The organism is Enterobacter sp. 296B2 (assembly GCF_034106185.1).
GTDB lineage: Bacteria > Pseudomonadota > Gammaproteobacteria > Enterobacterales > Enterobacteriaceae > Enterobacter > Enterobacter cloacae_N.
On sequence record NZ_JAWNCA010000003.1, the window covers coordinates 109,339 to 165,985 of the forward strand.

Here is a 56,647-nt window from a genome sequence, read left to right on the forward strand (position 1 = left end):
AGACGCCTTCAGGCAGTAGAGCTCACGGTCGCACCAGGTTTCCGCGCCGCCTTCCGCCACGCCCACGGCCAGATCACGATACAGACCGATCGGCATTTTATAGCCCTGGCTCACCTGCCAGCAGGCAGCAAACTGGCTGTACGCCAGCCACTGCAGCCACAGGTAGAAGTCCACCTCGTCGGCATGGTTTTTACAGAAGGCTTTGACTTCAGGGGTATCCACGGTCTGATACGCTTCCGGCCAGACCGGCCAGCCCCAGCGCATTTCGTCCTCTTTCACCTGATACGCGTGCAGCGCATCAAATGCCGCCTGCCAGTAGAGGCTTTCGCCTTCCTGTATCACAAACTGGCGGAAGGCCGCCATCTGCTCGTCATCACGTTTCGCAAAGCCTTTCCACGCCAGACGCAGCGCGGCCATTTTCAGCGCCGTGACGGTGGAATAGTCCACCCAGTCCGCGTCGCGGGCCTGCTTCAGCATCTGCCGGGTAGTATCAAGCTTCCACCACGCCTGCGCCTCTTTGCTGTTTTTGAAGTCGTCTAACGCGTTAACGTCGATGTAAATCACGTTCAGCCAGCGTCGGGACGACGGGCTGTACGGGCTGGCGCTTTCCGGATTCGCCGGATAGAGCGCGTGAATTGGGTTGAGGCCAATAAAGGCACCGCCGCGCTCGCCCACGGATGCCAGCATGTTCTTCAGGTCGCCAAAATCGCCGATGCCCCAGTTGCTGTCGGAACGCAGCGTATAGAGCTGCACGCAGGCGCCCCACAGCTTTTTGCCTTCAAGCAGCGCCTGCGGCTCATAGCAGCGTTTTGGCGCGACGATCACCCGGCAGTGAAAACGCTGTTCGTCCTGGGTGAGCGTCAGGCTGTGATAGCCCTCCGGCAGCTTCGCCGGAAGGTTTAACGTTTTGCCGCCGGTGGCGTGGCCTTTATGCTGATGCCCCTCTTCGGTGGTGAGCAGCCAGCTAAACTCGCCGCGCCCCTCCACCGCCAGCGGCATCTTTTTGCCTGCGGTAAAGACCTTCACGTTTGGCACCGGGGCAACCGACGCTTTCGCGTCGGTTTTGTGCATCGCATCCAGCAAACGTCTTTTGGTGTCCGCACCAATAGACTGCGGTTTGCCGTGCGCGTTGATGTAACTGAGGCTAATTCCCGCCGCCTGCGCGGCACTGTCCAGACGTTTACTCTCCATCGCGCTTCCTTAGCGTTTTGCCTGCCAGATAAGGGCCTGATAATCACGGATTGAGCGGTCAGAGCTGAACATGCCGCAGCGCGCGGTGTTCAGAATGCACGCCCGGGTCCACGCCTCCTGGTCGCGGTACAGCACGTCGACCTGTTTCTGCGCTTCAACGTAGGCCGTGAAGTCCGCCATTACCAGGTATGGGTCGCCGCCGTGTTTGTCCATGCTGTGCAGCATCTGGTCAAACGCGTGCTTGTCGCCGTCGCTATATTTGCCGCTTTCCAGCTCCTTCAGAACCGCATCCAGCACTTTGTCTTTCTTACGCCATTTCACCGGATCGTAGCCTTTGGCCTTGATGGCTTTTACCTCTTCCACGGTATGGCCGAAGATAAAGATATTCTCTTCACCGACCTTCTCGGCGATTTCGACGTTCGCCCCGTCGAGCGTGCCGACGGTCAGCGCGCCGTTCAGCGCCAGCTTCATGTTCCCGGTACCGGACGCTTCTTTCCCTGCGGTAGAGATCTGCTCGGAGATATCCGCCGCCGGGATCAGCATTTCAGCCGCCGAGACGCAGTAATCCGGCAGGAACACCACCTTCAGCTTGTCGCCCACTTTCGGATCGCTGTTGATCGCCGCCGCCACTTTATTAATGGCGAGGATAATGTTTTTCGCCAGGTAGTAGCCCGGCGCCGCTTTCGCACCGAACAGGAACACGCGCGGCACGCGGTCGGCCTGCGGGTTCTCGCGGATCTCTTTGTACAGCGCCAGAATGTGCAGCAGGTTCAGGTGCTGGCGCTTGTACTCATGCAGACGTTTGATCTGAATGTCGAAAATGGCATGCGGGTTGATCTCAATCCCGGTACGCACTTTCACGAACTCCGCCAGGCGAACCTTGTTCTCCAGCTTGATCGCACGGTACTGCTCGCGGAATTTCGCGTCGTCGGCCTGTTTTTCCAGGTTGATCAGCTGGTCCAGATCGTTGGCCCACTCTTTCTTCAGGGTCTTGTCCAGCAGGCCGGCCAGCAGCGGGTTGCACTGCTTGATCCAGCGACGCGGCGTGATGCCGTTGGTCACGTTGTGGAATTTGGTCGGCCACAGCTGGTGATATTCCGGGAACAGATCTTTCACCACCAGGTCGGAGTGCAGCGCCGCCACGCCGTTAACGGCAAAGCCGCTGACTACGCACATGTTCGCCATGCGCACCTGTTTGTCGTGCACCACCGCCAGCTTCGCCCAAACGGCTTTGTCGCCCGGCCAGGTTTTCTCAACCAGCACTTTAAACTGGTCGTTAATCTTGTTGATGATCTGCATATGGCGCGGCAGCAGCGCTTTCACCAGCTTCTCATCCCAGCACTCGAGCGCTTCTGGCATCAGGGTGTGGTTGGTGTAGGCGAAGGTGCGGCTGGTAATGGCCCAGGCGTCGTCCCAGCTCAGCTGATGCTCGTCGATCAGCACGCGCAGTAGTTCCGGGATGGCAATAGTCGGGTGCGTGTCGTTGAGCTGGATAACTTCGAAGTCCGGCAGCTGCGCCAGCTTGCGGCCCGCCAGATGATGGCGACGCAGAATGTCCGCCACGGAGCAGGCGCACTGGAAGTACTGCTGCATCAGGCGCAGCTTTTTACCCACCAGATGATTGTCGTTCGGGTAGAGGACCTTCGTCAGCTTCTCGGCGTCAATGCCCTGCTGTTCGGCGCGCAGGAAATCACCGTCGTTGAATTTGGTCAGGTTAAACGGATGCGCGTGCTTCGCCTGCCACAGACGCAGCGGCTGCGCCACACCGTTACGGTAGCCGAGCACCGGCAGATCCCAGGCTTCACCGGTAATAGTGAACGCCGGCTCCCAGAGCCCCTGCTTCGTCACTTTCCCGCCTATGCCGACCTGCACATCCAGCTGCGCGTTGTGGCGGAACCACGGGTAGGTGTTACGGTGCCAATCGTCCGGCGCTTCCATCTGATGGCCGTCGGCAAACGACTGACGGAACAGACCGTACTGGTAGTTCAGACCATAGCCAATCGCCGACTGGCCGACGGTCGCCATGGAGTCAAGGAAGCAGGCCGCCAGACGACCCAGACCGCCGTTACCCAGCGCCGGGTCAATCTCTTCTTCCAGCAGGTCGGTCAGGTTAATGTCATGCTCTTTCAGCACATCACCCACCTCCTGATACCAGCCAAGGTTCAGCAGGTTGTTGCCGGTCAGGCGGCCAATCAGGAACTCCATCGAGATATAGTTGACGTGACGCTGGCCTTTGACGGGCTTCGCCACGGGCTGAGCATCCAGCTGCTCTGCGAGCGCCCCGCTCACCGCCTGCCACCACTGGTGAGGCGTCATCTCGTTTGCAGCATGAAGGCCAAAACGCTGCCACTGACGCGTCAGGGCAGCCTGGAATTGAGCTTTGTTGAAGGTAGGCTGTGACATAGGGGATCGGCATCCTTTAGAAAGAAAACACAAGTTGGCGCTAGTGTGCCTGGCTCATTTCACCTCTTCCTCCTCCCGTGGGGGATTAGACAGGGAGGAGTAGCGGGGATGAGCATAAAAGTGTGATCGAGGCCACTCTGAGAGCATAGCCGTAGCGTGCCAGGAAGTTAAAAAAGTAACCGGGGAGAATGTCAAAGAAATGAAATGCAGTTTCGGGTGAAATTAATCCGCCCGGAAATGATTGCTTACGGAGAATAATATTTCAGCAATGGGCTCATACCTAAGGAGATTATTAATCTCACTCAACTTTACCCGAAGTTTATTAAATTCGGCGTCATTATACCTTTCTGAAACCAGTTTCAGCCCGACCGGGTGACATCCATACAAGCCAGCATTCACGCGGCATCAAAGCCTTTTTAAAAAAGTTCCGACACTGGCCGGAATGTTTTGTGACAGAGTGCAAATTCAGAGCCACAAAAGCCAGACATAACTTGCAATAGTTCTCTTTCTGACCGACCTTATAGCTATTAATTACGAAGCGCAAAAAAAATAAATTCTCTCGTTCCCCACAGTGAAGTGAAACCTATGTTGATTCCGTCTAAATTAAGTCGCCCGGTTCGTCTTGACCATACAGTGGTCCGCGAGCGCCTGTTGGCTAAACTTTCCGGCGCGCATAATTTCCGACTGGCGCTGGTTACGAGCCCTGCAGGTTATGGAAAAACAACGCTCATTTCACAATGGGCCGCAGGTAAAAGCGATCTTGGCTGGTACTCTCTTGATGAGGGCGATAACCAGCAAGAGCGTTTTGCCAGCTATCTGATTGCCGCTATTCAACAGGCAACCAATGGACACTGCGTCGCCAGTGAAGCGATGGTGCAAAAGCGCCAGTACGCCAGCCTGTCCTCCCTTTTCTCTCAGCTATTTATCGAACTGGCCGAATGGCATCGCCCGCTGTACGTGGTAATTGATGACTATCATCTGATTACGAACCCGGTGATCCACGAGTCGATGCGCTTCTTCCTGCGTCATCAGCCGGAAAACCTGACCTTAGTCGTGCTGTCACGCAACCTGCCGCAGCTGGGAATTGCCAACCTGCGCGTGCGCGATCAGCTTCTGGAAGTGGGCAGCCAACAGCTGGCCTTCACCCACCAGGAAGCGAAACAGTTCTTCGACTGCCGCCTGACCTCGCCGATTGAGGCCGCTGAAAGCAGCCGCCTGTGTGATGACGTCGCGGGCTGGGCGACGGCGCTACAGCTGATTGCCCTCTCTGCCCGGCAAAACAACAGCCCGACGCACCAGTCTGCGCGTCGTCTGGCCGGCATCAACGCCAGCCATCTTTCTGATTACCTGGTGGATGAAGTGCTGAACAGCGTCGATCCATCGACCCGTAATTTCCTGCTGAAAAGTTCCCTGCTGCGTTCCATGAACGACGCGCTGATTGTGCGCGTTACCGGCTGTGAAAACGGCCAGCTGCAGCTGGAAGAGATTGAACGTCAGGGCCTGTTCCTGACGCGCATGGACGATCCCGGCGAGTGGTTCAGCTACCATCCGCTGTTTGGCAGCTTCCTGCGCCAGCGCTGCCAGTGGGAGCTTGCCACGGAATTGCCGGAAATCCACCGCGCCGCCGCCGAAAGCTGGATGGCGCAAGGCTTCCCGAGCGAGGCCATTCACCACGCGCTTGCCGCCGGTGACGCCAGCATGCTGCGCGATATCCTGCTTAACCACGCGTGGGGGCTGTTTAACCACAGCGAGCTGACGCTGCTGGAAGAGTCGTTGAAAGCCCTGCCGTGGGAGAGCCTGCTGGAGAACCCGCGTCTGGTGCTGCTCCAGGCCTGGCTGATGCAGAGCCAGCACCGCTACAGCGAAGTGAATACCCTGCTGGCGCGCGCCGAGCAGGAGATGGAAAGCGAAATGGATATCACCCTGCATGGCGAATTTAACGCCCTGCGGGCGCAGGTCGCGATTAACGACGGCGATGCGGATGAAGCGGAACGGCTGGCGATGGTCGCGCTGGATGAACTGCCGCTGGCGAATTTTTACAGCCGGATTGTGGCGACCTCGGTGCACGGCGAAGTGCTGCACTGCAAGGGTGAACTGACGCGTTCCCTTTCGCTGATGCAGCAAACCGAGCAGATGGCGCGCCGCCATGATGTGTGGCACTACGCGCTGTGGAGCCTGATCCAGCAAAGCGAGATTTTATTCGCTCAGGGGTTCCTGCAGGCGGCCTGGGAAAATCAGGAAAAAGCGTTCCAGCTGATTCGTGAACAGCACCTGGAACAGCTGCCGATGCACGAGTTCCTGTTGCGTATTCGCGCTCAGCTCCTGTGGGCATGGTCGCGCCTGGATGAAGCAGAAAGCTGCGCCCGTCAGGGTGTGAACGTGCTTTCTGGCTTCCAGCCGCAGCAGCAGCTGCAGTGTCTGGCTCTGCTGGTGCAGTGCTCGCTGGCGCGCGGCGATCTGGATAATGCCCGCAATCACCTTAACCGTCTGGAAAACCTGCTCGGCAACGGTCAGTACCACAGCGACTGGGTATCAAACGCCGACAAGGTGCGGGTGATTTACTGGCAGATGACGGGGGACAAAAAATCCGCCGCCAACTGGCTGCGTCAGACGCCAAAACCGGAATTTGCCAATAACCACTTCCTGCAAAGCCAGTGGCGCAACATCGCCCGCGTGCAGATCCTGCTGGGTGACTTTGAGCCTGCCGAAATTGTGCTGGAAGAGTTAAACGAAAACGCCCGCAGCCTGCGCCTGATGAGCGACCTGAACCGCAACCTGCTGCTGCTTAATCAGCTTTACTGGCAGGCGGGGCGCAAAAACGACGCCCAGCGCGTGCTGCTGGAAGCCCTGCAGCTGGCGAACCGCACCGGGTTTATCAGCCACTTCGTGATTGAAGGTGAAGTGATGGCGCAGCAACTGCGCCAGCTGATTCAGTTGAACACGCTGCCGGAGCTGGATCAGCATCGCGCCCAGCGCATTCTGCGCGAGATTAATCAGCACCACCGTCACAAGTTCGCGCATTTCGACGAGAACTTCGTTGAACGCCTGCTGAACCACCCGGAAGTGCCGGAGCTTATTCGCACCAGCCCACTCACTCAGCGCGAATGGCAGGTGCTGGGGCTGATCTATTCAGGCTACAGCAATGAGCAGATTGCCGGAGAGCTGGCGGTGGCGGCAACCACCATCAAAACGCATATTCGCAATCTGTATCAGAAGCTGGGCGTGGCGCACCGTCAGGATGCGGTGCAGCATGCGCAGCAGCTGTTGAAGATGATGGGATACGGAGTTTAGTTTTGTGCGGCCTGATGCCCTAACCCCGGCCCTCTCCCACGGGGAGAGGGTGAAAGGCTTTTCAACACAACTCTAACTGCAAATTATTATCTTTAATTACCTGCATCACGCCCGCCGGCGGCATCACGTCGGTATAGACCGCATCCACCATGCTGATGCTGCCCATGTTCACCATTGCGTTACGGCCAAACTTCGAATGATCCACCACCAGCATCACGTGACGCGAGTTTTCAATAATCGCGCGCTTGGTGCGCACCTCGTGGTAATCAAATTCCAGCAACGAGCCGTCGGTGTCGATGCCGCTGATCCCCAGAATGCCGAAGTCGAGGCGGAACTGAGAGATAAAATCGAGCGTCGCTTCGCCGATAATCCCGCCGTCGCGGCTGCGCAGTTCGCCCCCCGCGAGGATGATGCGAAAATCATCTTTCTGCATCAGAGTGTTGGCGACGTTCAGGTTGTTGGTCACCACGCGCAGGTTCTCATGATCCAGCAGGGCATGGGCGACCGCTTCCGGCGTGGTGCCGATGTCAATAAACAGCGTCGCGCCGTTCGGGATCTGGCTCGCCACTTTACGGGCAATGCGCTCTTTTTCCGCCGTCTGCGTGGCTTTACGGTCGTGCCAGGAGGTGTTGACCGAGCTGGACGGCAGCGCGGCCCCGCCGTGGTGGCGCAAAATACGGTTCTGATCGGCCAGATCGTTCAGGTCACGACGGATGGTTTGCGGGCTGACGGCAAACTGCTCGACCAGCTCTTCGGTGCTGACGTATCCCTGTTTTTTGACCAGTTCGATAATGGCGTCATGACGTTGTGTTTGTTTCATCAATTATCCCTGAGAATTATGTTCGTTTTCGCGCATGGAGCGTGTCGGCAAGCGCCATTGCCAGCCCGACCGCCAGGCCGGTGACGTGCGCACCATTGGCGATAGACATACCAAACAGATCAAACCATCCGGCAATTAGCCATATTAACGCAAAGGCTATTAATCCGCGTTGTAAATAGATGCCGCTTTCCGGGTCGCGCTCCCCGCGAAGCCAGACGTAGCCCATCAGGGCGTAGACGACACCCGACAGCCCGCCGAACCACGGGCCGCTGAATTTATGCTGCACGTAGCCGCTCAGCAGGGCGCTAATCACGGTGATGACAATCAGCTTACCGCTGCCGAGCCGCTTCTCAACGATGCCGCCGAGATACCACCACCACAGCAGGTTAAAGAGGATATGCATCACCGAGAAGTGCATCAGCGCGTGGGTAAAGTAGCGCCAGACGTCAAACTGCAGCGATGGGTCATACGGCCACGCCAGCGCGATCATTACGCTCTGGTCGCCCACCACGTTCATAATAATGAAGACGATAATACAGGCCGCCATCAGCAGCAGCGTAAACGGGCCCGCGCGCTCGCGAATCGTGGCAAGGAAGGGAAAACGGCTGTAATGCAGTCCGCTGCCGGTCTGGCCGGATTGCCAGCTGGCCGCCAGATAGCGCGGGTCGCCAGGGTTCTCAAGAAAACGCGCCAGCTCTTCGTTTACCCGCCCTGCCTGGCTCTCGTCGGCCAGCCAGACGTCGGTCTGAGTATGTTGCTGAATGGTCAGAATAACGCCCTGCGTCGCCATATAGTCGACAAACGCCTGGGCGACGCGCGGGTTGGTAAAAGAGGTGATCATCAACATGGGCAGCGGTCGCTTATTTCCACACAAAAGGGAACAGTATAGCGGGATTAGCGCTCAAACGCGTATTCCACTTCTGCCGGGAAATGACGATGCCAGGCATCGAAGCCGCCATCGACGCTGTATACCGCGTCGTAGCCCTGCTGAATAAGATATTGCGCCGCGCCTTTGCTGCTGTTGCCGTGGTAGCACATGACCATTACCGGCGTGTCGAAGTCGTTATCGCGCATAAACGCGCCCAGCGTGTCGTTGGTGAGATGGAACGCGCCCGGCGTGTGGCCCATCGCAAAACTTTGCGGATCGCGGATGTCCACCAGCACCGCTTTTCCCTGGTGCATCTTCTGGTGGGCTTCTTCTACGTTAATACATTCAAACTGATCCATGGTGTTCTCTTTCGCTTATTCAGGTTTTATGCCGCCTGCTGACCCTCACCCCAGCCCTCTCCCTGAAAGGGAGAGGGAGCAAACCATCCCCTCGCCCCTCAGGGGAGAGGGTTAGGGTGAGGGGGTGAAGTTTCACCGCACTATTTTACCCCGTAGTGTACGTCCTGACGGCGGGTAAACGCCATTATGTTATCCATATCACTCTAAATTGTTTTTTTGATGTTACCAAAAGCGCGTTCCTTTGCTATTATGAGCGATATCGAACATTTTTGAGCTTTAACGAAAGTGCATGAGGGTGTTATGGAAACCAAAGATCTGATTGTGATAGGCGGTGGCATCAACGGTGCCGGTATTGCGGTTGATGCCGCAGGACGCGGTTTATCCGTGCTGATGCTGGAAGCTAACGACCTCGCCTGCGCGACGTCGTCCGCCAGCTCCAAGCTGATCCACGGTGGCCTGCGCTACCTGGAACACTACGAATTCCGCCTGGTCAGCGAAGCGCTGGCCGAACGTGAAGTGCTGCTGAAAATGGCCCCGCATCTGGCGATCCCGATGCGCTTCCGCCTGCCGCACCGCCCGCACCTGCGTCCGGCGTGGATGATCCGCATCGGTCTGTTTATGTACGATCATCTGGGTAAACGCACCAGCCTGCCGGGTTCGAACGGTTTGCGTTTTGGCTCAGAATCGGTCCTTAAGCCGGAAATCGTGCGCGGTTTCGAATATTCCGACTGCTGGGTGGACGATGCGCGTCTGGTGCTGGCGAATGCGCAGATGGTCGAGAAGAAAGGCGGCGAGGTGAAAACCCGGACCCGCGCGACCGCCGCACGCCGCGAAAACGGCCTGTGGATTGTGGAAGCAGAAGACATTGATACCGGCGAGAAATTCAGCTGGAAAGCGCGCGGCCTGGTGAACGCCACCGGCCCGTGGGTGAAGCAGTTCTTCGACGACGGCATGCACCTGCCTTCACCGTACGGCATTCGCCTGATCAAGGGCAGCCACATTGTGGTGCCGCGCGTGCATACCCAGAAGCAGGCGTACATTCTGCAAAACGAAGACAAGCGCATCGTGTTTGTGATCCCGTGGATGGACGAATTCTCGATCATCGGTACCACCGACGTGGAGTATAAAGGCGATCCGAAGAACGTCGAGATCGACGAGAGCGAAGTGAACTACCTGCTCAAAGTGTATAACGCGCACTTTAAGAAACAGCTGTCACGGGATGACGTGGTCTGGACCTACTCCGGCGTGCGTCCGCTGTGCGATGACGAGTCTGACTCGCCGCAGGCGATTACCCGCGACTATACGCTCGATATCCACGACGTAGACGGTCAGGCACCGCTGCTGTCGGTGTTTGGCGGCAAGCTCACCACCTATCGCAAGCTGGCCGAGCACGCGCTGGAAAAACTGGCGCCGTACTACAAGGGCATTGGCCCGGCGTGGACCAAAGAGGCGGTACTGCCCGGTGGAGATATCGGCGGAAACCGCGACGATTACGCCGCGAAGCTGCGCCGTCGCTTCCCGTTCATTACCGAAGGGATGGCGCGCCACTATGCCCGCACCTACGGCAGCAATACCGAGCTGTTCCTGGGCGACGCGAAATCGCTTGCCGATCTGGGTGAACATTTCGGCCACGAGCTGTACGAGGCCGAGCTGCGCTACCTGGTTGAGCACGAATGGGTTCGCCGCCTGGACGATGCCATCTGGCGTCGTACTAAAGAAGGGATGTGGCTGAACGCAGAGCAGCAGTCCCGTGTGGCGCAATGGCTGCAGCAGCATGCGGGCAAGCGTGAGCTTTCGCTGGCGTCGTAATTGAAAAAATGCCCGGTGGCGCTGCGCTTACCGGGCCTACGGGATCGACCAGGCCGGGTAAGGCGAAGCCGCCACCCGGCTTTGTTTTTACAACCTCACCGGATCAATATGCCAGATCGTCTCGGCATACTCCTTGATGGTCCTGTCAGATGAGAAATACCCCATGTTGGCGATGTTATGCATCGCCGCGCTGGTCCATTTCTCCTGCTGGCGGTATAGCTCATCCACCTTATCCTGGCAGTCCACGTAGCTGCGATAATCCGCCAGCACCTGGTAGTGGTCGCCAAAGTTAATCAGCGAATCCACCAGATCGCGATAACGGCCCGGCTCGTCGGGGCTGAACACGCCGGTCGCAATCTGCGTCAGAACCTGACGTAGCTCTTCATCCCCTTCATAGAACTCACGCGGCGAGTAACCTTTCCTGCGCAGCGCCTCCACCTCTTCCGTGGTGTTACCGAAGATGAAGATATTCTCTTCCCCGACGTGCTCCAGCATTTCGACGTTCGCCCCGTCCAGGGTGCCGATGGTCAGCGCTCCGTTAAGGGCAAACTTCATGTTACTGGTGCCGGACGCTTCCGTGCCCGCCGTGGAAATCTGCTCAGAGAGATCCGCCGCCGGGATGATCAGCTGCGCCAGGCTGACGCTGTAGTTCGGGATGAACACCACCTTCAGCTTGTCGCCAATATCCGGATCCTGGTTCACCACCTTCGCCACGTCGTTGATGAGATGAATAATGTGCTTCGCCATGTAGTAGGCGGAAGCCGCCTTACCGGCGAAGATCTTCACGCGCGGCACCCACTCGGCGGTTGGATCGGCCTTAATGCGATTGTAGTGGGTGATCACGTGCAGCACGTTCATCAGCTGACGCTTGTACTCGTGGATGCGTTTGATCTGCACGTCGAACAGCGCTTTCGGGTTTGCCACCACGTTGAGGTGCATCGCCAGCCAGACCGCCAGACGTTTTTTGTTCCGCAGCTTGGCTTCCCGCACGGCTTTATTCACCGTCGGGAAATCAATGTGCTGCTTAAGCTCGCTCAGCTGGCTCAAATCGGTACGCCAGGTGCGGCCGATATTCTCATCCAGCACGTCGGACAGCGGCTGGTTCGCCAGCGCCAACCAACGGCGCGGCGTGACGCCGTTGGTGACATTGCAGAAGCGCGTCGGGAAGATCTTCGCGAAGTCGGCGAACAGCGACTGCACCATCAGGTTTGAGTGGAGCTCAGACACCCCGTTCACCTTGTGGCTGATCACCACCGCCAGCCAGGCCATACGCACGCGACGGCCGTTGGATTCATCAATAATCGAGGCTCGGCTCAGCAGGCCGGTATCGTTCGGATACTGCTCCTGCAGCGTCTTGAGGAAATAGTCGTTGATCTCAAAGATAATCTGCAGATGGCGCGGCAGGATTTTGCCGAGCATATCCACCGGCCACGTCTCCAGCGCTTCGCTCATCAGCGTGTGGTTGGTGTAGGAGAACACCTGACACGTCACCTCAAACGCGTCGTCCCAGCTGAACTTATGTTCGTCGATCAGCAGGCGCATCAGCTCGGGAATGGAGAGCACCGGGTGGGTGTCGTTAAGGTGAATCGCCGTTTTCTCCGCCAGGTTGGCGTAGGTTTTGTGCAGCTGATGGTGGCGACTGAGGATGTCCTGAATCGTCGCGGAGACGAGGAAATACTCCTGACGCAGGCGCAACTCGCGGCCGGAGTAGGTGGAGTCATCCGGGTACAGGACGCGGGAGACGTTCTCAGAGTGGTTTTTATCTTCCACCGCCGCAAAGTAGTCGCCCTGGTTAAATTTACCGAGGTTGATCTCGCTGCTGGCCTGGGCGTTCCACAGGCGCAGCGTGTTGGTGGCGTCAGTGTCGTAGCCGGGGATGATCTGATCATAGGCCACGGCGAGGATCTCTTCAGTTTCTACCCAGCGGGACTTTTTTCCTTCCTGTTGGATACGCCCGCCAAAGCGCACTTTGTAGCGCGTATTGTGGCGCTTAAACTCCCACGGGTTGCCGTACTCCAGCCAGTAATCAGGGGACTCTTTCTGACGACCATCGACGATGTTCTGTTTGAACATGCCGTAGTCGTAGCGAATACCGTAGCCGCGGCCCGGCAGCGCCAGCGTCGCCAGCGAGTCGAGGAAGCAGGCGGCGAGACGCCCCAGCCCCCCGTTGCCCAGCCCCGGGTCGTTCTCTTCGTCAATCAGCTCTTCTAAATCCAGACCCATCTCTTCCAGCGCGGTTTTTACGTCGTCGTAGATACCGAGCGACAGCAGCGCGTTAGAGAGGGTGCGGCCAATCAAAAATTCCATCGACAGGTAATAAACCTGCCGCGTCTCCTGCGAAAGCTGAGCGCGGTTTGAGCGCAGCCAGCGTTCGACCATGCGGTCACGCACCGCAAACAGCGTGGCGTTCAGCCACTCGTGCTTGTTGGCAATGACCGGGTCTTTCCCGATGGTGAACATCAGCTTGTAGGCGATGGAGTGCTTTAACGCCTCAACGCTGAGCGTGGGTGAAGAGTAGCTAAATGGAGCGTTCATATCAGTAACTTCGCCTCGTTACATCAAGCGTTGATAGAGATCGCGGTACGACTGCGCCGCAACGTGCCAGCTAAAGTCCATGGACATCGCCTGACGCTGTACGTAACGCCAAAGGGATGGACGGGACCACAAGACGAAAGCACGCCGAATCGCCCGAAGCAGCGACCAGGCATTACTGTCTTCAAAGACAAACCCGCTGGCAATACCGTCCGCCAGGTTTTCCAGAGAGCTATCCGACACCGTATCCGCCAGCCCGCCCGTGCGGCGCACCAGCGGCAGCGTGCCGTATTTCAGGCCGTAGAGCTGCGTCAGGCCGCAGGGTTCGAAACGGCTCGGCACCAGAATCACGTCCGCGCCGCCCATGATTCGGTGCGAGAACGCTTCGTGATAGCCAATCTGCACGCCCACCTGCCCCGGATGTTCCGCGGCGGCGGCGAGGAAACCCTCCTGCAGCACCGGGTCGCCTGCGCCGAGCAGCGCCAGCTGTCCGCCCTGCTCCAGTAAACCGGGCAGCGCTTCCAGCACCAGATCCAGTCCTTTCTGGCTGGTCAGGCGGCTGACCACCGCAAACAGCGGCACCTTGTCGTTGACCTTCAGCCCCATCGCAATCTGCAGCTGGCGTTTGTTTTCGGCTTTGTCTTCCACCGAGTCGCGGCCATAGCGCGCCGCCAAAAGGAGATCGGTTTCCGGGCTCCAGATCTGTTCATCCACGCCGTTCAGAATGCCCGACAGGCGGCCTTCGCGGTGGCGCTGCTGCAGCAGCCCTTCCAGACCGTAGCCAAACTCCGGCTGGGTGATTTCACGCGCGTAGGTGGGGCTCACCGCCGTAATGTGATCGGCATAGTACAGCCCGGCCTTCAGGAACGAAATTTGCCCGTTGAACTCCAGACCGTGCATGTTATAGAACGACCATGGCAGATCGATGTCATTCATATGATGGGCGTAGTACATGCCCTGATACGCCAGGTTGTGCACCGTAAACACCGATTTTGCCGGATGCCCTTTTGCCGCCAGATATGCAGGCGCCAGCCCGGCGTGCCAGTCATGCGCATGCACTACATCCGGACGCCAGAACGGATCCAGCCCGACGGCCATCTCCGCCCCCACCCAGCCGAGCAGCGCAAAGCGCAGCACGTTGTCGGTATAAGCGAACAGGTTCGTATCGTGATACGGGCTGCCCGGTCGGTCGTACAGGTGCGGCGCGTCGATCAGGTAGATCCCTACGCCGTTGTAATGCCCAAACAGCAGGGTGATGCGTCCGGCAAACGTTTCACGGCGGGTCACGACCTTTGCATCAGGTATGCCGCGCCGGATATCCGGGAAGGCGGGCAGCAGGACTCGGGTATCTACCCCTCCGGCGATCTGCGCCGCGGGTAATGCACCCAGAACATCTGCCAGACCGCCCGTTTTTAACAACGGAAACATCTCAGAACATACGTGTAAAACCTGCATCATCGCTCCTGTTTGATCTGCAGCTTCCGCAACATTTCCCGTGTGACTAACACGATCCCCTCTTCAGAACGGTAGAAGCGACGCGCGTCTTCTTCCGCGTTTTCACCAATCACCATTCCCTCAGGAATGACGCAGGCCCGGTCGATCACGCAGCGACGCAGACGACACGAACGCCCTACCCAGACATCCGGCAGCAGGACTGCCGAATCGATATTACAGAATGAGTTTATACGCACGCGCGGGAACAGCACGGACTGCACCACCACCGAACCGGAGATAATGCACCCGCCGGAGACCAGCGAGTTCAGCGTCATGCCGTGGCTGCCGGAGCGGTCCTGAACAAATTTCGCAGGCGGCAGGGATTCCATATGGGTACGAATCGGCCAGTTCTGGTCGTACATATCCAGCTCGGGCGTCACGGACGCCAGGTCCAGGTTGGCTTTCCAGTACGCTTCCAGCGTTCCCACATCGCGCCAGTAAGGCTCCGCATTCGGGTCGGACTGTACGCAGGACAATGGGAAAGGATGTGCATAGGCCATGCCAGCTTTGGTTATTTTTGGGATGATGTCTTTGCCGAAGTCGTGGCTGGAGTTTTCGTCTTTGTCGTCTTCTTCCAGCAGCTCATAAAGATAATCCGCATCAAAGACATAGATCCCCATGCTGGCGAGCGATTTGGTGTCATCCCCCGGCATGGTGGGCGGGTTCGCCGGTTTTTCAACGAAGTCGATAATCTTATCGTCCGCATCCACGTGCATCACGCCAAACGCCGTCGCCTCGGCAACGGGCACCGGCAGACACGCCACGGTGCATCGAGCCCCTTTTTCGACGTGGTCGATCAGCATATGCGAGTAGTCTTGCTTGTAGATGTGGTCCCCGGCGAGGATCACGATGTATTCCGCGCTGTAGCGACGAATGATGTCGAGGTTTTGGGTCACGGCATCCGCCGTGCCGCGGTACCAGTTTTCGCCGTGAACGCGCTGCTGCGCCGGGAGCAGATCGACAAACTCGTTCATCTCTTCGCTGAAGAATGACCAGCCGCGCTGGATGTGCTGCACCAGGGTGTGCGACTGATACTGCGTAATGACGCCAATGCGGCGAATGCCCGAGTTCAGGCAGTTGGAGAGCGCAAAGTCAATGATGCGAAACTTACCACCAAAGTGAACGGCCGGCTTGGCACGCTTGATGGTCAAATCTTTCAGACGGGTACCACGCCCGCCCGCGAGTATCAGGGCAACCGTTTTTAAGGGTAGCTGGCGTGCCAACATTAAGGGATCGTTCTTCTCTAATCTAACCATGACTAACTCCTTTTTTATCATCTTTGGAATACGCACACTCCGTGCGCAGGCCCGTGCCAGACAGCCATTACTACCGGATTATCCGCTCCGGCAAAGGGGGGAACGGCTCGCCACTCCCCGTCAGGTAAAACAATCTCTGCGACGTCGTCCGTCGCGTTCAGCGTCACCAGCCACTTATCCGAGAGCAGAATTTGCAGACAGGTGATGCCGTGTTGCCACTCTTGCGCGCTCAACGGTTGCGCGTCTTTATTCAGCCAGCGAACGTTGCCGTCGCCCTCTTCCCACCAGCGGTCGGCGGTAAGGGCGGGGATCTGCTGGCGAAGGTGGATCAGCGCCGCGGTGAAATGGGTCAACCCACTGTTCGCCTCCCCCCAGTCGAGCCAGGTCAGGGTGTTGTCCTGACAATAGGCGTTGTTGTTGCCGTGCTGGCTATGGCCGTGCTCGTCGCCCGCCAGCAGCATCGGCGTGCCCTGCGACAGTAAAAGCGTCGTCAGCAGCGCATGAACGCTGGCGCGTCGCCGCTCGATCACATCCAGACTTCCGCCTAATCCTTCTATACCATGATTGAAGCTATGGTTATTGTTAGTGCCATCGCGATTCTCTTCGCCGTTGGCCTCATTGTGTTTCTGATTGAAACAAACGCAGTCGCGCAGCGTAAAACCGTCGTGCGCCGTCACCAGGTTGACGGTGGCCGACGGACGTTTGCCGTCGCGCTTAAAGAGATCGCTGGAGCCGGCAAAGCGCCCGGCAAATTCGCCCAGTGACAGATCGCGCGCCAGCCAGAAGCGGCGGATGGCATCACGGTAGTGGTCGTTCCACTCGGCAAACAGCGGCGGGAAGTTCCCCACCTGATAACCGCCGTCACCGATGTCCCACGGCTCCGCGATAAGCTTCACCTGTGAAAGCACCGGACAGTTTTTGATTGCCTCAAACAGAGGCGCCTGCTGGCTGAATGCCGGCGTGCGCCCCATCACGGGCGCCAGGTCGAAACGGAAACCGTCCACGTGGAACGTCTCAACCCAGTATTTCAGGCACTCGTACGCGTAATGCGTGACCGCCGGGTGACTGAGGTTGAGGGTGTTACCGCAGCCGGTCCAGTTCTCGTAATCGCCGTCGTCCCTGATCCAATAATAGCTACGGTTATCGATTCCGCGCTGTGAGAGCGTTGGGCCGTCAAGATCGCTTTCCGCACTGTGGTTCAGCACCACGTCCAGAATGACCTCAATTCCCGCGGCGTGGAGCGCCTTCACCGCGTCGCGAAACTCATCCCGCGCCTTCTCCGGATGCGCGGCATAGCGCGGTTCCAGGGCGAACATCGCCAGCGGGTTGTAGCCCCAGTAGTTGCTCAGCCCCAGGCGCTGCAGGCGCGGCTCGCTGGCGAAATGCGCTACGGGCAGCAGCTCCAGGGCCGTGATGCCCAAATGCTTCAGGTAAGCGACCATCGTCGGATGCCCAAGCGCCTGATAGGTGCCGCGCATCTCTTTGGGGATCGACGGGTGCAGGTAGGTCAGCCCTTTGACGTGCGCTTCATAAATGACGGTGTTGCCCCACGGCGTGCGCGGCGGGGCATCGTCTTCCCAGTCGTAGAGATCGTGCACCACCACGCTTTTTGGCGCGACGGGCGCGCTGTCGCGGTGGTCGGGCTCGCCGTAGCCGACGTGGAACAGCGGGTCGTCTTTGAACTCGCCGTCCACGCGGTGCGCGCACGGGTCAATCAATAGCTTCGCCGGGTTAAACCAGTGCCCCTGAGAGGGCTCCCACGGGCCGTGTACGCGAAAACCGTAGTGCATCCCCGGACGCCCGCCCGACAGGTAACCGTGCCAGATGTCTCCCGTGCGGGACGGTAAATCGTAACGGTGCTCGTTACCCTCCCCGTCAAACACGCAGAGCTCGACCCGCTCCGCGTGAGCAGAAAAGAGCGTGAAGTTCACCCCCTTTCCGTCATAGCTCGCGCCGAGCGGTTCGGGTTTACCTGCCGTAAGCTGCGTCATTCTCCCTCCCGCATCAGCCAGATGGTGCCAAGCGGCGGCAGCGTCAGGCTCAGGGAGTTTGGTCGCCCGTGGCTTTCGACGGCATCGCTCTGCACCAGCCCGCCGTTGCCGGCGTTGCTGCCGTGGTAGTGCATGGAATCGGTATTCAGGATCTCGCGCCATTTGCCCGGCTGGTTAATGCCGAAGCGGTAGTGTTCACGCGGCACCGGCGTGAAGTTGCTGGCGACGATGATCTCGTTGCCCGCTTTATCGCGACGCACAAAGACAAACACCGAGCGCTCGTGATCGTCCACCACCAGCCACTCAAAGCCGTACGGGTCGAAGTCCAGCTCGTGCAGCGCTTTGTGGTGGCGGTAGGTCAGGTTCAGATCGCGCACCAGACGCTGCACGCCGTGATGCCAGTTGTCGCCACCTTCCAGCAGGTGCCAGTCGAGGCTTGAGTCGTGGTTCCACTCGCGCCCCTGGGCGAACTCATTGCCCATAAACAGCAGTTTTTTACCCGGGAAGGCAAACATCCAGCCGTAGTAGGCGCGCAGGTTGGCAAACTTCTGCCACGCGTCGCCGGGCATGCGGTCGAGAATGGATTTTTTGCCGTGCACCACTTCATCGTGCGACAGCGGCAGCATGAAGTTTTCGGTGTAGTTGTAGAGCAGCCCGAAAGTGAGCTTATCGTGGTGATACTGACGATAAACCGGGTCGAGCTTCATGTAGTCGAGGGTGTCGTGCATCCAGCCCAGGTTCCACTTATACCAGAACCCCAGGCCGCCTGATGACGGTGGGCGGGAGACGCCTGCAAAGTCCGTCGACTCTTCCGCCATAGTCACGGCGCCGTCCACCTGCTCGCCAATAATGCGGTTGGTATTGCGCAGGAACTCAATCGCTTCCAGGTTTTCACGACCGCCGTACTCGTTCGGGATCCACTCACCCTCTTTGCGGCTGTAGTCGCGGTAGATCATCGAGGCCACCGCATCCACGCGCAGGGCGTCAATGCCAAATCGCTCGATCCAGTACAGCGCATTCCCGACCAGGTAGTTCGCGACTTCACGGCGCCCGTAGTTGTAGATCAGCGTGTTCCAGTCCTGGTGATAGCCTTCGCGCGGGTCGCTGTGCTCGTACAGCTTCGTGCCGTCAAACTCTGCCAGCGCAAAATCGTCCGACGGGAAATGGCCCGGCACCCAGTCGAGGATCACGTTCAGCCCGGCGGCGTGCGCGGCATCAATGAAATAGCGGAAGTCATCCCGCGTGCCGAAGCGGCGAGTCGGGGCGTACAACCCGGTGGGCTGATAGCCCCAGCTGCCGTCGAACGGGTGCTCGTTAACCGGCAGCAGTTCGAGGTGGGTAAAGCCCATCCATTTGGCGTACGGCACCAGCTGGTCGGCGAGCTCCCGATAGCTGAGCCAGAAGTTGTTATCGGTGTGGCGGCGCCAGGAGCCGAGATGCACTTCATAAACGGAGATCGGCGCATCAAAGCGGTTAGCCTGCTTACGCTCCTCCGTCTGGACGACCTTCTCCGGCAGGCCGCATATCAGCGACGCGGTATCCGGGCGCATCTGCGCCTCGAAGGCATACGGGTCGGCTTTAATGCGCAGCTTGCCGTGGGCGTCGATCATTTCGAATTTATAGAGCTGGCCGTTGTGCGCCCCGGGGATAAACAGCTCCCAGATGCCCGTCTCACGGCGCAGGCGCATCGGGTGGCGGCGACCGTCCCAGTAGTTGAACTGCCCGACAACGGAGACGCGCTGGGCGTTAGGCGCCCACACGGCAAACCGCGTACCGGTAATTCCGTCCATAGTATCCGCATGGGCACCCAGCGTTTCATAAGGGCGAAGATGCGTGCCTTCGGAGAGCAGCCAGGCATCCATCTCTTTCAGCAGAGGGCCAAAGCTGTAGGGATCGTCGATCAGGTTTTGCTGGCCGTGCCAGATAACGGCGAGCTGATAGCGAAAGGGGTTTTTACGGCGGGGCATGACGCCCGAGAAAAAGCCGCGAGAGTCGAGGCACTCCAGGTTGCCCACCTTGCGGCCGGTTTTGGGCTCGATGACCCACACTTCGGTGGCATCCGGTAACAACGCCCGGACTTCCAGCCCGGCCTCTGTATGGTGCATCCCCAGCACGGAAAAGGGGTCGGCAAAGTGACCCGCAATAAGCGCATTAATCACGTCTCTATCCACACGATCGGACATGGTATTCATCCTGTTTTTTATGTCGTCCTTTTTTAGCGCCTGGGACGACTTTAATGTGACCTGAACGGGCATCCACTTAGTCCCGTCCTAACCTCAGGTAAGAAATGACTCTTCCTTAAAGCATAGCCAACGCTCTACACGACTCCTGATAAAAATAAGACATACGCGCGTTACTCCATGTATTACGCAAAAAAAAGGGGGTGAAAATCACCCCCGGTAGTTAACAAATTATTACGCCAGCTGACGCAGCATGCGGCGCAGCGGCTCGGCGGCGCCCCACAGGAGCTGGTCGCCGACGGTGAACGCGGAGAGGTACTCCGGCCCCATGTTAAGCTTGCGCAGACGGCCAACCGGCGTGGTCAGCGTGCCGGTAACGGCTGCCGGGGTCAGCTCACGCATGGTGATATCGCGATCGTTTGGCACCACTTTCGCCCACGGGTTGTGCGCGGCCAGCAGCTCTTCCACGGTCGGAATAGACACATCTTTTTTCAGTTTAATGGTGAAGGCCTGGCTGTGGCAGCGCAGCGCGCCGATACGCACGCACAGACCGTCAACCGGGATCGCCGACGCGGTATTGAGGATTTTGTTGGTCTCGGCCTGGCCTTTCCACTCTTCGCGGGTTTGACCGTTATCCAGCTGTTTGTCGATCCACGGGATCAGGCCACCGGCCAGCGGTACGCCAAAGTTATCCACCGGCAGCTCGCCGCTGCGGGTCAGCTCGGTCACTTTACGTTCGATATCAAGAATAGCGGACGCCGGGTTTGCCAGCTCGGCCGCAACGCTGTGGTGCAGCTGGCCCATCTGGGTCAGCAGCTCGCGCATGTGGCGCGCGCCGCCGCCGGACGCGGCCTGGTAGGTCGCCACGGAGACCCACTCCACCAGATCCTGCGCGAACAGGCCACCGAGGGACATCAGCATCAGGCTGACGGTGCAGTTACCGCCGACAAAGGTTTTCACGCCGTTATTCAGGCCGTCGGTGATGACGCCCTGGTTAACCGGGTCGAGAATAATGATGGCATCGTCTTTCATACGCAGCGAAGAGGCCGCGTCAATCCAGTAGCCCCGCCAGCCGCTTTCACGCAGCTTTGGATAGATTTCGTTGGTATAATCGCCGCCCTGGCAGGTCACAATAATATCAAGTGCCTTCAGCGCCTCCAGATCGTAAGCATCCTGCAACGTGCCTGTGGTACCACCAAAGGACGGAGCAGCCTGGCCGAGCTGAGAAGTGGAGAAGAAGACCGGGCGGATAGCGTCGAAATCGCGCTCTTCAACCATGCGTTGCATGAGTACAGAGCCGACCATACCGCGCCAGCCGATAAAACCAACGTTTTTCATAGCATTTTTTTCCTGCTGAGGGTGTGTGCTGATTGTGCAAGCCAGTATTGAACTGGGATATGCTTCACATTACAAAATGCTGCCAAAGTCGCAAGCGAAATTAATCGATGATTGCCCGGCAATCAGAAATACAGCTAATTATCATAATAACCATAGAGAGTTTCAGGGATAATTTACATGAGTGAAATCATTTCAGCAGCGGTTTTATTGATCCTGATAATGGATCCACTGGGCAACCTGCCAATCTTCATGTCGGTGCTGAAGCACACCGAGCCAAAGCGTCGCCGGGCGATCATGATCCGCGAGCTGCTTATTGCCCTGCTGGTGATGTTTATCTTCCTGTTTGCCGGTGAAAAAATCCTCGCCTTCCTTAACCTGCGTGCCGAAACCGTTTCGATTTCCGGCGGGATTATTCTGTTCCTGATCGCCATTAAGATGATTTTCCCGAGCGCGGAAGGCAGCAGCAGCGGCCTGCCCGCGGGTGAAGAGCCGTTTATTGTGCCGCTGGCGATTCCCCTCGTCGCCGGGCCGACGATTCTGGCGACGCTGATGCTGCTGTCGCACCAGTATCCGAACCAGATGAGCCATCTGGTGATTGCCCTGCTGATCGCCTGGGGCGGGACGTTTATTATCCTGCTGCAGTCGTCCCTGTTCCTGCGCCTGCTGGGTGAGAAAGGGGTGAACGCGCTGGAGCGTCTGATGGGGCTGATTCTGGTAATGATGGCGACGCAGATGTTCCTGGACGGAATCAGGGCGTGGATGAAAGGATGACTTTCTCCCTCTCCCGTGGGAGAGGGCCGGGGTGAGGGCATCAGGCCGCAGAGGACAGCCCACCTACCCCTTACGAATCAAATACCGGTACGGCAGCGCCTCGGTCTGCTGTGCCACCAGCTCATGCTCCATAAAGGTACAAAAGCCGGGAATATCGCGCGTGGTGGCCGGGTCGTCGGCAATAATCAGCAGCGTTTCACCCGTCTGCATGTTGCGCACGGTTTTGCGTACCATCATTACCGGCTCCGGGCAGCGAAGGCCCTGGGCATCAAGGGTGTGGTCTGGGCTGGAAAACAGGTCGGTCATGATCTTCTCGGTCAGGTAAAAACGGCTGTAGTTTACGCCCCGGCGCGGGCAATGCAAACCAGGTTAACGATTGCGCAAAAACTAACCATTGCAATGTCCAGCCAAAGCAGTATCATGCTGCGGTTTTTATTGGGTTCCCTCACCCCAACGTATAAAAAGGTCACAATATGACGCAGTTCTCTGAATCACAGCGCGTAAAAGCGTTGTTCTGGCTTTCGCTTTTTCACCTGCTGGTGATCACCTCCAGCAACTATCTGGTGCAGCTCCCGATCTCCATTTTTGGTTTTCATACCACCTGGGGCGCGTTCAGTTTTCCGTTTATTTTCCTCGCCACCGATCTGACCGTGCGTATCTTTGGCGCACCGCTGGCGCGCCGCATTATTTTTGCGGTCATGCTTCCGGCGCTGTTCATTTCATACGTGGTGTCATCCCTGTTTTATATGGGAAGCTGGCAGGGCGTTGAGGCGTTAACCCACTTCAACCTGTTTGTTGCCCGTATCGCTGCCGCAAGCTTTATGGCCTACGCGCTGGGGCAAATCCTCGACGTGCACGTGTTTAACCGCCTGCGTCAGAATCACCGTTGGTGGATGGCACCCACCGCCTCCACGCTGTTTGGTAACGTGAGCGATACACTGGCCTTCTTCTTCATCGCCTTCTGGCGCAGCCCGGATGCGTTCATGGCCGAACACTGGATGGAAATCGCGCTGGTGGACTACTGCTTCAAGGTGCTCATCAGCATTGTGTTCTTCCTGCCGATGTACGGCGTGCTGCTGAATATGCTGCTGAAAAGGCTGGCAGATAAATCTGAAATCACGGCATTGCAGGCTGGTTAAGGGTTCGCTTTATCAGTTGTGATAAGATGGACGAATGAGCCGCTATGGCCGTTTATCGAAAGGAAGAAGTCAATGCGCAATCTGGTTAAATATGTCGGGATTGGCCTGCTGGTTGCGGGTCTTGCAGCCTGTGATAACAGCGACACGAAAACGCCTGCTCAGGGCGCATCCGCAGAGAGCAACGCGACCGGTCAGCCGGTGAATCTGATGGATGGCAAACTCAGTTTCTCTCTGCCAGCAGATATGACTGACCAGAGCGGCAAGCTGGGCACCCAGGCGAATAATATGCACGTATACTCCGACGCAACCGGCCAGAAAGCGGTCATTGTGATTGTGGGCGACGACACCAGCGAAGAACTGGCCGTCCTGTCCAAACGTCTGGAAGACCAGCAGCGCGGCCGCGATCCGCAGCTGCAGGTGGTGACCAATAAATCCATTGAGCTGAAAGGCCATAAGCTGCAACAGCTGGACAGCATCATCTCCGCAAAAGGCCAGACCGCTTACTCTTCTGTGGTGCTGGGTAAGGTGGATAACAAACTGCTGACCCTGCAGATCACTCTGCCAGCGGAAGACCAGCAGAAAGCGCAGACGGCCGCTGAAAACATCATTAACACCATCGTGATCCAGTAACCTTTCACGACGATGACGTGGCCTCCGGTGCCTGCACCGGGGGCCATTTTTTTAGCCGCCACGTCAGCAGTAAGGCAAGAATAACCAGACCTGCCGAGGCAATGTAGATCACCGGTACCCCCGCCCAGGCCATCACCAGCCCTGCCAGCGGCCCGGTAATGCCCAACGACATATCCATAAACACCGTATAGGTCGCCAGCGCCGCCCCCTGGTTCTGCTGCGGCACCGCTTTCACCGCCACCACCCCCAGCGCCGGGAAGACCAGTGAAAAACCCGCCCCTGCAAGGAAGACACCAATTTTCGCCATCCAGGGTGCGCTGGCTATGCCGGTTAACAGCAGCCCGACAATCTCAACCGCAAAACAGATCATCGCCACATTCAGCCCGCCCAGGCGGTTGATACCGTTCGGGAAAAGCAGGCGTGCGCCAACAAACGCACCGCTAAAGAGAGTTAACGCAAAGGCCGCGCCCTCCCAGCCTTTGGCGTCGTAAAAGAGGGTAATGAAGGTTGCAATTACGCCGAAGCCGGTGGTCGCCAGGGCCAGCGCCATACCGTACGGCCAGACGCGCCCCAGCACGGCTCGAAACGGCAACGGCTTGCCCTTGCTGGCCCTCACTTTCGGGCGCGGCAGCGCAAACAGTATCGCCACAAGCGCGACCGCCATAATGGTGAGCGACAATCCATACAGCCCGCCAAAGGCATAACAGGCCACGCCAAGCGGCGCGCCGAGCGCCATCGCGCCATAGGTGACAATCCCGTTCCAGGAGATCACCCGGCCAATGTGCGGCGCACCTACAACCCCAACGCCCCATAGCGTCGAGCCGGTTCCCGCCAGGCTTTGCCCAATGCCAAGTATGATGCGGCCCAGGCAAAGCAGCGCCAGGCTAACCAGCGGCCAGGCGCCAGCAGCAGCAGCCAGCAGATAGCTCAGGCCGCTCAGGAAACAGCCGCACAATCCCACCACCACGATGCTTTTAGGACCAAACAGGTCGGCGTAGCGCCCGGCGTGCGGGCGGCTCAGGAGCGTGGCGAAATACTGCAGGCTGATGACCAGCCCCGCCCAGAACGCACTAAAACCCATCACGTCATGGACATAGCCCGGCAAAACCGCCAGCGGCAGGCCGATCGTCAGGTAACTGGCAAAGTTGAAAATAACGACGGAAACGATACGCAGATTGAGGCGCAATCCGCTCAGCGCCGGTTCGGCGGCAGCTTCGGGCATGGGGGTTTACCTGAATTTTTTGCAACAGTGTTTCACTATTACCACGGCGCAATAAGAAAATCAGCCCCGACTTTCAGATTATCGGCGCCAGACGAAGCGGCCCCCAGGCACTACACTTATCGGGTCATCATCTTAAGGAACGCGCATGTTAGCTCCCCAGCCCGATAAAGCAGGACTCCACATCTTACTAAAGCTCGCCTGTCTGGTGGTTATTCTTGCGGGCATTCATGCTGCCGCTGACATTATCGTCCAGCTCCTGCTGGCCCTGTTTTTTGCCATTGTTCTGAATCCGCTGGTGACCTGGTTTTTACGCCGGGGCGTGAGCCGTCCGGTGGCCATCACCATCGTGGTTATCGTGATGCTGATTGGCCTGACGGCGCTCTTCGGGGTACTGGCGGCCTCGCTGAGCGAGTTCTCCACCATGTTGCCGCAGTACAATAAGGAGCTGACGCGTAAAATCATCGCGCTGCAGGAGATGATGCCCTTTCTTAACCTGCATATCTCACCCGAACGTATGCTGCGCAGGATGGATTCCGAGAAGGTCATGACCTACGCCACCACGCTGATGACCGGTCTTTCCGGCGCGATGGCTAGCATACTGCTGCTGGTCATGACGGTAGTGTTCATGCTGTTCGAAGTCCGCCACGTCCCCTATAAGCTGCGCTTTGCTTTAAATAACCCGCAAATACACATTGCCGGCCTACACCGCGCCTTAAAGGGGGTCTCCAAATATCTGGCACTGAAAACGCTGCTCAGCGTCTGGACCGGCATTATCGTCTGGCTGGGGCTGATGCTGATGGACGTACAGTTCGCGCTGATGTGGGGGGTGCTGGCGTTTCTGTTGAACTACGTGCCGAATATTGGCGCGGTGCTTTCCGCCGTGCCGCCGATGATCCAGGCGTTTCTGTTTAACGGTTTCTACGAATGCATGCTGGTCGGAGCGCTCTTCCTCGTCGTGCATATGGTGCTGGGCAACATTCTTGAACCACGCATGATGGGGCACAGGCTGGGCATGTCGACGCTGGTGGTGTTTTTATCGTTGCTGATTTGGGGATGGCTGCTGGGCCCGGTCGGCATGCTGCTGTCGGTACCGCTGACCAGCGTATGTAAAATCTGGATGGAAACCACCAAAGGGGGCAGCAAGCTGGCGATCCTGCTGGGGCCAGGGCGGCCAAAAAGCCGGTTACCGGGATAACTTGTCTATGTCATCAGGCTTAGACCGTCAATAGAACGCCTTAATTACCGCGACGCTCACCGTCGCGGTATTTTTATTTGCGTTAAGGCATATGTTCCCGTTTTTATTCACCTCACCCACATTTCGCTTTAACACAAATTAAAAAAAAACGGAATGATTAATTATTTTGCGTGATATTATACCCCGCCTTAGCGTCAACCTAATGCAAACATTAATATTGATTAAAAAAGACACCTGACTTAATCCGTAGGTCTGGTGATACTTATTTGTAAAAAACACTACCTTTAATTGTTATTATTGATATGGAGTTGTTGATGAAAAAGATCGTTAAATGGTGCGCTGCTGCAGTATTCGTTGGCGCTCTGGCTGGCTGTGCGCGTACCGCCCCAATCGCTCAGGTTCACTCTGTCGTGAGCGCAGGTCATACTGCCGATCAGGTGAAAACGGCAATTTTGAAAGCAGGCCAGAAGCGTGACTGGATCATGACGGAAGCGGGCCCGGGCGTTATTAAGGGGCGTCTGCAGGCACGCGATCACTCGGTCCAGGTACGTATTCCCTACTCTGCGACAAGCTATTCAATTAATTACGAAAGTAGCCTGAATCTGAAAGCGGCAGACGGTAAAATTCACAAAAATTATAACCGCTGGGTGAACAACCTCGACCACGATATTCAGCTGAATCTCTCTGCGGGTGCCGCGCTGTAATATTTTTCTAAAGTCGGGCCGGACATGGCCCGATAACCTCATTTCTTGCCCTGAAAGGTTACGCAACAATGTACGAAAAGGACACGCTCAGCGCCCTGGATGCCATTACCGAAGCGCAACGCATCGCTTTTGCTCCGATGTTATTTCAGACCGCGCTTTGTCTGCGTAACTCGGGTGTCCTCGCCTGGCTCGATAAACAGGGTAATAAGGGGGCGAGCCTCGAAGAAATAACCGAAAACAGTACCCTGAGCAACTATGCCGTCAGCGTATTGTTAGACATGGGATTAAGCGGGCGGATAATTACCTGGAAAGAAAGTCGTTATTTCCTGGCGAAAGTGGGCCATTTCTTACTCCACGATCCCATGACCCGCGTTAATATGGATTTCACGCAGGACGTCTGTTACCAGGGGTTATTTCACCTGGCCGACGCCCTGCAGGAAGAAAAACCGGCCGGATTATCCGTGTTTGGCGACTGGCCAACCATCTATCCGGCCTTATCCCAGCTTCCTGCCCGGGCAAAAGAGAGCTGGTTCGCCTTCGATCACTACTATTCTGACGCCGCTTTTGACGCCGCGTTGCCATATATATTCGCAAGCTCGCCGACAAAATTGTACGATGTGGGCGGAAATACGGGTAAATGGTCGTTACGCTGCTGCCGCTATGACGATAATGTTGCCGTGACGATCCTCGATCTCCCGCAGCAGATAGCGCTGGCGCAGGAAAACATCGAAAAAGCAGGTTTTTCTCATCGTATTGGATTCCATGCTGTCGATATGCTTAGTCCGGCGGCATTGCCGGGAGATGCCGACGTCTGGTGGATGAGCCAGTTTCTGGACTGTTTCTCTCCGGATCAGATTGTCGCCATGCTGACGCGCGTCGCACAGGTCATGAAGCCAGGCGCACGGTTGTGCATCATGGAGCTTTTCTGGGATGCCCAGAAATATGAAGCGGCGGCTTTCAGCCTGAATGCCACCTCGCTCTATTTCACCTGTATGGCGAATGGTAATAGCCGTTTTTACAGCGTAGAGAAGTTTTATCACTACCTGGAGAGGGCGGGCTTCTGCATTGAACAGCGGCTGGATAACCTTGGGGTAGGTCATACCCTGTTAATATGCACCAAACGTGAACAATAGCGCAGCCTGGCTGCCCGGGTGGCCCAGCCTGCCCTTTGAATACGGTATTCCGCGGACGCGCGTAGATGAAATTTTCACTGAACATTATTGACTGGCAGGCAAGAGCGCCAGGACTAAGCGATGCCGCAGAGTGGCAGGCGTGGTCGCGCCTGCAGTCAACTATAGACCCAACGGCCCCGCTTCCCCGGCTGACTGCGTTACCCATGATGACCGCGCGCCGCCTTAACTCGGGCAGTAAGCTGGCGGTGGATATTGGTCTTGCCATGCTGCAAAGCCACGCCGTTGATGCCGTCGTCTATTCCAGCCGCCACGGCGAACTGGAGCGCAATTACCGTATTCTGCATGCGCTGGCAACCGGTCAGGCCGTCTCGCCCACCGACTTCGCCATGTCCGTGCACAACTCCGCTGTGGGCAATCTTACTATTACCGCTCGCCAGCCTGTTGTCTCTTCATCCATTTCTGCCGGGCTGGACACCTTCCAGCAGGCCCTTTGTGAAGTGCTGAGCCTGCTGCAGGCGGGCTACTCCCGCGTCTTGCTGGTGGATTTTGACGGCACGCTGCCGGAATTTTACCACCCGGCATTGCCGCCGCAGATGCCCACCTGGCCGTACGCGCTGGCGCTGGTGATTGAATCCGGCAGCGAATGGCAGTGCGAAACCCGCAGCGGCAGCACGGGCGAGGAGCCTACTCTGCCGCAAAGCCTGATGTTCCTGCAACGCTATCTCCGCGAGGAGCGGCAGTTTGTGGTGCCCGGCGAACGCCTGCTGTGGCAGTGGGCGCGCCAATGAACCGCCTGGCCGCCCGGATCAACTGGCTATGGCGTCTGGCGATGACTGGACTCTGCTTCGTGCTGTTTGGCGCGGGCGGCCTGCTGCTGTCGCTGATCTGGTTCAACCTGCTGCTGATTGTTCAGCGCGATCGCGCCAAACGCCGTCGCCTGGCGCGCCGCAGCATTGCGGCCAGCTTCCGCGGCTTCTTAACCGTTGCCCGCGGCACCGGGGTGCTGGACTATCGCATTCACAATCTTGACGCGCTTCGCGGCGATCGGGGCTGTCTGGTGGTGGCTAACCACCCAACGCTAATTGACTACGTGATTCTGGCGTCGGTGATGCCCGAAACCGACTGTCTGGTGAAGAGCGCGTTACTGCGCAATCCCTTTGTCAGCGGCGTTATCCGCGCGGCGGATTACCTGATTAACAGCGAAGCCGAGCCTCTGCTCGCTGCCAGCCGGCAGCGTCTGGCCCACGGCGACACGCTGTTAATCTTCCCGGAAGGCACGCGTACCCGGCCAGGTGAGGCTATCGCCCTCCAGCGCGGCGCGGCAAATATCGCTGTGCGCTGCCGCAGCGATCTGCGGATCGTGCTGATCCACTGCAGCGAGCACCTGCTGGATAAAAAAAGCCGCTGGTATGACGTACCGCCCGCAAAACCTGTCTTTACCGTGGATGTGCGCGATCGCGTGAACATCGACGAATTTTACGATGCAAATGAACAAGAACCGGCGCTGGCGGCAAGGCAGTTAAACCGGCATCTGGAGCATCGATTAACATCAGGCCTTCAATCTTTGTCAGGAATTAATGATGCAAGCGCTTTATCTTGAAATTAAGAATCTCATTATCACCACGCTGAATCTGGACGAGCTTACCGCAGAGGATATTGATACCGATGCCGCGCTGTTTGGCGATGGGCTGGGTCTCGACTCTATCGACGCGCTGGAGCTCGGTCTGGCGGTGAAAAACCAGTATGGCGTGGTGCTTTCTGCCGAAAGCGAGGAGATGCGCCAGCACTTCTTTTCCGTCGCCACCCTGGCGTCCTTTATCCATGCCCAACGCGCCTGAGACGTGAACTATGACCGAACAAGAAACCATTTATCAGGAAGTCTGCGGCCTTCTGATCAAACTCTTTGAAATCGACCCGCAGGACATTACGCCCGAAGCCCGTCTTTACGAAGACCTGGAGCTGGACAGCATTGACGCGGTGGACATGATTGTCCATCTGCAGAAGAAAACCGGTAAGAAAATCAAGCCGGAAACCTTCAAATCGGTTCGTACCGTTCAGGATGTGGTAGACGCCGTCGAACAGCTTCTGCGCGAAGAGTAAAACACCGTGCGTGGTGGACGGACGTTGCCGGTTATCCCCCTTCTGACGGGGCTGATGCTGCTGGCGTGGCCCTTCCTGATTGGATTTGGGCTGACGCATAACAGCCTGCCGTGGCTGCTGCCCGTGATGGCACTGCTGTTGCTGCTGCGGCTGCAACAGGCGCGGCGGAACACCGGCCCGATGCGGTATGTGGTGCAGTGCGTGGCGCTGGCGGGCATCGCGCTCTGCGCGGCAAGCTACCTGCTGAAAACCCACCAGTGGCTGCTGTTTTACCCTGTGGTCGTCAATCTTGTGATGCTGGCCGTGTTCGGGGGTTCGCTCTGGACCGCGATGCCGCTTGTCGAACGGCTGGCGCGCCTGCGTGAGCCAAATTTGCCCCCGGAGGGTGTGCGCTATACCTACAAGGTGACCCTCGTCTGGTGCGGATTTTTCATCGGCAACGGGGCGATGGCGCTGTTTACCGTCCTGCACGGTGACATGCATCTGTGGACGCTGTGGAACGGTATGGTGGCTTACATCCTGATGGGAACGCTGATGGCGACAGAGTGGCTGGTGCGTCAACGGGTGATAAAAAAAGAGATGCACAATGACTAACCCCCTTCCGCTGGGCCAGTGGTTAAACGCGCCCCGCCCTGACGACACGCCCGTCGCCTGGCTTGACGATCGTACCTGGACGCTGGGCCAGCTGCGCCACGACGTGACCCTGCTGGTCGACACCCTGCGTCAGCAAGAAGGCGAGCGCTGGGCGCTGTGCTTTGAAAACAGCTACCTGTTTATCGTTGCGCTGCTGGCCTCGCTGCATGCGGGTAAAACGCCGGTCATTCCCGGCCATAGCCGTATTTCGCTGCTTGAAGAGCAGCAGTCGCTGTTTAGCGGCGTTCTGAGCGACAGGCCCCTCGGTTACCCTGGAAAGCTGATTGTGGTGGCTTCCCGCCATCAGACGATCGCCCACTGGATGCCCCTGCCGGATATTGCCGAAAGCCGCTTTGTTGAGCTTTTCACCTCCGGCTCCACGGGGACGCCGCGTCGGGTGATTAAGCACATCGTCAGCCTGGATCGCGAAGCCCGCCTGCTGGCTGACCGCTTCGGCGCGCGTCTGGCTGGCTGTAGCGTTGTCGCCTCCGTCGTACCGCAACACCTGTACGGTCTGACATTCCGCATTGTATTGCCGATGGCGCTTGGCCTGCCGCTGCATGCCGCGATGCTCTATTACGCAGAGCAACTGGCCGCCCTTCCTCATGACAGGCATTACCTGTTCATCAGCAGCCCGGCGTTCCTGAAACGCCTGGATACTGAGCTGGCCGCGCCGCCCGTCAGGATGCTGATTTCCGCGGGCGGAATGCTGCCCTGGCGTGACGTCTCAACCACCGCTGGCTGGCTTAACATCTGGCCGGATGAAATTTATGGCAGCACCGAAACCGGGATCCTCGCCTGGCGCCATCGCCAGGAAGATAACCTGCCATGGCTGCCCTTCCCCGGCGTAAGCTTCCATCAGGAAGAAGAAGCGTGCCGCGTCACGTCACCACTGATCCATGAGGCTGAAGGACTCCAGCTGGACGATATCCTCCACTTCGACAGCGAGGGGCTGTTCAGCATCGCCGGTCGTCGCGGGCGGGTGGTCAAAATTGAAGAAAAGCGCATCTCGCTTAACGAAATAGAACGCCGCCTGCTGGAGCTCGACGGCGTTTGCGAAGCGGCTGCGCTGCCGGTCACGCGCGGGGGCCGCCAGGGAATCGGCGCCCTGCTGGTGCTGGATGAGGCGGTTCGTCAGCGCTGGCAGCTGCAGGATAAAAAAGCGCAGGAGTTCGCCTGGCGTCGCGCTCTGCTGCCGTGGCTTGAACCGGTCGCGGTGCCGCGCTACTGGCGGATTGTGGATGAGATGCCGGTAAACAGTATGAACAAGCGTGTCTATGCGCAGTTAGAGGAGTTATTTCATGAAAATTCATGAAATTGAGCGCCATCAGGCACAGCCGGAGAAGCTGGAGATCGTTTTGCATCTCGACGCGTCTCTGTTCTGGTTTCAGGGCCATTTTGCCGTACAGCCGCTGCTGCCCGGCGTTGCGCAGCTTGACTGGGTCATGCACTACGCCACGACGTTACTGGCGCCGGGTTACCGCTTTCACAGCATTCAAAACGTGAAGTTTCAGGCCCCTCTGCTGCCGGAAACTACGGTGACGCTGGTGCTTGAGTGGCATGCCGAACGTCAGATGTTGACCTTCAGCTACCAGCGTCACGCCGGGGCGGAGCGCCATACCGCCAGCAGCGGGAAAATTCGTCTATGTCAGTGATCTTTCGCCCCTGCGTGCTGATCCCGTGCTACAACCACGGTGCCATGATCGCCAGCGTGCTGTCACGTCTCGCCCCGTTCGGCCTGCCGTGCCTGGTGGTGGATGACGGCAGCGAAGCGATCACCCGTCAGGAGCTCGAACGCCTGGCGGCGGAGCAGCCGCATATGACGCTGATCCGTCTGGGGCAAAACGCCGGGAAAGGTGCTGCGGTCATCAGGGGGCTGGAGGAGTGCGCTCGCGCGGGCTATACCCACGCCGTGCAGGTGGATGCGGACGGCCAGCACGCCATTGAAGATATCCCCAAACTGCTGGCGCTGGCGGAGCGCCACCCGGACGCGCTGATTTCCGGCCAGCCCATTTACGATGATTCCATTCCGCGCTCGCGGCTCTACGGGCGCTGGGTCACCCACGTCTGGGTATGGATTGAGACCTTATCCCTGCAGCTTAAAGACAGCATGTGCGGCTTTCGGGTCTACCCGGTCTCGCCCACGCTGCGGCTGGCCGCGCGTGAAACGCTCGGTAAACGGATGGACTTTGACACCGAAGTGATGGTCCGTCTCTACTGGCAGGGCAACACCAGCGTCTTCCTGCCCACCCGTGTGACCTACCCGCAGGACGGGTTATCCCACTTCGACGCGTTAAAAGATAACGTGCGGATCTCCCTGATGCATACCCGGCTGTTCTTCGGCATGCTGCCCCGCATTCCCGGCCTGCTCTTCCGTCGACGCGGCCAGCACTGGGCGCAGCAGGACGAGGTCAAGGGGCTATGGGGCATGCGCCTGATGCTGCGCGTCTGGCAGTTGCTGGGGCGGCGGGCCTTTACCGTGCTGCTGTGGCCAGTGATCGGCGTCTACTGGCTTATCGCGCGTCCGGCGCGGCAGGCTTCGCGGCAGTGGATTGCACGCGTGAAGCAGGTGCTGATGCAGCGGGACATGCCTGTTCCCTCACGGCTCAACAGCTTTTTCCATTTCATGCGCTTCGGCAACGCGATGCTGGACAAAGTTGCCAGCTGGCGCGGCGAGCTGAAGTTTAATCGCGACGTGGTCTTTGCCCCCGGCGCGCGCGAAACGCTTAATATCGCGGCGCCGCAGGGCAAGCTGCTGCTGGCCTCGCATCTTGGTGACGTAGAGGCCTGCCGGGCGCTGGCCCAGCTGGACGGCAGCAAGATCATCAATGCCCTGGTCTTCAGCGAAAACGCCCGGCGCTTTAAGCAGATTATGAGCGAAATGGCGCCCCAGGCGGGCGTGAATTTAATGTCGGTCACCGACATCGGCCCGGACACCGCGATTGCCATCAAAGAGAAGCTTGAGCGCGGAGAATGGGTCGCGATTGTGGGCGACCGCATCGCGGTGAATCCGCAGCGTGGCGGCGAGTGGCGCGTGATCTGGAGCCGGTTCATGGGCCAGCCCGCGCCGTTCCCTCAGGGGCCGTTTATCCTGGCCTCGATTCTCCGCTGCCCGGTGGTGCTGATTTTTGCCCTGCGCCAGCAGGGCAAGCTTGTCCTGCACGGCGAACCGTTTGCCGACCCGCTGATCCTGCCGCGCGGGGAACGCCAGCAGGCGCTGCAGGATGCCGTCGATCGCTACGCGCAGCGGCTGGAGCATTACGCCCTGATGTCGCCGCTCGACTGGTTTAATTTTTTCGATTTCTGGCATCTGCCAGAGTCCAGAGAGAAGGAGTAAAGGGTGCTGACCGATCCCCGCTTTACGACTGAAGTCGAGATCACCGTTCCGTTCCACGACGTCGATATGATGGGCGTGGTCTGGCACGGTAACTATTTCCGCTACTTTGAGATCGCCCGCGAGGCGCTGCTCAATCAGTTTGACTATGGCTATCGCCAGATGAAAGCCTCCGGCTACGTCTGGCCCGTCGTCGACACCCGGGTGAAATACCGCGATGCGGTGACCTTTGAGCAGCGTATTCGCGTCCGCGCGCAGATTGAAGAGTATGAAAACCGGCTGCGCATTGCCTATCAAATTTTCGATGCGCAGACCGGCAAGCGCACCACCACCGGGTACACCATCCAGGTGGCGGTGGAAGAAGCCACCCGCGAAATGTGCTTTGTCAGTCCGGCAGTACTGTTTGAACGTATGGGAGTCACGCCATGAAATGGTTGCCTTTGCTGACGCTGCTCGTCAGCCCGCTGGTCAGCGCCGTGACGCTGGATGAACTGCAGCAGCGCTTCACCGAGCAGCCCGTGGTGCGCGCGCACTTCGAACAGGTTCGCACGATAAAAGATATGCCGCAGCCGCTGCGCTCGCAGGGCGAGATGCTGATCGCCCGCGACAGTGGCCTGCTGTGGGATCAAAAAGCGCCCTTTCCGATGACGCTCCTGCTGGACGACAAGCGGATGGTTCAGGCGATCAACGGCCAGCCGCCGCAGACCATCACTGCCGACAATAATCCGCAGATGTTCCAGTTCAACCACCTGCTGCGGGCCCTGTTCCAGGCCGACCGCAAGGTGCTGGAAGAGAACTTCCGCATCGATTTTAAAGACCTGGGAGCGGGCCGCTGGTCGTTGGTACTTACGCCAAAAACGACGCCGCTGGACAAGATTTTTGCCTCCCTCGATCTGGGCGGCGCGACCTATCTGGAGACGATTCGCCTGAACGACAAGCAGGGCGACCGTACCGATATCGCTCTTTCAAACCACCAACTGACGCCCGCCAGCCTGACCGATGACGAACGCCAACGCTTTGCCGCACCGTAAATCCCTGCGCCCGGCGCTGCTGTGGGCCGCGGCATGCCTGATCCTGCTGGGCGTGCTGCTGTCACTGCTGCCCGGCGCGCGTCTGAACAGCAGCGTGCTGGCCATGCTGCCGAAGCAGACGCTGGGGGCGATCCCGCCGGCGCTCAACGACGGGTTTATGCAGCGTCTCGACCGCCAGCTGGTCTGGCTGGTCAGCCCCGGCAAAGAGCCCGATCCGCGCGTGGCGCAGCAGTGGCTGACGCTGCTGCAAAACAGTCACTCGCTCAGCGAGGTTAAAGGCCCGATGGACGCCGCCGGGCAGAAAGCCTGGGGAGAGTTCTTCTGGCAGCACCGCAACGGCCTGATCGATCCCGCCACCCGCGCCCGTCTGCAAAACGGCGGAGACGCGCAGGCGCAGTGGATTTTATCCCAGCTCTACTCGGCCTTTTCCGGCGTCAGCGGCAAAGAGCTGCAAAACGATCCGCTGATGCTGATGCGCGGCTCGCAGCTCGCCCTGGCGCAAAACGGCCAGAAGCTGCGGCTGATGGACGGCTGGCTGGTCACGCAAGATGAGGCGGGGAACTACTGGTACCTGCTGCACGGCGAGCTGGCAGGCTCGTCATTTGATATGCAGCAGACCCACCGGCTCGTGACGACGCTTAACGCGCTGCAACAGACGCTGAAAGCGAGTTACCCGCAGGCCCAACTGCTTTCCCGCGGAACGGTCTTCTACAGCGATTACGCCAGCCAGCAGGCCAAACGCGACGTCTCGACGCTGGGTATCGCCACCCTGCTTGGGGTGTTCCTGCTTATCGTCGCGGTGTTCCGCTCTCTGCGCCCGCTGCTGCTGAGCGTGCTCTCGATTGCCATCGGCGCGCTGGCGGGCACGGCGGTGACGCTGCTGCTCTTTGGCGAACTGCACCTGATGACGCTGGTGATGAGCATGAGCATCATCGGTATTTCCGCAGACTACACGCTCTACTACCTGACCGAACGGATGGTGCACGGCGCGGAGCTTTCCCCCTGGCAGAGCCTGGCCAAGGTACGCAATGCGCTGCTGCTGGCGCTGCTGACGACCGTCGCCGCCTACCTGATTATGATGCTGGCCCCCTTCCCCGGGATCCGCCAGATGGCGGTGTTCGCCGCCGTGGGGCTGAGCGCCTCCTGCCTGACGGTGATTTTCTGGCATCCGTGGCTGTGCCGGGGTCTGCCGGTGCGCCCGGTTCCCTTTATGGTCCTGATGCTGCGCTGGCTGGCCGCCTGGCGACGCAGTAAAAAACTGTCCGTTGGTCTGCCCGTCGCGCTGGCGCTGCTCTCCGCCGCGGGGATGAGCACCCTGAAGGTGGACGACGATATCGCCCAGCTGCAGGCGCTGCCAAAAGATATTCTGGCGCAAGAGAAAGCCATTACCGCCCTGACCGGCCAAAGCGTCGATCAGAAATGGTTTGTGGTGCACGGTGCTTCGCCCCAGCAAACGCTGGAGCGGCTGGAAGCCTTCACCCCGGCGCTGGCCGAGGCGCAAAAAGCGGGCGATCTCACCCGCTGGCGTACCCTGCCGCTGAACTCGCTGGCCCGCCAGAAAAGCGATCTTACGCTGCTGCGCGACGCTGCCCCGGCGGTAACGAACATGCTGAAAAGCGCCGGGCTCAACGCCGTATCCCCGAATCTGGACGCCATGCCGGTCAGCGTGGACGCGTGGCTTAACAGTCCGGCCAGCGAAGGCTGGCGACTGCTCTGGCTGACCCTGCCGGGCGGGGAAAGCGGCGTGCTGGTGCCGGTGGACGGCGCGAAAAACAGCGCGGCGCTCGGTGAGCTGGCCGCGCGCCATGACGGCGTCGTCTGGGTGGACCGCAAAGCCAGCTTTGACAGCCTCTTTGCCCTCTACCGCACGCTGCTGACGGGGCTACTGTTTGCTGCGCTGGCGGTGATTGCCTGCGGGGCGATGCTGCGCCTCGGCTGGCGTAAGGGACTGATAAGCCTGGTGCCGTCCGCACTGTCGCTGAGCTGCGGTCTGGCGGTCCTGGCCGCAACGGGCCACCCGGTAAATCTGTTTTCACTGCTGGCGCTGGTACTGGTGCTCGGCATTGGCATTAACTACACGCTATTTTTCAGCAACCCGCGCGGTACGCCGCTGACCTCGATGCTGGCGATTACCCTGGCGATGATGACCACCCTGCTGACGCTGGGCATGCTCGTCTTCAGCACCACCCAGGCCATCAGCAGCTTTGGTATTGTGCTGGTGAGCGGGATTTTCACCGCCTTCCTGCTGGCCCCGCTGGCGATGCCGGAAAAGAAAGAGAGAAAACGTAAATGAACGCTGTTTATCGCGCCGTTGCGCTGGCTGCGGCGCTGCTGCTGGCAGGCTGTAGCCATTCGACCGATACTAAAGAGACGCGGCCTCAGGCCTGGCTCCAGCCGGGCACCAAAGTTACGCTCCCGCCGCCCGGCATCAGCCCGGCGGTAAGCTCCCAGCAGCTGCTGACCGGCAGCTTTAACGGACAAACGCAGTCCCTGCTGGTGATGCTCAACGCGGATGCGCATAAGGTCACGCTGGCCGGGCTCTCTTCCGTTGGGATCCGTCTGTTCCTGGCAACGTACGATGAGAACGGTATTCATACCGAGCAGTCCATCGTCGTGCCGCAGCTGCCGCCAGCCAGCCAGGTGCTGGCCGACGTGATGCTCAGCCACTGGCCGATTAGCGCCTGGCAGCCGCAGTTGCCGAAGGGCTGGACGCTGACGGACAATGGCGATCGGCGCGAGCTGCGTAACGCCAGCGGCAAGCTGGTGACGGAGATTGTCTACCTCCAGCGCAAAGGCAAGCGCGAGCCGATCAGCATCGAGCAACACGTATTCAAATACCACATCACCATTCAATATCTGGGTGACTGAGATGATCTATATATCCGCTGTTGGCATGGTCAACGCGCTGGGCAACTCGCCTGATGAGATTGCCGCGAACCTGGCGGCAGGCGTGGCGCCGGGTATGCACGCCCGGGCCGGCTGGTTGCAGGGAGCACCCGAAGCGGTACTGGGCGCCGTGGAAGGCGAGCTGCCGCCCATCCCGGACAGCTTCTGTGCACACCGCACCCGCAATAACCAGCTGCTGCTGGCCGCACTGGCGCAGATTCAGTCAACCATTGACGAGGCCATCGCCCGCGTCGGTCGCGACCGCGTGGCCGTGGTGCTGGGAACCAGCACTTCCGGGCTGGATGAAGGCGATGAGCACGTTAGGCGCATGACCGACGGCGAGACCAGCACGCGATGGCAGTATCCGCAGCAGGAGCTGGGCGATCCGTCCCGCTTCCTTGCCAACTGGCTGCAGCTTGAAGGCCCGGCCTATACGATCTCCACCGCCTGCTCCTCCAGCGCGCGGGCGATGATTGGCGGCAAACGCCTGATTGAAGCCGGGCTGGTGGACATCGCCATTGTCGGCGGGGCCGATACCCTGAGCCGAATGCCCGTCAACGGTTTTAACAGCCTTGAATCCTTCTCCCCTACGCTCTGCGAGCCGTTTGGGCGCGACCGCCGGGGGATCACCATCGGTGAAGCGGCGGCGCTGATGGTATTGAGCCGGGAACCCGCGGGCGTGGCGCTGCTCGGGACGGGCGAATCCAGCGATGCGTACCATATTTCCGCCCCGCATCCTCAGGGCGAAGGGGCGATAAGGGCTATCACTCAGGCGCTCAACGAAGCGGGCATGCAGCCGGGCGACATCGGCTATATCAACCTGCACGGCACGGCCACGCCGCTCAACGATCAGATTGAATCGCAGGTGGTACACGATCTCTTCGGGGAGAGCGTGCCGTGCAGCTCAACCAAACACCTGACCGGCCACACGCTAGGCGCTGCCGGTATCACCGAAGCGGCACTGAGCTGGCTGATTCTGACGCGCGATCTGCCCTTGCCGCCGCAGGATTTTTCCCGCTATGCCCCGGACGACACGCTCGCGCCGTGCGGCCTGCTGCACCAGCGCGCCGCCCTGAAAAAGCCGGTGATTTTGTCTAACTCGTTCGCGTTTGGCGGCAACAACGCCAGCATTCTGCTGGGGAGAGCGTCATGAGCTATCTATCACCCGAAGCCTATTTGCCGCACGAGGCGCCGATGATGCTGCTGGGGTCCGTTGAGAATGTCACGGACGACACGGCGGTCTGCCGCATCGCGGTTGACAGGCAAAGCGTGCTGGCGCCGTTTCTCAATGCCGATGGCGACCTGCCGGGCTGGTACGCGCTCGAATTGATGGCGCAGACCGTTGGCGTCTGGTCAGGCTGGCATCGTCAGCAGCAGGGGCAAGAGCATATCGCGCTGGGCATGGTGCTCGGCGCGCGCGAGCTGGTCTGCGCTAGCGGGCGTTTCGCCAAAGGCTTAACGCTGGACATTACCGTTAAGCTGCTGATGCAGGACGAACGCTTCGGCAGTTTTGAATGTACGATTTCCGCAGATGAAGAGACGCTGGCCACGGGCCGGGTCAACACCTTCCAGCCGAGTGCAGAAGAATTAATATCGCTTTTTAATCAGGGATCCCACGCATGAGTCGTTCCGTTCTGGTCACAGGGGCCAGCAAAGGCATTGGTCGCGCCATCGCCCGCCAGCTTGCCGCTGACGGGTTCACCGTCGGCGTGCATTACCACCGTGATGCCGCAGGCGCGCAGGAGACGCTGGACGCCATCACGCAGGCGGGCGGCAGCGGTCGTTTACTCTCGTTTGACGTGGGAAACCGCGAACAGTGCCGCGAGGTGCTGGAGCAAGAAATTGAAGCTTATGGCGCATGGTATGGCGTGGTCAGCAATGCCGGGATCGCCCGCGACGGTGCCTTTCCGGCACTGAGTGAAGACGACTGGGACAGCGTGATCCACACCAATCTCGACAGCTTTTATAACGTCATTCACCCCTGCATTATGCCGATGATCGGCACCCGTAAAGGGGGACGCATTATCACCTTATCGTCCGTGTCCGGCGTGATGGGCAACCGCGGGCAGGTGAACTACAGTGCGGCAAAAGCGGGCATTATCGGCGCCACCAAAGCGCTGGCGATCGAGCTGGCAAAACGCAAAATCACCGTGAACTGCATTGCCCCGGGGCTGATTGATACCGGCATGATTGAGATGGAGGAGGCTGCGCTGAAGGAAGCGATGTCCATCATCCCAATGAAACGTATTGGCCAGGCTGAGGAGGTCGCCGGGCTGGCAAGCTATCTGATGTCGGATATTGCGGGCTACGTCACCCGACAGGTCATTTCCATTAACGGAGGAATGCTATGACGCGTCGCGTGGTGATTACGGGCATGGGCGGCGTGACCGCCTTTGGCGAGAGCTGGCAATCTGTTTCCAGCCGGCTGCTGGCGTATGAAAACGCCGTGCGTAAAATGCCGGAATGGCAGGTGTACGAAGGTCTGCACACCCTGCTGGGCGCGCCGATCGACGATTTCGCGCTGCCGGAACACTATACCCGCAAGCGTATCCGCGCCATGGGCCGGGTGTCGCTGATGTCGACCCGCGCCACCGAGCTGGCGCTGGAGCAGGCGGGGCTGATTGGCGAAGCGGTGCTCACCAACGGGCAAACCGGTATCGCCTACGGCTCTTCGACAGGTAGCACCGGCCCGGTCAGCGAATTCGCGACCATGCTCACCGAAAAGCACACCAATAACATCACCGGGACAACCTATGTCCAGATGATGCCGCACACCACCGCCGTGAATACCGGCCTGTTCTTTGGATTACGCGGCCGCGTCATCCCGACGTCGAGCGCCTGTACCTCCGGCAGCCAGGCGATAGGCTACGCCTGGGAGGCGATTCGCCACGGGTATCAGACCGTTATGGTCGCGGGGGGCGCGGAAGAGCTTTGTCCGTCAGAAGCGGCGGTGTTTGACACACTGTTTGCCACCAGCCAGCGCAACGACGAACCCAAAACCACCCCGTCGCCGTTTGATACGCAGCGCGATGGTCTGGTTATTGGGGAAGGCGCAGGCACCCTGATTCTGGAAGAGCTGGAGCACGCCAGAGCGCGCGGGGCCACCATCTACGGTGAGATCGTGGGCTTCGCCACCAACTGTGACGCGGCCCATATCACCCAGCCACAGCGCGACACCATGCAGATTTGCATGGAGCAGTCGCTGGCGATGGCGGGATTAAGCGCCCGGGATATGGGGTATATCTCCGCGCACGGTACCGCCACCGACCGCGGCGATATCGCCGAAAGCCAGGCTACTGCCGCCATCTATGGTGACAGCGTGCCGGTTTCCTCGCTGAAGAGCTATTTAGGCCACACGCTGGGGGCCTGCGGCGCGCTGGAAGCGTGGATGAGCCTGCAGATGATGCGCGAAGGCTGGTTTGCCCCGACGCTCAATTTAACGCAGCCGGATGAGCAATGCGGGGCTTTAGATTATATTATGGGAGAAGCCCGTCAGATTGACTGCGAGTATCTGCAGAGCAATAACTTCGCGTTTGGCGGCATCAATACCTCGATTATTATTAAACGCTGGGCGTAACTATGTACCGGTTTGTACTGGGAAAAATTTCCACCCTTTGCGCGGACCCGCTGGCGTCAACGCTCGCAGACAGGGCACCTCCGGGTGCACGACATGCCTCCTGGCTGGCAGGCCGGACGCTGCTCGCCAGAACATTATCCCCTCACCCGCTCCCCGACATCATTTACGGCGAGCAGGGGAAACCGGCCTTTGAGAAGGGGAATCCGCTGTGGTTCAACCTGAGCCATAGCGGTGACGATATCGCCTTACTGATGAGCGATGAAGGTGAAGTGGGCTGCGATATCGAAGTGATTCGCCCCCGCAAGAACTGGCAGGCGCTGGCCAACGCCGTTTTCAGCCTGACAGAGCATGACGAGCTGGAGCGTGAAGCGCCTGAGGAACGGCTTTCCGCTTTCTGGCGTATCTGGACGCGAAAAGAAGCGATTGTGAAACAGCGTGGCGGCAGCGCCTGGCAGATTGTCAGCATCGACAGCACGGCCCAGTCGCACGCGGTCAGCCAGTTACAGCTCGGTTCTCTGAGCCTTGCCGTCTGTACTGCAACCCCTTACACCCTGACCACCGAGTCGATTATTCACGTCGGGGCAGGAAAATCACCAGTACACCCAGCATAATAAACCCGACGCCCGCCAGCCCGCGCCAGGAGAAGCCTTCTCCCCAGCCGGGCAGCAGGATCGCCGCGCCCCATACCAGGATATAGCTGAGGCTCAGCAAGGCATAGGCTTTGCTGAGCGCCATGCGATGCAGCGCCAGATACCAGCAGCCCATGGAGGCCACGTATCCCGTCAATCCCAGCAGCAGCGCACCCGTGCCGGGCGAGACGTGCCACAGCGCAGAGATAAACGTCAGAAAATCGCTGACTGGTGGCAGAGCCTGCATGGCATCGCGTAGCAACAGCTGCGCGGCGCTGACTAACAGCACGCTGCATAACGCCCAGAACGCGCCTTTCACAGGCTTCCTCCCAGCACGATAATCCCAATGATGATGAACCCGACTCCCAGCCAGTGATGCACAGCAACGTGCTCACGCCAGAAGACCTTCGCCGCCAGCGTTACCCAGACAAAATTGAGGCTCAGCATCGGATAAGCGACGCCAACGGGCAGACGCTGCAGCACCACCAGCCAGACCAGCATACCGCCGCCCAGCGCCAACATTGCCAGGCCAAGCCACAGCGCGATGTGCGCGCCACGCCGCCCGGCCTTCGCCGGACGGGTGGCCTGTTTTTGGCACAGTTGCCCCGCGCAGCTGAGCAGGCTTGCCAGTACGAGCCAGGTCCAGGTCATCACTTCGGCAGATACTCCAGCAGGGCCAGACGCCCCTGGATATAGAGATTGTCCGGCTGCGGTAAATTCGCCTGTGAAAGATCGTCGCGCTTTGAGAGCAGCATCACCAGCGACACGCGCCCCTGCTGACGATGCGTTGCCAGCCACTGCGCGAAGTCGTCCTCACTGACAAAACGGTCTTTCACATCGGGATAATCCAGCCCGTAGCGCAGCTCGCCGCTCTGACCAAAGAGCGTGATGTCATTGCGTTTCAGCTCCCACGCCAGGCCCGCGGCCACGCCCACGTTATTGGCCAGCACGAATCGGCTTTCCTTCAACGGCTCCCGCACGGTATCGACCAGCGACTGGGGCTGTTTGGAGTCCACCACCAGGTTAGGAATGGCAAAACCAATCAGCAGCGCCAGGCCTGCTGGACACAGCGCCGCCAGCCACCAGCGCTGCTGGCTCTGCCGGAACGTAAACCAGCCTACCGCGGCCCAGATGAGGAACGCTACCACCGCACAGAAGACTTTATACAGTTCAACCGACGTCCAGACCGGATGCTTAGCCAGCCCCCACGGCGAAACCACCAGCGCCGCCATCACGCCGATGACGCCAAACGCCAGGTTAATGCCGCCGTTAATGCGTAACGCTCTGGCGCCTTTTTTCGCCGCGAGGCAGGCATAGCGCGCCATCAGGATAGCCAGCGGAGCGAAACAGGGCAGGATATAGGTTGGCAGCTTGCCTTTGGCGATGCTGAAGAACAGCAGTGGCATCACCACCCAACCCAGCAGATAGAACCCGCCGCCCGCGTTTTGTCTGTCATTCCAGCCGAGACGCAGCGCGCCGGGCAGCAGCGCCAGCCACGGCAGGCTGCCGGCGATCAGGAATGGCACGTAGTACCAGAACGGGGCTTTATGCTGTGCGTCGCTCTGGGCAAAACGCTGAATATGCTCAACCCAGAAGAAGTAACGCCAGAAATCAGGCTCACGGTGCGCAATGGCCAGCGCCCACGGCAGAACAATCAGCACGCAGCTGAGGATCGCGAGCCAGCCAAAAATCAGCACCTCTTTCCAGCGCTTCCGGGCGATGACCCACGGAAGCACGCCAATCACCGGAACCGCCAGTGCCAGGAAGCCTTTGGTCATCACCCCCATTCCGCAGGCCAGCCCAAGCAGCACATAGCCACCCGCTTTTCCGGCCACGGTTTGGGCCTGCGACGCCAGCCAGAAGCTGCACATCGCCGCCACCAGCCACAGGGTGATAATAGGATCCAGAACAGCATACGTGCCGATGCCGTACACCAGAAACAGGGTCAGGAAGATAAGGCCGGAGAATATGGCTGTCCGCTTATCCCTCCAGAGCCGCCATGCCATCCAGATAACCAGCAGCGCCGCGAGCCCCGTGGAGAAGATCGACCCGGCGCGTACGGCAAAGTTCGTGTGCCCGAACAGCCATTGCCCGATACTGTTGATCCAGTAGCCAGCAATCGGCTTTTCAAAGTAACGCAGCCCCAGAAAATGCGGGACAACCCAGTCACCCGATGCCAGCATTTCGCGGCTGATTTCCGCATAGCGCGTTTCATCGGGCTGCCACAGCAGACGGATATCGACCGGAATGAGGTAGTAAACGATAAACAGTGCGAGAAGCGCTACGCCATAACGGGCTGTTTTCATGGAACCGGACTCACGATTTGTTGATAGCCAAGCCAGCCTTCCCGGCCAGCCAGTTCACTACGGACCACTTTGCCCACGGGCAGGGTGCTGAGGTCGTCCGGCAGCAGCTCGCTCAACGGGCAGAATTCAATGCCCTCCTGAGCGGCCATCGTCAGCAGCGCATCGAAATCATGCTGATACGCAATCCCTTCCACTTCGGCATGGATGGTATACACCGGCGTACCGGCGTCTCGATGGATGCGGTCCAGAATATAGCGATTAAATTCTTCCGCTTTCACCTCGCGTCCCACCACCTCATCCCACGTAGGAAGCGTGACCGGAATTTGCACGGTACCGTAGCGATTTTCGCCTAACAGCGGCAAAAATGGCCCGGTTCCGCGGCAGTCGCTGTTGTAGCGAAACGCGAAATGCTCTTTGGCTTTGACCACCCGCTGGTCGGCACGCCATCCCGCCACGGCGGAGCAGCGTACGGGCTGGCCAATGATTGCCTCAAGCTCCAGCATTCCACGTTCGACCTCACGGGACAGGCGTGAGATATCCCAGACGCCTGCCCAGGCCTGCCAGGCATGGTGATCCCAGGCATGCAGGCCAATCTCATGATGCTGCGCCGCCTCGCGAATCACCGCTTCATTACCCGCGCCGATGCGTCTGCCGGGCCAGGCGGTGCCGGCCAGCAAAATATCCCAGCCGTAGAGGGATGCCGCGCGCGAGCGCAGCATTTTGAACAGAAATGCCGGTTTAACCAGACGCCATAAATGGCGTCCCATGTTGTCAGGCCCCACGCTGAAGAAAATGCTGGCACGCACACCGTGCCTGCTCAGCAGTTCCAGCAGTCCGGGCACGCCGTCACGCGTTCCCCTGAAGGTGTCGACATCAATGCGTAAACCGACTTTTTTCATGAGGCCTGTTCCGACAGCTCCACGGTGCGCAGGAAGAAGTCGAGCGTCTCATCAATGGTCTGCTCCATCTTCACCGTCGGCGTCCAGTTCAGGCAGCGCTTCGCGTTGCGGATGCTTGGCTTACGGTGCTCGACGTCCTGGTAGCCCTTACCATAGTAGCTGCTGCTTTCCACTTCGCGGAAACCGGCAAACGGCGGGAAGCGATCGCGCAGCGGGTGGCGCTCAAAGCTGGCCAGCAGCATCTCTGCCAGCTCGCGAATGCTCGCCTCGTTTTCCGGGTTACCGATGTTGATGATCTCACCGTTGCAGCGGTTATCTTTGTTTTCGATGATGCGGAACAGGGCTTCGATACCGTCGCTGATATCCGTAAAGCAGCGTTTCTGGCTCCCCCCTTCAATCAACTTGATAGGCGAACCTTCAACCAGGTTCAGGATCAGCTGGGTGATCGCGCGGGAGCTGCCGATACGCGCCGCGTTCAGGTTATCCAGACGCGGCCCCATCCAGTTGAACGGACGGAACAAGGTAAAGCGCAGGCCCTCTTTCTCGCCGTAGGCCCAAATCACGCGGTCCAGCAGCTGTTTGGAGACAGAGTAGATCCAGCGCTGTTTGTTGATCGGCCCCACCACGAGGCTGGAAGTGTCTTCATCGAAGTTTTTGTCGGTACACATGCCGTACACTTCAGAGGTGGACGGGAAGATGATGCGCTTGTCGTATTTCACGCAGTCGCGGATGATCTTCAGGTTCTCCTCGAAGTCCAGCTCGAACACGCGCAGCGGGTTACGGGTGTACTCGATTGGCGTGGCAATGGCGACCAGCGGCAGCACCACGTCGCATTTTTTAATGTGGTATTCGATCCACTCGGAGTGGATGCTGATATCCCCTTCAACGAAGTGGAAGCGCGGGTTGTTGAGGAAACGGCTGATGGCGTCAGAGCCAATATCCAGACCGTAAATCTCGTAGTTATCATCCCTGAGCAGACGTTCGGTCAGGTGGTTACCGATGAACCCGTTCACGCCGAGGATCAGCACGCGGGTGCGGCGCTTGATGGCAACCACCGGCGCGCTGGTGATCAGCGCCCCGGCCACCAGCCCCAGCGACTGCGCCAGCTGCGTGCCCTGAACGTACAGGCCGTTGTCGGTCTGACCGGTGACGATCTCCAGCGCCTGCTCGCCGCAGCTCACCACCAGCGGAGAGACGGAGACGACGGTGCCCGGTTTAGCCGCCGGGATCTCGTCACGCACGCGGGATTTCCAGACGATAAATTTGCTTACGCCCGCAAAGCTGTACGCGCCCGGCCACGGGTCGGTCACGGCGCGCACCAGGTTATGCAGCTGGCGGGCGGGTTTGTTCCAGTCCAGACGACCATCTTCCGGCGTGCGGCGGCCAAAGCAGCTGGCCTTGCTTTCGTCCTGTTCGGTCTCGCTGAAGGTGCCGTTGAGGATGGCTGGCAGCGCGTCACGCAGCAGGCTTTGCGCCGCGGTGCAGAGTTTCTGATGCAGCTCAAGCGCCGTTTCATCCGCGTCGATTGCCACGCGCTGCTGGGCGACGATGGCCCCGGCATCCGCGCGGTGCACCATGCGGTGCAGCGTCACGCCGGTTTCGGTTTCACCATTGACCAGCACCCAGTTCAGCGGCGCGCGGCCACGGTAGGCGGGCAGCAGAGAGCCGTGAAGGTTAAAGGCCCCTTTGGCGGCCAAACCTAAGATCTCGTCGCAGATCAGGTTGCGATAGTAGAACGAGAAGATGACATCCGGGGCGAGTGCGCGGATGCGATCCACCCACAGCGGGTGGTTGACGTCGTCCGGGGCATAAACCGGAATACCACGCTCGGCGGCGATACGCGCCACGGAGCCGAAGAAGTGGTTCTCTCCCGCCGCGTCCGGATGGGTAAAGATTGCAGCAATGTCATAGCCCGCTTCCAGCAGGGCCAGCGTGCCCGCGCACCCCATATCGTGATAGGCAAATACAACGGCTTTCATGGGTGGGTTTCCTCTTGAGATGCTTTGTGTTCCTGACGGACAACACGTTGAATAAAGTAGCGCGGACGTGCGCGAACATCGTTGTAGATACGGCCAATGTATTCACCGAGCAGGCCCATTCCGACGAACTGGGCGCCGATGAACATAAACAGCACGGCAAAGAGCATGAAGACCCCTTCCGCCGCCCACTGCGGGCCAAAGACCAGGCGCAGCACCACCAGCAGGACGGACAGCGTAAAACCGGCCAGGGCGATGATGCTGCCGAACACGCTCAGCAGGCGCAGCGGCGTGGTGGTCAGGCAGGTGACGAGGTCATACATCAGGTTGATGAGACGCATAAAGCTGTACTTCGATTCCCCGTGCTCGCGCTCGGCGTGCAGGACCGGAATTTCCGTTGCCTTGCGGGCAAAGGTGTTGGCGAGGATCGGAATAAAGGTGCTGCGCTCATGGCAGTGAAGCATGGCGTCGACAATATGGCGGCGGTAGGCGCGCAGCATGCAGCCGTAATCGCCCATCGCTTTACCGGTGGTACGCTGAATAAGACGGTTGATGGTTCGCGAGGCCAGCTTACGGAAAAGGCTGTCCTGACGGTTCTGACGCACCGTGCCAACCACGTCATAGCCTTCATCAGCTTTCGCCACCAGGCGCGGGATCTCCTCCGGCGGGTTTTGCAGATCCGCATCCAGAGTGATGATCAGATCGCCCGTCACGTGGCTGAACCCGGCCATAATGGCGGAGTGCTGGCCGTAGTTACGGTTGAGCAGCACGGCAACAATATGGCTGCCTTCGGCCTGGGCGGCTTCGGTCAGCATCAGCGCGGAATCATCACTGCTGCCGTCATCCACCAGCAGAATTTCATAGGCTTTGCCCAGCGTGTCGCAGGCGGCCGTGGTGCGGCGGATCAGCTCGGGCAGGCTCTCCTGCTCGTTATAAACAGGGATGACCACCGAAACTTTTTGTACAGGCGGTGCGCTGAACATATCAATGTCCTGCAAGCTGATGGAGCGCGGTAATGACGCGGGTTGTGTCGTCATGAGTCATGTCCGGGAAAAGAGGGAGAGAACAAATACGCGCGCTGTTCCATTCCGAATTCGGAAGCGATACATCAGGAAAGCGCTCGCGATAGTATTTTTGCGTATGCGCCGCTCGGAAGTGGAGGCCGGTGCCGATGCCTTTCTCCTTCAGCGCCGCCATCAGGCCGTCGCGTGAGATCCCGCAGCGCGCTTCATCAACGCGAATAATAAACAGATGCCAGGCGTGTACGTGCGGCCATGACGGAATGGTGAGTGGCTGGAACGGCGTATCGGCAAGTTCGCGCAGGTAGCGTTGCGCGATTTCCTCACGGCGTTTATTGGCCTCTTTCAGCTTGCCCAGCTGTACCAGCGCCAGCGCGGCGTTGATATCCGCCAGGTTGTATTTATACCCCGGCGCGATCACTTCCGCCTGCGGCGCACGGCCGTGCGTCTGGCGGTCATAGGCATCAACGCCCAGACCGTGGAATTTCAGACTGCGGATCCGCTGTGCCAGCCGGGCATTATCCGTGACGACTAAACCGCCTTCCGCGCAGGTCATGTTTTTGATGGCGTGGAAGGAAAAAATCGCCGTGCCTTTCCAGCCCACGTGACGGTTCTTGTAGTACGTTCCGGCGGCATGGGCCGCGTCTTCAATCACCGGAATACCGTGACGCTCGCCGACGGCATGAATGGCGTCGATATCACACGGCGCGCCGGCATAATGCACCGGAATAATCGCTTTGGTACGCGGGGTAATGGCGGCTTCAACCGCTTCCGGCGTGACCATCAATGTCTCTTTGTCCACATCGATCATGACCGGCGTGGCGCCCAGCAACACGATCATATTCAGCGTGGAGACCCAGGTCTGAGAGGGGGTAATGACCTCATCGCCCGGGCCAATATCCAGCGCCATCAGCGTGACGTGCATGCCCGCCGTCGCCGAACAGACGGCAATCGCGTGCTGGTTCCCCGTCTGCTGACAAAATGCCGCTTCAAGTTCCTGATTTTTAGGCCCGGTGGTGATCCAGCCGGAGGTTAAAACCTCCTGCAACGCCGCTAATTCCTCATTACCCATCGACGGGCGGGAAAAAGGCAAAAAATCACTCATCATTAATTTCCTTGCAATAAGAATGGCACGCGCTTGATATTAACCAATTGCCTGTTCGTTTATTTCAACGAACCATAAACTCATATCAAGGTATCGTTCATTTCTTAGGGAAAAATTAAGATGCGTATTCCAGATGTAACAAAAACACCATCATTTCATTTATAAACAGTCACTTATATAATTATGAATTATTTATTTCGTGATCCAATTCAATTTTTACAAAATGTTATTTTAAACCAGACATCAACAAACAAAAAAAATCCCGGCTATTTCTTAAAAAGAAGAAATAGCCGGGAACTTTTCTTTTTAGTTAATTGTCGCGCTTATTTTAAGTTATCGGGAAAGTTTTCCGGTAACTCGCTGGCCGCACAGGCAATCACGCTTTCATCATTGGCACCACAGTCGCGTACAAAGGTGATTGTTGCGAATTCATCAATCACTTCCGTTGGATAGGTCGGGCCAGCGTCGCGATAGCTGTTCATCAGCGGAATGTGATCGTTCTGGAAGCAGACGGTTTTTTCCGGGTTATTCATGACCCAGCGTGGGAAGAAGATGGTGCCGTGGAACAGTCGGTCACCCAGGTTCGCAATCAGGCTGACGTCGGTGCCGGTTGGCTCGGTCCAGGAAATTTTATAGATGCTTTCACCGACGCGAACGATATACACCCGCTGATCTTTCACCCAGCGATTACCCACCAGACCGCTGTGAATACGGTAGTCGATGGTGTTTTCATTTTTGATGTAAATTTCGTAATTCCAGCCGTTATCGTAGGTATATACCAGATGTTTACCAACGAAGCCGCTCAAGTCGTGTTTGTCGAATGTGTTCATAAAATGTCTCCTTCGTTTTGATGAGACGATCTTAAACCTTCAAAAAATGAATGAATAACGCTATGTTTTAATCAAATTCATCCAAAATTTAGATACGTTATGCACAAGACGACGCTGGAACAGTGGGCTTTACTGGAAAAAGTGGTGGACGCGGGCAGCTTTGCCAAAGCCGCGGAAGAAACCCACCGCAGCCAGTCATCGGTAAGCTATAACCTGTCGCTGCTGCAGGAGCGGCTGGGCGTGGCGCTGCTGGCGCCAGAGGGGCGCCGGGCGGTGTTAACCCCGGCCGGAGAACTGCTTCTCAGCCAGGTGAAACCTTTGCTAAAAGCGTTTTCGTACGTCGAGACGCGCGCGGCGACCCTTCGTAACGGGATGCGCACGCGGTTGGATCTGGTGGTGGACTCCATTTTCCCCCGCCGCCGCCTGTTCGCCATTCTGCGCCAGTTCCAGCAACAGTATCCGCAAACTCAGGTCCGCCTCACGGAGGTGCTTGAAAATACCCGCGCCGATGTCATGAACAACGAGGCCGATGTGATGGTCTTAACCCGCCGCCAGGACATTACCGGGCTCGGCGAATGGCTGATGAATATCGACTTTGTCGCCGTCGCGCATCACCAGCATCCCCTCTTTGGCCTCGACGCGCCGCTGAGTGATGAGATGCTGCGCCCGTGGCCGCTTATCCAGATAGCGGACAGCCAGAACGCCGCGCGGGCTGCGGGCGAGTCGTGGACATTCTCGACCGTTGATGCCGCCATAGAGGCGGTCGTCTCTCAGGTCGGCTACGGCTGGCTGCCCGAAGAGCGCGTTCAGCCCCAGCTGGAGCAAGGCGTGCTAAAAATCCTCCCGCTGAGCCACGGCGTTCGTCGGGCCACGCCGCTGCATCTGATCGTGAAACGCACCCTCGCCCCGCTGGATGAGCAGGTCGAGACGCTGCTGCGTCTTTTTAGCCAGGAGCCGTCATCATCACCTGCTACGCTTTAAGGTCCGAACGTTAAAACGATAAGGAGCTGATGATGAAAATCGACTTTGCGGGGAAAGTGGCCCTGGTCACCGCCTCAACCGGTGGGATCGGGTTCGCCATTGCCAGAGGCCTGGCGGAAAGCGGCGCGGAAGTGATCGTTAATGGCCGCAGCACCGACTCGGTGAACAAGGGTATTCAGCAGCTGCAGCAGGTTGTGCCCGGCGTGCAGGTGCGTGCCGCCATTGCCGATCTCAGCACCGCGGAAGGGGTTGAATCCCTGCTGAAGGTCGCGAGCGACGTCGATATTCTGGTGAACAACGCCGGAATTTACGGCCCGCAGGATTTCTATGGCACCGACGATGAAACCTGGGAACGCTACTGGCAGACCAACGTGATGTCCGGCGTACGCCTCTCCCGCGCCCTGCTGCCGGGCATGGTGAAAAAAGGCTGGGGCCGCGTGGTGTTTATCTCCTCCGAGTCGGCCTGCAATATCCCGGCAGACATGATCCACTACGGGGTGACCAAAACGGCCCAGCTCTCGCTGGCGCGCGGGCTGGCGAAGTTCGTGGCGGGAAGCGGCGTGACGGTGAACAGCGTGCTGCCGGGCCCGACGATGTCGGACGGTTTCGCTGAAATGATGAAAGATGAGATCGAGAAAACAGGCAAATCGCTGGAGCAACTGGCGAAAGAGTTTGTGATGGCCAACCGCCCCAGCTCGGTTATCCAGCGCGCCGCCACGGTTGAAGAGGTGGCGAATATGGTGATTTATGTCTGTTCGACGCAGGCCTCCGCCACCTCGGGCGCGGCATTGCGCGTCGACGGTGGCGTTGTTGATGACATTATTTAATGTCGTCAGGCCGCGCTGCCCGCGACACGACGGGCGGTAATGTAACGATCCTGCCAGTAGCCATCAGTCAGGGTTGAAACCGTTACGCCCTGGCTGCTGGAGGCATGAATAAACTGGCTGTTACCAATATAAACGCCGACGTGCTTGCGGTTCGGGCCTGTCTGGAAGAAGACTAAATCTCCCGCCTTCAGACGGTATTGCTCCACCTGCACACCGCGATGGATCTGCTCGCTCGTCGTGCGCGGTAAGTGAAGATTCGCCGCATCGCTGAACAGATGCTGCATGAGCGCGGAGCAATCCACCCCGCGGTGCGTGGTGCCGCCCCACTGATAGTGGGTCCCTTTCCATTTCTGGTATTGATCCAGTATCCGGGAGAGGAGTGGGCCCGTCTCCTGGTGAAGCAGGGCCGACTTCACCGGCGATTCCGCAAAGCCACTCTTCACCGAGATCATGGAGGCGGGCAGCTGAAAACTCAGTGCGGAAAACGAAGCAAAACTTAACGTGAGGATTGAAATAAGCGATCTGAATGTCATATCTGAACAGGAGCTAAGAGTGAATTTTTCCTTACCTGTGGGGGCCAACGTTCCCCCTAAATATCTTTCGATGTGGCGATAATATAGATAGCTCATTTTTTCACCAATCATTATTGAGGCCAAAATTGGACTCACTTTCAGATCGCAAGATTGCGAAAAAAAAGGGTGGTGATGTAAGGACTGTTCAGGTAAAGCAGGTAAACTGATCGACAGAATGTGTATTTCAGCTAAGACGTATTTATGACCAATATGATTGCCGACGAGACGGTGGCGAAATCCAGCGTGCTCTCTGTCTTTGACTTCGATGGGACGCTCACGCACCACGACAGCTTTATCCCTTTCCTGCGTTTTGCCTTTGGAAAACGCTACTTTGCGGGTCGCCTGGTGCGCATGGCGCTGCCCACGCTCCACTGCGTGCGCCGCAAGCTGACGCGCGATGAGCTGAAGGAAGTGCTGATCAAAACGTTCCTGACGGGCGTGGACGAACGCTGGCTACGCCAGCAGGCGGAAGCCTTTTGCGAAAAATACTGGAACAAGCTGATGCGCCCCGAAGGGGTTCTGGCTGTGGCGGCTGAGGTGAATTCAGGGGCGGAAGTGACTATCTGTTCCGCGTCGCCGGCGCTGGTGCTCCAGCCGTGGGCGGACAAGCTTGGCATCAAGCTAATTGGCACGCAGCTGGAAGTGAAGGACGGCAAGCTGACGGGGCGCATCACGGGAAATAACTGCCGCTGCGCCCAGAAGGTGGCAAGGCTGGAAAAAGTGTACGGCGATCTGAACGCCTATCATCTGCGCGCCTGGGGAGACACCCGCGGCGACCACGAACTGCTGGCGGCGGCGCAGGATCCGCACTGGCGGCACTTCCACCATCCGCGCAAGCGCCGGAATTCGCCGATTAAGGGTTAATCAGGTGCGGTCTGGTGCGCTCAATCCGGCCCTTTCCCACAGGGCTTAGGGTTCCCCAGTAATTTCTCTACCCGAAGCGATGAATATTGCTTCAGGAAAATGAATGGCTTGCAGCGACGCCCTGGTCCGGCTGTAAATCGCTGAGGCGTTTCCTGCAGGCCGGGGCGAGGCGCAGGGATGCGCCGAGAGGGCGGGCTTTACATGGACGTTGCCTCCGCCCGTACCCGACAAGCCGAAAGGAATAAGCCGAGGGCACCGCGAAGCGGCGATTTACCGCCGGGAGCCCGGGTGGCCAGGGGGGGGGCGATTGCGCCGCCCTGGCACGTTCACCGGTCATGTCCTCACAGAGTAGCAAGGAACGTGAAGTGAACGGAATGACCACCTGAGCCGTATGTTCCCCCTCACCCCAGCCCTCTCCTTCAAGGGAGAGGGGGTCGTCCGTGCTGGCATTATTTTGTGGGGAACCCTCAACCCACAGGGAGAGGGAGAAAAGCGATGTATCAGGCAGTACGTTTCCCCGGGAACATCACGCTCGCAATAATCCCCAGCGCCAGCACACCTAACACCACAAACAGGCTGGCCGTCGCGCCAATGCTGTAACCGTGGTGCCAGAAGTGGTCGGTGGCATTTAACCCCAGCTTGAACGCCACGAAGAACAGCAGCAGCACCACCGCTTTCTCAAGGTGCACCAGATACTGCTTGAGCGCTTCCAGAACAAAGTAGAGCGTACGCAGGCCGAGAATGGCGAACATCATGGCGCTGTAGATAATCAGCGGCTCGCGGCTCACGGCAATAATGGCCGGCACGGAGTCAAACGCGAACATCACGTCAGAGAGTTCCACTACCGCCACGCAAAGCAGCAACGGCGTCGCATAGCGTTTCGCCTTCTTCACGCGACCTACCGTCACGTCCTGGTTTTCCGGCTTCTCCAGCTCCGCATCTACCTCTTTCTGGGTCAGAATAAAGGCGTGGCTGCTGATTTTTGGCCAGACCGGGTAAAAGCGTTTCACCAAGCGATAAGCGAGATGCCCGGAGTAATCCTCCACTTCATCACTCTCTTCATTGCGTTTGAGCATCATCACCGCCGTCCAGCCGACGACCAGCGCGAAAATGACCTCCACGTACGGCCCCAAGCTCAGCAGGCTGGTGCCGATCGCCACGAAAATACCGCGGAAGACTATCGCCCCCAGTACGCCCCAGTAGAGCACGCGGTGACGGTACTTATCCGGCACGCCGAACCAGGCGAAGATCGCCATCATCACGAACAGGTTATCGATAGAGAGCACCTCTTCCAGTGCGTAACCGGTGAGGAACAGGCTCGCCATCTCGGCGCCGTGGTGGATATACAGAAACCCGGCGAAGGCCATCGCCATCGAGAACCAGAAAACGGACCACATGGCCGCACTTTTGAGCGAAACAGGTTTATCGTGACGGTGCATGAAGAGGTCGATAAACATCGCCCCAACGGCCATCACCACAAAGACAACAACGGTTTCAGTCGGGAAACCGAGATGAGCAGAAGCCATGAATCTATCCTTAACATTCATCTGCGCGCTGGCAGAGATAACGTTTGCAACAAAAAGAAGAAAACGCCCGTATCACCGGGCAAGAGAATAATAATAACACTTCTTCGCACCGGCCCGACAATGTAAATGTGATGTTAAAATCGCCAGAGAGAGAAGCAGTAAAAAAACTCATAGCGCGATGTCATCCTGTCCTGCATTACGACGACCCCTCATATGCGTCCTTTTCAGAAAGGCAAATTATTCTTTCGTAGATTATTCTTTCATTATTCTGAGAATTTTATTGTCAGAGCAGAACACAATATTCTGCGAGTAGTAAATAAGCCGTAAAATTCTCACAAAAAAATGCTGATAAAACCCTGATAAGAAAATCATAACCAATTGATTTTAAAGAGACAAAAGACAAATCACAGCGTTATCACTTTATTTTTTTTAATCTCTTGTTAACCTGATTACGAAATATATTCAGACTTCTGGCGATGGAAATTGTTCACACGTACTGGTAAGCAATGCTGAATACCCACGTTAACTTTTCGCATTAACGGAATATCCGCGTTTCGCGGACACAGCAACTCTGTTGAGTTACAAACCTGAAATAATAATGTTCTAACATTTACACACTAAGGAATAGTTTAAAGATGAATAAATCCGTCATTGCCATGGGATTATTATTGGCTGCCGCTGCCAGTCCTTCCAGCCATGCGGCAGATCCTGGTAAGGGTGCAGGACAAATCAACTTCACGGGCACCATTACCGCGAGCACCTGTGATGTCGATATTAATGGTCAGGGAGGTAACCCAACGATTCAAATGGGTACCATCTCGTCTTCGGCGTTTAAAGAAAAAGGTGACGTTGCGGGTATTCACCGCATCCAGATAGATCTGTCCAACTGCGATACCGCCGTTCTTAAAGAAGCCGGAGCACGATTTGGCGGTGCTTATGATTCTAATGATAACAATCTGCTCGCGCTTAAAACCGGTGCCGACGCCGCAACGGGTTTGGGTATTGAATTCCTGAATGAAGATGGAACACCTATGAGACTGGGTGAAAACCCAAATAAGTTTGTTCCTATTACCGGTGATGGCACCACGGGGACAGCCACCCTGCTGTATTCAGCCCGTTATAAATCGACCATTGATACTGTGACCGCCGGTAAAGCAGATGCGGTTGCGGATTACACCATTATCTATAAATAAACTACTCAACTCAGTTCCGGGCTATGAATAATA

Annotated in this window: 52 protein-coding genes (1 of these 52 cut by a window edge); 29 read left to right on the forward strand and 23 right to left on the reverse strand. The window is 58.3% G+C overall.

Annotation, left to right across the window (positions count from 1 at the left end; all coding sequences use genetic code 11):
- Positions 1-1,191, reverse strand: partial view of a 4-alpha-glucanotransferase gene (gene malQ, locus URZ40_RS03410; protein WP_320719761.1) — the 5' portion only. Its footprint begins 891 nt before the window's first position; only the first 1,191 of its 2,082 coding nucleotides appear in the window; its start codon is at positions 1,189-1,191; the stop codon falls past the left edge of the window.
- Positions 1,192-1,200: 9 nt separating this feature from the next.
- Positions 1,201-3,594, reverse strand: a complete 2,394-nt coding sequence (gene malP / locus URZ40_RS03415) for a maltodextrin phosphorylase (protein ID WP_320719762.1) — start codon at positions 3,592-3,594, stop codon at positions 1,201-1,203.
- Between the two features lie 585 nt (positions 3,595-4,179).
- Between malP and malT the strand changes: the two genes are divergently transcribed.
- Positions 4,180-6,885, forward strand: coding sequence for an HTH-type transcriptional regulator MalT (gene malT, locus URZ40_RS03420; protein ID WP_061096855.1), 2,706 nt, complete (start codon positions 4,180-4,182; stop codon positions 6,883-6,885).
- Between the two features lie 61 nt (positions 6,886-6,946).
- Here the strand turns inward: malT and URZ40_RS03425 are convergent, their stop codons facing one another.
- From URZ40_RS03425 to glpE, 3 genes are read right to left on the reverse strand one after another with little or no spacing between them, the layout of a single operon-like run.
- Entirely contained in the window at positions 6,947-7,705 is a 759-nt protein-coding gene (locus tag URZ40_RS03425; RefSeq protein WP_028014684.1) for a DeoR/GlpR family transcriptional regulator, read from the reverse strand.
- Positions 7,706-7,721: 16 nt separating this feature from the next.
- Positions 7,722-8,552: a rhomboid family intramembrane serine protease GlpG gene (gene glpG / locus URZ40_RS03430; protein WP_166712536.1), complete on the reverse strand. Its 831-nt coding sequence runs from the start codon at positions 8,550-8,552 to the stop codon at positions 7,722-7,724.
- Positions 8,553-8,599: 47 nt separating this feature from the next.
- Positions 8,600-8,932 carry a thiosulfate sulfurtransferase GlpE gene (gene glpE, locus URZ40_RS03435; protein WP_096928555.1) on the reverse strand — a complete coding sequence of 111 codons (333 nt, stop codon included), beginning with the start codon at positions 8,930-8,932 and terminating at the stop codon, positions 8,600-8,602.
- 300 nt (positions 8,933-9,232) lie between these two features.
- Here glpE and glpD point away from each other — a divergent pair, with 300 nt between their 5' ends.
- Positions 9,233-10,741, forward strand: a complete 1,509-nt coding sequence (gene glpD, locus URZ40_RS03440; protein WP_116342727.1) for a glycerol-3-phosphate dehydrogenase — start codon at positions 9,233-9,235, stop codon at positions 10,739-10,741.
- An 87-nt stretch (positions 10,742-10,828) separates the two neighbouring features.
- Here glpD and glgP read toward each other — a convergent pair whose 3' ends face one another.
- The 6 genes from glgP to asd all read right to left on the reverse strand — a co-directional run bounded on the left by glgP (position 10,829) and on the right by asd (position 21,532).
- Complete coding sequence (gene glgP, locus URZ40_RS03445; RefSeq protein WP_116342729.1) at positions 10,829-13,276, reverse strand: glycogen phosphorylase; 2,448 nt, start codon at positions 13,274-13,276, stop codon at positions 10,829-10,831.
- Between the two features lie 18 nt (positions 13,277-13,294).
- Positions 13,295-14,728 carry a glycogen synthase GlgA gene (gene glgA, locus URZ40_RS03450; protein ID WP_061096850.1) on the reverse strand — a complete coding sequence of 478 codons (1,434 nt, stop codon included), beginning with the start codon at positions 14,726-14,728 and terminating at the stop codon, positions 13,295-13,297.
- The gene (gene glgC / locus URZ40_RS03455; protein WP_023333724.1) at positions 14,728-16,023 is read right to left on the reverse strand and encodes a glucose-1-phosphate adenylyltransferase; all 1,296 of its coding nucleotides are present in this window, start codon (positions 16,021-16,023) and stop codon (positions 14,728-14,730) included. Before glgC ends, glgA begins: the two co-directional genes overlap by 1 nt.
- A 17-nt stretch (positions 16,024-16,040) precedes the next feature.
- Positions 16,041-18,014: a glycogen debranching protein GlgX gene (gene glgX, locus URZ40_RS03460; protein WP_163330636.1), complete on the reverse strand. Its 1,974-nt coding sequence runs from the start codon at positions 18,012-18,014 to the stop codon at positions 16,041-16,043.
- Complete coding sequence (glgB, locus tag URZ40_RS03465; RefSeq protein ID WP_116342733.1) at positions 18,011-20,197, reverse strand: 1,4-alpha-glucan branching enzyme; 2,187 nt, start codon at positions 20,195-20,197, stop codon at positions 18,011-18,013. The genes glgX and glgB overlap by 4 nt, the downstream gene beginning before the upstream one ends.
- Positions 20,198-20,428: 231 nt before the next feature.
- Entirely contained in the window at positions 20,429-21,532 is a 1,104-nt protein-coding gene (gene asd / locus URZ40_RS03470) for an aspartate-semialdehyde dehydrogenase (RefSeq protein ID WP_316380242.1), read from the reverse strand.
- Between the two features lie 177 nt (positions 21,533-21,709).
- On the opposite strand from asd, the gene yhgN reads away from it, so the two are divergent.
- On the forward strand, positions 21,710-22,303 hold the full coding sequence (yhgN, locus tag URZ40_RS03475) for an NAAT family transporter YhgN (protein WP_003861574.1): 594 nt from the start codon (positions 21,710-21,712) through the stop codon (positions 22,301-22,303).
- Positions 22,304-22,366: 63 nt separating this feature from the next.
- On the opposite strand, the gene tusA is transcribed toward yhgN, so the two are convergent.
- A complete protein-coding gene (gene tusA / locus URZ40_RS03480) occupies positions 22,367-22,609 on the reverse strand; it encodes a sulfurtransferase TusA (RefSeq protein WP_008503071.1) in 243 nt (80 codons plus the stop codon).
- 167 nt (positions 22,610-22,776) lie between these two features.
- Between tusA and URZ40_RS03485 the strand changes: the two genes are divergently transcribed.
- Both URZ40_RS03485 and URZ40_RS03490 read left to right on the forward strand, forming a co-directional pair.
- Entirely contained in the window at positions 22,777-23,442 is a 666-nt protein-coding gene (locus URZ40_RS03485; protein WP_014885561.1) for a 7-cyano-7-deazaguanine/7-aminomethyl-7-deazaguanine transporter, read from the forward strand.
- A 72-nt stretch (positions 23,443-23,514) separates the two neighbouring features.
- On the forward strand, positions 23,515-24,072 hold the full coding sequence (locus URZ40_RS03490) for a DcrB family lipoprotein (protein WP_316380241.1): 558 nt from the start codon (positions 23,515-23,517) through the stop codon (positions 24,070-24,072).
- A gap of 4 nt (positions 24,073-24,076) precedes the next feature.
- Here URZ40_RS03490 and URZ40_RS03495 read toward each other — a convergent pair whose 3' ends face one another.
- Positions 24,077-25,294: an MFS transporter gene (locus tag URZ40_RS03495; protein ID WP_316380240.1), complete on the reverse strand. Its 1,218-nt coding sequence runs from the start codon at positions 25,292-25,294 to the stop codon at positions 24,077-24,079.
- Positions 25,295-25,439: 145 nt separating this feature from the next.
- Here URZ40_RS03495 and URZ40_RS03500 point away from each other — a divergent pair, with 145 nt between their 5' ends.
- From URZ40_RS03500 to acpT, 20 genes are all read left to right on the forward strand, one after another.
- Positions 25,440-26,489 carry an AI-2E family transporter gene (locus URZ40_RS03500; protein WP_233003196.1) on the forward strand — a complete coding sequence of 350 codons (1,050 nt, stop codon included), beginning with the start codon at positions 25,440-25,442 and terminating at the stop codon, positions 26,487-26,489.
- A gap of 314 nt (positions 26,490-26,803) precedes the next feature.
- A complete protein-coding gene (locus tag URZ40_RS03505) occupies positions 26,804-27,193 on the forward strand; it encodes a hypothetical protein (protein ID WP_061096845.1) in 390 nt (129 codons plus the stop codon).
- A gap of 68 nt (positions 27,194-27,261) precedes the next feature.
- Positions 27,262-28,326: a class I SAM-dependent methyltransferase gene (locus tag URZ40_RS03510; protein WP_116342736.1), complete on the forward strand. Its 1,065-nt coding sequence runs from the start codon at positions 27,262-27,264 to the stop codon at positions 28,324-28,326.
- A 65-nt stretch (positions 28,327-28,391) separates the two neighbouring features.
- Positions 28,392-29,114, forward strand: coding sequence for a beta-ketoacyl synthase chain length factor (locus URZ40_RS03515; RefSeq protein WP_316380239.1), 723 nt, complete (start codon positions 28,392-28,394; stop codon positions 29,112-29,114).
- On the forward strand, positions 29,111-29,926 hold the full coding sequence (locus tag URZ40_RS03520) for a lysophospholipid acyltransferase family protein (RefSeq protein WP_316380238.1): 816 nt from the start codon (positions 29,111-29,113) through the stop codon (positions 29,924-29,926). The genes URZ40_RS03515 and URZ40_RS03520 overlap by 4 nt, the downstream gene beginning before the upstream one ends.
- Positions 29,907-30,164 (forward strand): phosphopantetheine-binding protein, encoded by a 258-nt coding sequence (locus tag URZ40_RS03525; protein ID WP_028014701.1) that lies wholly within the window; start codon positions 29,907-29,909, stop codon positions 30,162-30,164. Before URZ40_RS03520 ends, URZ40_RS03525 begins: the two co-directional genes overlap by 20 nt.
- Before the next feature lie 10 nt (positions 30,165-30,174).
- Positions 30,175-30,426 carry an acyl carrier protein gene (locus URZ40_RS03530; RefSeq protein WP_116342741.1) on the forward strand — a complete coding sequence of 84 codons (252 nt, stop codon included), beginning with the start codon at positions 30,175-30,177 and terminating at the stop codon, positions 30,424-30,426.
- Between the two features lie 6 nt (positions 30,427-30,432).
- Complete coding sequence (locus URZ40_RS03535) at positions 30,433-31,020, forward strand: hypothetical protein (protein ID WP_166712542.1); 588 nt, start codon at positions 30,433-30,435, stop codon at positions 31,018-31,020.
- A complete protein-coding gene (locus URZ40_RS03540; protein WP_316380237.1) occupies positions 31,013-32,374 on the forward strand; it encodes an AMP-dependent synthetase in 1,362 nt (453 codons plus the stop codon). Before URZ40_RS03535 ends, URZ40_RS03540 begins: the two co-directional genes overlap by 8 nt.
- On the forward strand, positions 32,361-32,714 hold the full coding sequence (locus tag URZ40_RS03545) for a hydroxymyristoyl-ACP dehydratase (RefSeq protein WP_116342747.1): 354 nt from the start codon (positions 32,361-32,363) through the stop codon (positions 32,712-32,714). Before URZ40_RS03540 ends, URZ40_RS03545 begins: the two co-directional genes overlap by 14 nt.
- On the forward strand, positions 32,705-34,396 hold the full coding sequence (locus tag URZ40_RS03550) for a glycosyltransferase (RefSeq protein WP_316380236.1): 1,692 nt from the start codon (positions 32,705-32,707) through the stop codon (positions 34,394-34,396). The genes URZ40_RS03545 and URZ40_RS03550 overlap by 10 nt, the downstream gene beginning before the upstream one ends.
- 3 nt (positions 34,397-34,399) lie before the next feature.
- Entirely contained in the window at positions 34,400-34,822 is a 423-nt protein-coding gene (locus URZ40_RS03555; protein ID WP_028014706.1) for a thioesterase family protein, read from the forward strand.
- Positions 34,819-35,424 carry an outer membrane lipoprotein carrier protein LolA gene (locus tag URZ40_RS03560; RefSeq protein ID WP_316380235.1) on the forward strand — a complete coding sequence of 202 codons (606 nt, stop codon included), beginning with the start codon at positions 34,819-34,821 and terminating at the stop codon, positions 35,422-35,424. The genes URZ40_RS03555 and URZ40_RS03560 overlap by 4 nt, the downstream gene beginning before the upstream one ends.
- Positions 35,393-37,717: an MMPL family transporter gene (locus URZ40_RS03565; protein ID WP_316380234.1), complete on the forward strand. Its 2,325-nt coding sequence runs from the start codon at positions 35,393-35,395 to the stop codon at positions 37,715-37,717. Before URZ40_RS03560 ends, URZ40_RS03565 begins: the two co-directional genes overlap by 32 nt.
- Entirely contained in the window at positions 37,714-38,292 is a 579-nt protein-coding gene (locus URZ40_RS03570; protein WP_116342755.1) for a DUF3261 domain-containing protein, read from the forward strand. Before URZ40_RS03565 ends, URZ40_RS03570 begins: the two co-directional genes overlap by 4 nt.
- A gap of 1 nt (position 38,293) precedes the next feature.
- Positions 38,294-39,463: a beta-ketoacyl-[acyl-carrier-protein] synthase family protein gene (locus tag URZ40_RS03575; protein ID WP_316380233.1), complete on the forward strand. Its 1,170-nt coding sequence runs from the start codon at positions 38,294-38,296 to the stop codon at positions 39,461-39,463.
- On the forward strand, positions 39,460-39,933 hold the full coding sequence (locus URZ40_RS03580) for a 3-hydroxy-fatty acyl-ACP dehydratase (RefSeq protein ID WP_316380232.1): 474 nt from the start codon (positions 39,460-39,462) through the stop codon (positions 39,931-39,933). The genes URZ40_RS03575 and URZ40_RS03580 overlap by 4 nt, the downstream gene beginning before the upstream one ends.
- Positions 39,930-40,661, forward strand: a complete 732-nt coding sequence (locus tag URZ40_RS03585; RefSeq protein WP_316380231.1) for a 3-ketoacyl-ACP reductase FabG2 — start codon at positions 39,930-39,932, stop codon at positions 40,659-40,661. The genes URZ40_RS03580 and URZ40_RS03585 overlap by 4 nt, the downstream gene beginning before the upstream one ends.
- Entirely contained in the window at positions 40,658-41,887 is a 1,230-nt protein-coding gene (locus URZ40_RS03590) for a beta-ketoacyl-ACP synthase (RefSeq protein ID WP_116342763.1), read from the forward strand. Before URZ40_RS03585 ends, URZ40_RS03590 begins: the two co-directional genes overlap by 4 nt.
- 2 nt (positions 41,888-41,889) lie before the next feature.
- Entirely contained in the window at positions 41,890-42,498 is a 609-nt protein-coding gene (gene acpT / locus URZ40_RS03595) for a 4'-phosphopantetheinyl transferase AcpT (RefSeq protein WP_316380230.1), read from the forward strand.
- Here acpT and arnF read toward each other — a convergent pair.
- The 8 genes from arnF to URZ40_RS03635 form a co-directional block, all read right to left on the reverse strand.
- Complete coding sequence (gene arnF / locus URZ40_RS03600) at positions 42,455-42,835, reverse strand: 4-amino-4-deoxy-L-arabinose-phosphoundecaprenol flippase subunit ArnF (RefSeq protein ID WP_163330627.1); 381 nt, start codon at positions 42,833-42,835, stop codon at positions 42,455-42,457. The genes acpT and arnF overlap by 44 nt on opposite strands.
- On the reverse strand, positions 42,832-43,167 hold the full coding sequence (gene arnE, locus URZ40_RS03605; protein ID WP_116342769.1) for a 4-amino-4-deoxy-L-arabinose-phosphoundecaprenol flippase subunit ArnE: 336 nt from the start codon (positions 43,165-43,167) through the stop codon (positions 42,832-42,834). Before arnE ends, arnF begins: the two co-directional genes overlap by 4 nt.
- The gene (gene arnT, locus URZ40_RS03610) at positions 43,167-44,822 is read right to left on the reverse strand and encodes a lipid IV(A) 4-amino-4-deoxy-L-arabinosyltransferase (protein ID WP_316380229.1); all 1,656 of its coding nucleotides are present in this window, start codon (positions 44,820-44,822) and stop codon (positions 43,167-43,169) included. Before arnT ends, arnE begins: the two co-directional genes overlap by 1 nt.
- Positions 44,819-45,721 (reverse strand): 4-deoxy-4-formamido-L-arabinose-phosphoundecaprenol deformylase, encoded by a 903-nt coding sequence (arnD, locus tag URZ40_RS03615; RefSeq protein ID WP_116342773.1) that lies wholly within the window; start codon positions 45,719-45,721, stop codon positions 44,819-44,821. Before arnD ends, arnT begins: the two co-directional genes overlap by 4 nt.
- Positions 45,718-47,700 (reverse strand): bifunctional UDP-4-amino-4-deoxy-L-arabinose formyltransferase/UDP-glucuronic acid oxidase ArnA, encoded by a 1,983-nt coding sequence (gene arnA / locus URZ40_RS03620; protein WP_320719772.1) that lies wholly within the window; start codon positions 47,698-47,700, stop codon positions 45,718-45,720. The genes arnD and arnA overlap by 4 nt, the downstream gene beginning before the upstream one ends.
- Entirely contained in the window at positions 47,697-48,680 is a 984-nt protein-coding gene (gene arnC, locus URZ40_RS03625; RefSeq protein ID WP_116342777.1) for an undecaprenyl-phosphate 4-deoxy-4-formamido-L-arabinose transferase, read from the reverse strand. Before arnC ends, arnA begins: the two co-directional genes overlap by 4 nt.
- A 1-nt stretch (position 48,681) precedes the next feature.
- On the reverse strand, positions 48,682-49,821 hold the full coding sequence (arnB, locus tag URZ40_RS03630) for a UDP-4-amino-4-deoxy-L-arabinose aminotransferase (RefSeq protein WP_316380283.1): 1,140 nt from the start codon (positions 49,819-49,821) through the stop codon (positions 48,682-48,684).
- A 323-nt stretch (positions 49,822-50,144) separates the two neighbouring features.
- Positions 50,145-50,651: a phenolic acid decarboxylase gene (locus URZ40_RS03635; protein WP_061096823.1), complete on the reverse strand. Its 507-nt coding sequence runs from the start codon at positions 50,649-50,651 to the stop codon at positions 50,145-50,147.
- Between the two features lie 99 nt (positions 50,652-50,750).
- Between URZ40_RS03635 and URZ40_RS03640 the strand changes: the two genes are divergently transcribed.
- Positions 50,751-51,632 carry a LysR family transcriptional regulator gene (locus URZ40_RS03640; RefSeq protein WP_316380227.1) on the forward strand — a complete coding sequence of 294 codons (882 nt, stop codon included), beginning with the start codon at positions 50,751-50,753 and terminating at the stop codon, positions 51,630-51,632.
- Positions 51,633-51,664: 32 nt separating this feature from the next.
- Positions 51,665-52,459 carry an SDR family NAD(P)-dependent oxidoreductase gene (locus URZ40_RS03645; RefSeq protein WP_163330665.1) on the forward strand — a complete coding sequence of 265 codons (795 nt, stop codon included), beginning with the start codon at positions 51,665-51,667 and terminating at the stop codon, positions 52,457-52,459.
- A 5-nt stretch (positions 52,460-52,464) separates the two neighbouring features.
- Here URZ40_RS03645 and URZ40_RS03650 read toward each other — a convergent pair whose 3' ends face one another.
- The gene (locus tag URZ40_RS03650) at positions 52,465-52,992 is read right to left on the reverse strand and encodes an NlpC/P60 family protein (RefSeq protein WP_407065507.1); all 528 of its coding nucleotides are present in this window, start codon (positions 52,990-52,992) and stop codon (positions 52,465-52,467) included.
- A gap of 240 nt (positions 52,993-53,232) precedes the next feature.
- Here URZ40_RS03650 and URZ40_RS03655 point away from each other — a divergent pair, with 240 nt between their 5' ends.
- Entirely contained in the window at positions 53,233-53,895 is a 663-nt protein-coding gene (locus URZ40_RS03655) for an HAD family hydrolase (RefSeq protein ID WP_116342789.1), read from the forward strand.
- Between the two features lie 500 nt (positions 53,896-54,395).
- On the opposite strand, the gene URZ40_RS03660 is transcribed toward URZ40_RS03655, so the two are convergent.
- Positions 54,396-55,421 carry a TerC/Alx family metal homeostasis membrane protein gene (locus tag URZ40_RS03660; RefSeq protein WP_316380225.1) on the reverse strand — a complete coding sequence of 342 codons (1,026 nt, stop codon included), beginning with the start codon at positions 55,419-55,421 and terminating at the stop codon, positions 54,396-54,398.
- Between the two features lie 635 nt (positions 55,422-56,056).
- Between URZ40_RS03660 and URZ40_RS03665 the strand changes: the two genes are divergently transcribed.
- Positions 56,057-56,614 carry a fimbrial protein gene (locus URZ40_RS03665; RefSeq protein ID WP_163330620.1) on the forward strand — a complete coding sequence of 186 codons (558 nt, stop codon included), beginning with the start codon at positions 56,057-56,059 and terminating at the stop codon, positions 56,612-56,614.
- Positions 56,615-56,647 lie beyond the last annotated feature (33 nt).

Excerpts from the sequence above, each read along its gene's own strand:
- malP (WP_320719762.1), bottom strand. The coding sequence starts at position 3,594 with ATGTCACAGCCTACCTTCAACAAAGCTCAATTCCAGGCTGCCCTGACG.
- malT (WP_061096855.1), top strand. The coding sequence starts at position 4,180 with ATGTTGATTCCGTCTAAATTAAGTCGCCCGGTTCGTCTTGACCATACA.
- URZ40_RS03425 (WP_028014684.1), bottom strand. The coding sequence starts at position 7,705 with ATGAAACAAACACAACGTCATGACGCCATTATCGAACTGGTCAAAAAA.
- glpG (WP_166712536.1), bottom strand. The coding sequence starts at position 8,552 with ATGTTGATGATCACCTCTTTTACCAACCCGCGCGTCGCCCAGGCGTTT.
- glpE (WP_096928555.1), bottom strand. The coding sequence starts at position 8,932 with ATGGATCAGTTTGAATGTATTAACGTAGAAGAAGCCCACCAGAAGATG.
- glpD (WP_116342727.1), top strand. The coding sequence starts at position 9,233 with ATGGAAACCAAAGATCTGATTGTGATAGGCGGTGGCATCAACGGTGCC.
- glgP (WP_116342729.1), bottom strand. The coding sequence starts at position 13,276 with ATGAACGCTCCATTTAGCTACTCTTCACCCACGCTCAGCGTTGAGGCG.
- glgA (WP_061096850.1), bottom strand. The coding sequence starts at position 14,728 with ATGCAGGTTTTACACGTATGTTCTGAGATGTTTCCGTTGTTAAAAACG.
- glgC (WP_023333724.1), bottom strand. The coding sequence starts at position 16,023 with ATGGTTAGATTAGAGAAGAACGATCCCTTAATGTTGGCACGCCAGCTA.
- glgX (WP_163330636.1), bottom strand. The coding sequence starts at position 18,014 with ATGACGCAGCTTACGGCAGGTAAACCCGAACCGCTCGGCGCGAGCTAT.
- glgB (WP_116342733.1), bottom strand. The coding sequence starts at position 20,197 with ATGTCCGATCGTGTGGATAGAGACGTGATTAATGCGCTTATTGCGGGT.
- asd (WP_316380242.1), bottom strand. The coding sequence starts at position 21,532 with ATGAAAAACGTTGGTTTTATCGGCTGGCGCGGTATGGTCGGCTCTGTA.
- yhgN (WP_003861574.1), top strand. The coding sequence starts at position 21,710 with ATGAGTGAAATCATTTCAGCAGCGGTTTTATTGATCCTGATAATGGAT.
- tusA (WP_008503071.1), bottom strand. The coding sequence starts at position 22,609 with ATGACCGACCTGTTTTCCAGCCCAGACCACACCCTTGATGCCCAGGGC.
- URZ40_RS03485 (WP_014885561.1), top strand. The coding sequence starts at position 22,777 with ATGACGCAGTTCTCTGAATCACAGCGCGTAAAAGCGTTGTTCTGGCTT.
- URZ40_RS03490 (WP_316380241.1), top strand. The coding sequence starts at position 23,515 with ATGCGCAATCTGGTTAAATATGTCGGGATTGGCCTGCTGGTTGCGGGT.
- URZ40_RS03495 (WP_316380240.1), bottom strand. The coding sequence starts at position 25,294 with ATGCCCGAAGCTGCCGCCGAACCGGCGCTGAGCGGATTGCGCCTCAAT.
- URZ40_RS03500 (WP_233003196.1), top strand. The coding sequence starts at position 25,440 with ATGTTAGCTCCCCAGCCCGATAAAGCAGGACTCCACATCTTACTAAAG.
- URZ40_RS03505 (WP_061096845.1), top strand. The coding sequence starts at position 26,804 with ATGAAAAAGATCGTTAAATGGTGCGCTGCTGCAGTATTCGTTGGCGCT.
- URZ40_RS03510 (WP_116342736.1), top strand. The coding sequence starts at position 27,262 with ATGTACGAAAAGGACACGCTCAGCGCCCTGGATGCCATTACCGAAGCG.
- URZ40_RS03515 (WP_316380239.1), top strand. The coding sequence starts at position 28,392 with ATGAAATTTTCACTGAACATTATTGACTGGCAGGCAAGAGCGCCAGGA.
- URZ40_RS03520 (WP_316380238.1), top strand. The coding sequence starts at position 29,111 with ATGAACCGCCTGGCCGCCCGGATCAACTGGCTATGGCGTCTGGCGATG.
- URZ40_RS03525 (WP_028014701.1), top strand. The coding sequence starts at position 29,907 with ATGCAAGCGCTTTATCTTGAAATTAAGAATCTCATTATCACCACGCTG.
- URZ40_RS03530 (WP_116342741.1), top strand. The coding sequence starts at position 30,175 with ATGACCGAACAAGAAACCATTTATCAGGAAGTCTGCGGCCTTCTGATC.
- URZ40_RS03540 (WP_316380237.1), top strand. The coding sequence starts at position 31,013 with ATGACTAACCCCCTTCCGCTGGGCCAGTGGTTAAACGCGCCCCGCCCT.
- URZ40_RS03545 (WP_116342747.1), top strand. The coding sequence starts at position 32,361 with ATGAAAATTCATGAAATTGAGCGCCATCAGGCACAGCCGGAGAAGCTG.
- URZ40_RS03550 (WP_316380236.1), top strand. The coding sequence starts at position 32,705 with ATGTCAGTGATCTTTCGCCCCTGCGTGCTGATCCCGTGCTACAACCAC.
- URZ40_RS03560 (WP_316380235.1), top strand. The coding sequence starts at position 34,819 with ATGAAATGGTTGCCTTTGCTGACGCTGCTCGTCAGCCCGCTGGTCAGC.
- URZ40_RS03565 (WP_316380234.1), top strand. The coding sequence starts at position 35,393 with ATGACGAACGCCAACGCTTTGCCGCACCGTAAATCCCTGCGCCCGGCG.
- URZ40_RS03570 (WP_116342755.1), top strand. The coding sequence starts at position 37,714 with ATGAACGCTGTTTATCGCGCCGTTGCGCTGGCTGCGGCGCTGCTGCTG.
- URZ40_RS03575 (WP_316380233.1), top strand. The coding sequence starts at position 38,294 with ATGATCTATATATCCGCTGTTGGCATGGTCAACGCGCTGGGCAACTCG.
- URZ40_RS03580 (WP_316380232.1), top strand. The coding sequence starts at position 39,460 with ATGAGCTATCTATCACCCGAAGCCTATTTGCCGCACGAGGCGCCGATG.
- URZ40_RS03585 (WP_316380231.1), top strand. The coding sequence starts at position 39,930 with ATGAGTCGTTCCGTTCTGGTCACAGGGGCCAGCAAAGGCATTGGTCGC.
- URZ40_RS03590 (WP_116342763.1), top strand. The coding sequence starts at position 40,658 with ATGACGCGTCGCGTGGTGATTACGGGCATGGGCGGCGTGACCGCCTTT.
- acpT (WP_316380230.1), top strand. The coding sequence starts at position 41,890 with ATGTACCGGTTTGTACTGGGAAAAATTTCCACCCTTTGCGCGGACCCG.
- arnE (WP_116342769.1), bottom strand. The coding sequence starts at position 43,167 with ATGACCTGGACCTGGCTCGTACTGGCAAGCCTGCTCAGCTGCGCGGGG.
- arnT (WP_316380229.1), bottom strand. The coding sequence starts at position 44,822 with ATGAAAACAGCCCGTTATGGCGTAGCGCTTCTCGCACTGTTTATCGTT.
- arnD (WP_116342773.1), bottom strand. The coding sequence starts at position 45,721 with ATGAAAAAAGTCGGTTTACGCATTGATGTCGACACCTTCAGGGGAACG.
- arnA (WP_320719772.1), bottom strand. The coding sequence starts at position 47,700 with ATGAAAGCCGTTGTATTTGCCTATCACGATATGGGGTGCGCGGGCACG.
- arnC (WP_116342777.1), bottom strand. The coding sequence starts at position 48,680 with ATGTTCAGCGCACCGCCTGTACAAAAAGTTTCGGTGGTCATCCCTGTT.
- arnB (WP_316380283.1), bottom strand. The coding sequence starts at position 49,821 with ATGAGTGATTTTTTGCCTTTTTCCCGCCCGTCGATGGGTAATGAGGAA.
- URZ40_RS03635 (WP_061096823.1), bottom strand. The coding sequence starts at position 50,651 with ATGAACACATTCGACAAACACGACTTGAGCGGCTTCGTTGGTAAACAT.
- URZ40_RS03640 (WP_316380227.1), top strand. The coding sequence starts at position 50,751 with ATGCACAAGACGACGCTGGAACAGTGGGCTTTACTGGAAAAAGTGGTG.
- URZ40_RS03645 (WP_163330665.1), top strand. The coding sequence starts at position 51,665 with ATGAAAATCGACTTTGCGGGGAAAGTGGCCCTGGTCACCGCCTCAACC.
- URZ40_RS03650 (WP_407065507.1), bottom strand. The coding sequence starts at position 52,992 with ATGACATTCAGATCGCTTATTTCAATCCTCACGTTAAGTTTTGCTTCG.
- URZ40_RS03655 (WP_116342789.1), top strand. The coding sequence starts at position 53,233 with ATGACCAATATGATTGCCGACGAGACGGTGGCGAAATCCAGCGTGCTC.
- URZ40_RS03660 (WP_316380225.1), bottom strand. The coding sequence starts at position 55,421 with ATGGCTTCTGCTCATCTCGGTTTCCCGACTGAAACCGTTGTTGTCTTT.
- URZ40_RS03665 (WP_163330620.1), top strand. The coding sequence starts at position 56,057 with ATGAATAAATCCGTCATTGCCATGGGATTATTATTGGCTGCCGCTGCC.